46 protein-coding genes (1 of these 46 running past the window's edge) are annotated in these 57671 nt (G+C 38.9%); 19 read left to right on the top strand and 27 right to left on the bottom strand.

The features are described from left to right. Positions 1-1027 precede the first annotated feature (1027 nt). Entirely contained in the window at positions 1028-2146 is a 1119-nt protein-coding gene (locus FNN09_RS08270; RefSeq protein ID WP_143301390.1) for a DNA alkylation repair protein, read from the top strand. A gap of 202 nt (positions 2147-2348) precedes the next feature. Here FNN09_RS08270 and FNN09_RS08275 read toward each other — a convergent pair whose 3' ends face one another. From FNN09_RS08275 to FNN09_RS08345, 15 genes are all read right to left on the bottom strand, one after another. Then, positions 2349-2795 carry a KTSC domain-containing protein gene (locus tag FNN09_RS08275; RefSeq protein ID WP_143301392.1) on the bottom strand — a complete coding sequence of 149 codons (447 nt, stop codon included), beginning with the start codon at positions 2793-2795 and terminating at the stop codon, positions 2349-2351. Positions 2796-3073: 278 nt separating this feature from the next. Further along, positions 3074-4072, bottom strand: a complete 999-nt coding sequence (locus FNN09_RS08280) for a hypothetical protein (RefSeq protein WP_143301394.1) — start codon at positions 4070-4072, stop codon at positions 3074-3076. A gap of 461 nt (positions 4073-4533) precedes the next feature. Then, positions 4534-5751, bottom strand: coding sequence for a winged helix-turn-helix domain-containing protein (locus FNN09_RS08285; protein ID WP_143301396.1), 1218 nt, complete (start codon positions 5749-5751; stop codon positions 4534-4536). Between the two features lie 542 nt (positions 5752-6293). Further along, positions 6294-7574 carry a threonine ammonia-lyase gene (gene ilvA, locus FNN09_RS08290; RefSeq protein ID WP_143301398.1) on the bottom strand — a complete coding sequence of 427 codons (1281 nt, stop codon included), beginning with the start codon at positions 7572-7574 and terminating at the stop codon, positions 6294-6296. Between the two features lie 104 nt (positions 7575-7678). Then, positions 7679-8743: a 3-isopropylmalate dehydrogenase gene (gene leuB, locus FNN09_RS08295; RefSeq protein ID WP_143301400.1), complete on the bottom strand. Its 1065-nt coding sequence runs from the start codon at positions 8741-8743 to the stop codon at positions 7679-7681. 95 nt (positions 8744-8838) lie between these two features. After that, positions 8839-10371, bottom strand: a complete 1533-nt coding sequence (locus tag FNN09_RS08300; RefSeq protein WP_221932458.1) for an alpha-isopropylmalate synthase regulatory domain-containing protein — start codon at positions 10369-10371, stop codon at positions 8839-8841. Between the two features lie 402 nt (positions 10372-10773). After that, positions 10774-11373 carry a 3-isopropylmalate dehydratase small subunit gene (gene leuD / locus FNN09_RS08305; protein WP_143301402.1) on the bottom strand — a complete coding sequence of 200 codons (600 nt, stop codon included), beginning with the start codon at positions 11371-11373 and terminating at the stop codon, positions 10774-10776. A gap of 15 nt (positions 11374-11388) precedes the next feature. Further along, positions 11389-12792 carry a 3-isopropylmalate dehydratase large subunit gene (leuC, locus tag FNN09_RS08310; protein WP_143301404.1) on the bottom strand — a complete coding sequence of 468 codons (1404 nt, stop codon included), beginning with the start codon at positions 12790-12792 and terminating at the stop codon, positions 11389-11391. An 89-nt stretch (positions 12793-12881) separates the two neighbouring features. Next, a complete protein-coding gene (locus FNN09_RS08315) occupies positions 12882-14378 on the bottom strand; it encodes a 2-isopropylmalate synthase (protein WP_143301406.1) in 1497 nt (498 codons plus the stop codon). A 120-nt stretch (positions 14379-14498) separates the two neighbouring features. Next, on the bottom strand, positions 14499-15551 hold the full coding sequence (gene ilvC / locus FNN09_RS08320) for a ketol-acid reductoisomerase (protein ID WP_143301408.1): 1053 nt from the start codon (positions 15549-15551) through the stop codon (positions 14499-14501). A gap of 79 nt (positions 15552-15630) precedes the next feature. Next, a complete protein-coding gene (gene ilvN, locus FNN09_RS08325) occupies positions 15631-16173 on the bottom strand; it encodes an acetolactate synthase small subunit (protein ID WP_143301410.1) in 543 nt (180 codons plus the stop codon). Positions 16174-16274: 101 nt separating this feature from the next. Further along, the gene (ilvB, locus tag FNN09_RS08330; protein ID WP_185968937.1) at positions 16275-18011 is read right to left on the bottom strand and encodes a biosynthetic-type acetolactate synthase large subunit; all 1737 of its coding nucleotides are present in this window, start codon (positions 18009-18011) and stop codon (positions 16275-16277) included. Positions 18012-18113: 102 nt separating this feature from the next. Beyond that, positions 18114-19943 (bottom strand): dihydroxy-acid dehydratase, encoded by a 1830-nt coding sequence (gene ilvD, locus FNN09_RS08335; protein ID WP_143301412.1) that lies wholly within the window; start codon positions 19941-19943, stop codon positions 18114-18116. Between the two features lie 504 nt (positions 19944-20447). After that, positions 20448-21245 (bottom strand): carboxypeptidase-like regulatory domain-containing protein, encoded by a 798-nt coding sequence (locus FNN09_RS08340; protein WP_143301414.1) that lies wholly within the window; start codon positions 21243-21245, stop codon positions 20448-20450. Then, a complete protein-coding gene (locus FNN09_RS08345) occupies positions 21242-22018 on the bottom strand; it encodes a hypothetical protein (protein WP_143301416.1) in 777 nt (258 codons plus the stop codon). The genes FNN09_RS08340 and FNN09_RS08345 overlap by 4 nt, the downstream gene beginning before the upstream one ends. A gap of 286 nt (positions 22019-22304) precedes the next feature. Between FNN09_RS08345 and FNN09_RS08350 the strand changes: the two genes are divergently transcribed. Then, entirely contained in the window at positions 22305-22886 is a 582-nt protein-coding gene (locus tag FNN09_RS08350; RefSeq protein ID WP_221932459.1) for a glycine zipper family protein, read from the top strand. A 771-nt stretch (positions 22887-23657) separates the two neighbouring features. Then, positions 23658-24473, top strand: a complete 816-nt coding sequence (locus FNN09_RS08355; protein WP_143301418.1) for a 2,3,4,5-tetrahydropyridine-2,6-dicarboxylate N-succinyltransferase — start codon at positions 23658-23660, stop codon at positions 24471-24473. A 209-nt stretch (positions 24474-24682) separates the two neighbouring features. On the opposite strand, the gene FNN09_RS08360 is transcribed toward FNN09_RS08355, so the two are convergent. The 5 genes from FNN09_RS08360 to FNN09_RS08380 form a co-directional block, all read right to left on the bottom strand. Then, entirely contained in the window at positions 24683-25948 is a 1266-nt protein-coding gene (locus FNN09_RS08360) for a PQQ-binding-like beta-propeller repeat protein (protein WP_143301419.1), read from the bottom strand. Positions 25949-26209: 261 nt separating this feature from the next. Next, positions 26210-26860: an energy transducer TonB gene (locus FNN09_RS08365; RefSeq protein ID WP_143301421.1), complete on the bottom strand. Its 651-nt coding sequence runs from the start codon at positions 26858-26860 to the stop codon at positions 26210-26212. A gap of 23 nt (positions 26861-26883) precedes the next feature. Further along, positions 26884-27588 carry a hypothetical protein gene (locus tag FNN09_RS08370; RefSeq protein WP_143301423.1) on the bottom strand — a complete coding sequence of 235 codons (705 nt, stop codon included), beginning with the start codon at positions 27586-27588 and terminating at the stop codon, positions 26884-26886. Between the two features lie 98 nt (positions 27589-27686). Continuing rightward, on the bottom strand, positions 27687-28226 hold the full coding sequence (locus FNN09_RS08375) for a WG repeat-containing protein (protein ID WP_143301425.1): 540 nt from the start codon (positions 28224-28226) through the stop codon (positions 27687-27689). 226 nt (positions 28227-28452) lie between these two features. Then, on the bottom strand, positions 28453-31041 hold the full coding sequence (locus FNN09_RS08380) for a hypothetical protein (RefSeq protein WP_143301427.1): 2589 nt from the start codon (positions 31039-31041) through the stop codon (positions 28453-28455). Positions 31042-31621: 580 nt separating this feature from the next. Here FNN09_RS08380 and FNN09_RS08385 point away from each other — a divergent pair. From FNN09_RS08385 to FNN09_RS08410, 6 genes are all read left to right on the top strand, one after another. Continuing rightward, positions 31622-32344 carry a DUF6261 family protein gene (locus FNN09_RS08385; protein WP_143301429.1) on the top strand — a complete coding sequence of 241 codons (723 nt, stop codon included), beginning with the start codon at positions 31622-31624 and terminating at the stop codon, positions 32342-32344. A gap of 404 nt (positions 32345-32748) precedes the next feature. After that, the gene (locus FNN09_RS08390) at positions 32749-32994 is read left to right on the top strand and encodes a hypothetical protein (protein WP_143301431.1); all 246 of its coding nucleotides are present in this window, start codon (positions 32749-32751) and stop codon (positions 32992-32994) included. A 194-nt stretch (positions 32995-33188) separates the two neighbouring features. Continuing rightward, on the top strand, positions 33189-33803 hold the full coding sequence (locus FNN09_RS08395; protein WP_143301433.1) for a hypothetical protein: 615 nt from the start codon (positions 33189-33191) through the stop codon (positions 33801-33803). Positions 33804-33982: 179 nt separating this feature from the next. Continuing rightward, on the top strand, positions 33983-34696 hold the full coding sequence (locus FNN09_RS21110; RefSeq protein WP_255434070.1) for a CPBP family intramembrane glutamic endopeptidase: 714 nt from the start codon (positions 33983-33985) through the stop codon (positions 34694-34696). 197 nt (positions 34697-34893) lie between these two features. Then, positions 34894-35457 carry an L-threonylcarbamoyladenylate synthase gene (locus tag FNN09_RS08405; RefSeq protein WP_143301437.1) on the top strand — a complete coding sequence of 188 codons (564 nt, stop codon included), beginning with the start codon at positions 34894-34896 and terminating at the stop codon, positions 35455-35457. Between the two features lies 1 nt (position 35458). Next, a complete protein-coding gene (locus tag FNN09_RS08410) occupies positions 35459-35884 on the top strand; it encodes a thioesterase family protein (protein WP_143301439.1) in 426 nt (141 codons plus the stop codon). A 201-nt stretch (positions 35885-36085) separates the two neighbouring features. Here the strand turns inward: FNN09_RS08410 and rimM are convergent, their stop codons facing one another. Together rimM and FNN09_RS08420 are read right to left on the bottom strand one after the other, a co-directional pair. Next, entirely contained in the window at positions 36086-36622 is a 537-nt protein-coding gene (rimM, locus tag FNN09_RS08415; RefSeq protein WP_143301441.1) for a ribosome maturation factor RimM, read from the bottom strand. A gap of 62 nt (positions 36623-36684) precedes the next feature. Continuing rightward, the gene (locus FNN09_RS08420; RefSeq protein WP_143301443.1) at positions 36685-37254 is read right to left on the bottom strand and encodes a cob(I)yrinic acid a,c-diamide adenosyltransferase; all 570 of its coding nucleotides are present in this window, start codon (positions 37252-37254) and stop codon (positions 36685-36687) included. 419 nt (positions 37255-37673) lie between these two features. On the opposite strand from FNN09_RS08420, the gene pdxH reads away from it, so the two are divergent. After that, positions 37674-38312 carry a pyridoxamine 5'-phosphate oxidase gene (pdxH, locus tag FNN09_RS08425; protein ID WP_143301445.1) on the top strand — a complete coding sequence of 213 codons (639 nt, stop codon included), beginning with the start codon at positions 37674-37676 and terminating at the stop codon, positions 38310-38312. Positions 38313-38349: 37 nt separating this feature from the next. On the opposite strand, the gene gldA is transcribed toward pdxH, so the two are convergent. Then, positions 38350-39252: a gliding motility-associated ABC transporter ATP-binding subunit GldA gene (gldA, locus tag FNN09_RS08430; protein ID WP_143301447.1), complete on the bottom strand. Its 903-nt coding sequence runs from the start codon at positions 39250-39252 to the stop codon at positions 38350-38352. Between the two features lie 260 nt (positions 39253-39512). Here gldA and ispG point away from each other — a divergent pair, with 260 nt between their 5' ends. From ispG to FNN09_RS08455, 5 genes are all read left to right on the top strand, one after another. Next, on the top strand, positions 39513-41384 hold the full coding sequence (gene ispG / locus FNN09_RS08435; protein ID WP_143301449.1) for a (E)-4-hydroxy-3-methylbut-2-enyl-diphosphate synthase: 1872 nt from the start codon (positions 39513-39515) through the stop codon (positions 41382-41384). 124 nt (positions 41385-41508) lie between these two features. Then, entirely contained in the window at positions 41509-42294 is a 786-nt protein-coding gene (locus tag FNN09_RS08440) for a hypothetical protein (RefSeq protein WP_143301451.1), read from the top strand. 170 nt (positions 42295-42464) lie between these two features. Next, entirely contained in the window at positions 42465-43904 is a 1440-nt protein-coding gene (asnS, locus tag FNN09_RS08445) for an asparagine--tRNA ligase (RefSeq protein WP_143301569.1), read from the top strand. 180 nt (positions 43905-44084) lie between these two features. Beyond that, positions 44085-45530, top strand: a complete 1446-nt coding sequence (gene rpoN / locus FNN09_RS08450) for an RNA polymerase factor sigma-54 (protein ID WP_143301453.1) — start codon at positions 44085-44087, stop codon at positions 45528-45530. Positions 45531-45787: 257 nt separating this feature from the next. Beyond that, positions 45788-46180 (top strand): hypothetical protein, encoded by a 393-nt coding sequence (locus tag FNN09_RS08455; protein ID WP_255434069.1) that lies wholly within the window; start codon positions 45788-45790, stop codon positions 46178-46180. Between the two features lie 138 nt (positions 46181-46318). Here FNN09_RS08455 and FNN09_RS08460 read toward each other — a convergent pair whose 3' ends face one another. Next, complete coding sequence (locus FNN09_RS08460; protein WP_143301455.1) at positions 46319-46885, bottom strand: 30S ribosomal protein S16; 567 nt, start codon at positions 46883-46885, stop codon at positions 46319-46321. Positions 46886-46999: 114 nt separating this feature from the next. Further along, positions 47000-49012 carry a TonB-dependent siderophore receptor gene (locus FNN09_RS08465; RefSeq protein ID WP_143301457.1) on the bottom strand — a complete coding sequence of 671 codons (2013 nt, stop codon included), beginning with the start codon at positions 49010-49012 and terminating at the stop codon, positions 47000-47002. Positions 49013-49277: 265 nt separating this feature from the next. Between FNN09_RS08465 and dnaE the strand changes: the two genes are divergently transcribed. The 3 genes from dnaE (at position 49278) to FNN09_RS08480 (ending at position 55019) form a co-directional block, all read left to right on the top strand. Next, complete coding sequence (dnaE, locus tag FNN09_RS08470) at positions 49278-53669, top strand: DNA polymerase III subunit alpha (protein ID WP_143301459.1); 4392 nt, start codon at positions 49278-49280, stop codon at positions 53667-53669. A 152-nt stretch (positions 53670-53821) separates the two neighbouring features. After that, complete coding sequence (gene trxA, locus FNN09_RS08475; RefSeq protein WP_143301461.1) at positions 53822-54139, top strand: thioredoxin; 318 nt, start codon at positions 53822-53824, stop codon at positions 54137-54139. 88 nt (positions 54140-54227) lie between these two features. Then, a complete protein-coding gene (locus FNN09_RS08480; RefSeq protein WP_143301463.1) occupies positions 54228-55019 on the top strand; it encodes a toxin-antitoxin system YwqK family antitoxin in 792 nt (263 codons plus the stop codon). Between the two features lie 48 nt (positions 55020-55067). On the opposite strand, the gene FNN09_RS08485 is transcribed toward FNN09_RS08480, so the two are convergent. Together FNN09_RS08485 and FNN09_RS08490 are read right to left on the bottom strand one after the other, a co-directional pair. Beyond that, the gene (locus tag FNN09_RS08485; RefSeq protein WP_143301465.1) at positions 55068-56459 is read right to left on the bottom strand and encodes a NupC/NupG family nucleoside CNT transporter; all 1392 of its coding nucleotides are present in this window, start codon (positions 56457-56459) and stop codon (positions 55068-55070) included. Positions 56460-56513: 54 nt separating this feature from the next. Further along, positions 56514-57113 (bottom strand): bifunctional nuclease family protein, encoded by a 600-nt coding sequence (locus tag FNN09_RS08490; protein WP_143301467.1) that lies wholly within the window; start codon positions 57111-57113, stop codon positions 56514-56516. A 310-nt stretch (positions 57114-57423) separates the two neighbouring features. Here FNN09_RS08490 and rplU point away from each other — a divergent pair, with 310 nt between their 5' ends. Next, a protein-coding gene (gene rplU, locus FNN09_RS08495; protein WP_143301469.1) for a 50S ribosomal protein L21 crosses the window boundary here: on the top strand, positions 57424-57671 show its 5' portion. It continues 64 nt past the right edge of the window; 248 of the gene's 312 nt are visible here — the first part of the coding sequence; the start codon lies at positions 57424-57426; its stop codon lies beyond the right edge, outside the window.

Below are 57671 nucleotides of genomic sequence, written 5' to 3' on the forward strand. Positions count from 1 at the left end.
TCGATTTTATCCTGAATACCCATTTCTTCGATAGCTCGTTCTAAGCGCTTATAAGCAATGGCACACCATGGGCATACCACATCGGATACAACATCTATTTTTATCTTATCGTTCATTGCTATTTTGGTATTTGTACTCAAAGTGCAGCAACGTTTAATTACAGTTGCTTTATAGTTAAACCCCGCAGCTTAGCTCTTGTTCGAATAAGATGCACGGCAATTGCATTTAACGTTCAACCACGTTGTGGTTGTTGGAAATTAGCATCTATCATTACCCTGCACTTAATAGTACAGGGCTATTCGTATTCAATCCTGTCAGGATTGTAATTAAAAACCACGAATGTGGTTTAATATGAATAACCTCAGATAGAATCTGTGGTTTACTGCCTGCTTTTTTGAGAATCCTAAATGGATTCAACTTTTAAATGCAATTGCCGTGGTATAACAAACTCTCAATATATAATATTAAATACAATTGTATACTTTCGCAACAATGATGGGTGATGTTGATGCAGTATTATTTCTATCTTGTTTTGAGCAAGTGCTTCATAGCAAAGAAATTTATATGCTTCAAGTAAGGTGATAAATGCAGTACATACGATTCTGTGGCTTTCATTTGCATGGGATGATACAGGTATTGGTGCATGAATAACTTGCCTACTAAATCATAAAATTAAGTAACATATATCAATAGCGTCCTAAACGTTATTATTCAATGCTCTGAACGGCTTGTTGAGACCTGGCCTCAGCCAATGAACCAAAAAACAAGTTTGATTTGGCGTTTAAAAATTGATTTCTGCTTGAGTCTTTTGGAGGTACGTAAAAAGGCGAGTTTAATCAATTTCAGTCAATCAAAGGTAGTTTTTTGAGTGAAGTGGGTGGAGCCTTGATCTTTTTTCCTTAGTTTTTGTGATCAAGAATATCGGAACAATTAAGAATTGAGTATTCTTAATTGTTTCAGCATAAAGTTGGGTTTGGGCGGATAGCCCAAGCAATTAAATTAATTAGGACAACATTGAACATATATCATGGCCGAACTATTTAAAGATTTATATTCCAAAAAGTTCTTCGCAATACTTAGTGAGGCTCTGAATGAGGTCGTTAGTGACTTTAATCAAGAGCAATTCATCGACGACATATATGATTCGAAATGGAAGAGCAAAGAATTTAAACAGCGCATGTACCATGTATCTTTTGTGCTCAACAACTATTTATCAGATAACTTTCCAAAAGCAGTAGAGCAGCTCCATGAGCTTATTGCTGAATTAAAAGCCATGAATATTAATCAGGAGGTGAAATATGCTGAGTTGGCACTCATTTTTATCCCCGATTATATTGAGCATAATGGTCTTGATGATTTCGACACATCGGTGGCTGCCTTTGAAAAGATAACACCAACCACCACCTGCGAGTTTGCCGTTCGTCCGTTTATTATTAAGTACGAAAATAAAATGTTAGACCGGATGTTAGCATGGACCCAACATGACAATGAGCATGTGAGGCGCTTGGCATCAGAGGGCAGTCGCTCGCGCTTACCGTGGGGCATGGCCATTCAAATGCTAAAGCAAAAACCCAAACCTGTGTTGCCCATTTTAGAAGTTCTCAAAAACGACCCCTCGGAATATGTTCGTAAAAGTGTAGCCAACAATATTAACGATATCTCGAAAGACAATCCGCAGCTTGTAATTGACATTGCCAAACAATGGAAAGGCCAATCGAAAGAAACCGACTGGGTAGTGAAACATGCCTGCCGCACCCTATTGAAAGCAGGCAACACCGAAATTCTTAAGCTCTTTGGCTTTGCATCTCCTGATGATATAGAGATTAGTAAACTGGAACTTGAAAAAGAAACGATAAGCCTTGGTGAAGACTTATTATTCAAATTCGTATTAAACAATGTTTCGGAGCAAGAACTATTGTTAAGGCTTGAGTATGCCATCTACTATCAGAAGAAAAATGGCAGCCTATCGAAAAAAGTGTATAAGATAAGTGAGAAAAAATATGTGCCTAATTCTTTGAGCAACATTAGCCGCAAACAATCCTTTAAACAAATTTCTTCCCGTACATTTCACGCAGGAGAACATGTATTAAGCCTAATAGTTAACGGTATAGAAATGGAAGAGCGCACTTTTGAATTAAAATTATAAATCAGGGCATTGAATGATTGAATCCAATTAAGCTTTAACATTTCAATTTATCAATGCACAGGTTAACTTGGCTGATTTCAGTTCATCTGTGCTCACTCAAGTTAAAAACACATTGTAGTTTTCTCTTATTGTAAATTCACAACAATCATGAACGGATGATCCGTTTACATCCACATTAGATTTAAGTTTTATAAACCACACATTAGGCTGCCAAGGCCTTTTTCGATTTACGGTAGGTAAATGAACCAAAGATATTTCGTTTTGCAAAACGTATCTGGTTGTCTGCATTTATCAACTTGCTGTAAACACTTCTAGGCACGCCAAAACACTCAAAAGTGGTACCATCTAAAAATGATAGTTCAAGAAATAAGCCTTTGTGCTTAATGTCAACAATGCTCCCTTTCGTAATTATCTCTTCGTACTCTTCTTTATTACGTTCGTGCGTTTCGGGTGCTATACTAACTAAAAAGTGGTAAGCGTCAATAATTTCACGACTTTTCTCTTCTGCCTCAAGGGCCTTTTCGTCGCAGGACTGAAACTTATCGGGGTGCCATTCTTTCACTAAGTTTCTATAGGTTCTCTTTAACTGCTTTAATTCAATAGCTCCTTCAATACTGAATAATTTCTTATACTGCTTCACTCTCTTCATACCTCACATCCCTAATTACACCAAGCGCTAGCTTTTGTGTTATATAATTGTCTTAAAAAAATAGTGCGCAAAGATAGATTTAAAATCAACACTGTCCTATTTATATATTTCGCTGAGGAATTAATCCAAACACCTATTAAAAAACATAGCTTTTGTTGTTGATGCCTATCGCCTAGCTTTCGGATGAAAATAACATCGTAATAATTATAAATGGATAAATCGTGACAAATAGCGATTACATTTTACCGTCACAATTCATCCATTTACCAGCTTAGCAACTAGCGCTTACTGCGCTTGCCTTTTGCTTTTCCCATTGAGTTATTAACAGGCTTTGTTGTATTTACTTTATTGGTTTTAACAGACGTAGCAGGCTTTGTCGTTTTTACATTGCTTTTTGTTGAGCTCGCCTTCTGTTTTGACTTTGAGGTATTGGTATTTACTTTCTTACCATTCTGCTCAACGCCAGCAGGTTTATTAGCATTGTTTGCTTTATAGCTTCCTGCACTTTTATTTTTATTGACGGTTGTTGACGTTTTGCGCGTTCTGTTATAATTATTATAAGTTTTGTTATTATTAATTATAACCGTGTTACCGCCTCGGTGGCCTCCATGGTAATGGTTATGATGATGACGGTTACGACCGAAATAGATGTTAATTGAAACAACAGGATAAGGGTGGTAATATGGTGGATAATAACCATAATAATAAGGTGAGTAATACGGCGAATACATAGGCGAATAAACGTAATGTACAATGGGTTGCGATTCCACTACCACAACCGTAGCAGGCTCACTCTTAACCACAATCGTGTCAGGGCCGGAGTAAGCCGGATTAGCCGTTACAGCAGGTTTCTCTAACTTAGGTTCAATCACATAGTCCTTTCCGTACAGAGCTTCATCACCCACCATCTGAATACTTACCTTCTCTTCTGCATCTTTAGTAACAACAATCACTGCAACATCTTGTGTTTCCTCCTCAAGCACATCTACTTGCAGAACAAATGCAAAGTCACCACCATCTTGTTGTGTTACCACTTTAATAAAATCAACATCGCCATCTAGATTTAAATCCAGGTTATTAATGCCTGTTTTTTCATCGTTTAAGGATGCTTCAAACTCTTCTATTGTTTTTGATTCTTGAAATAAGTTGAGTGTAGCGAATAAATCTAAGTTATCACCAGGTAGATTCAAAAGATCATCGTTTGATTCGCTAGCAGCTTGCACGTTAATGCCCATAACAGCCATAAAAAACGTGACTAATAGTAGTTTAGTGTTCATGTTTAGGTTTTGATATTTATAAATAATTAAAAATTGCTTGCTTGGTTTACTGTTCGAATAAGTTCATGAAATCAAAACAGCTAGTACTCACGGGCGAAAGTAGTTTTTTAATATTAATTAGTACTTACAATTCATTGTTAACTACACAATTAATATTTTTTTGAATAAAACCTATCGTAAGTAACAATACTGAAATGAGATAATAGTGCACTTATAAGCGCATTGTATATAATAAAACATGCAGATAAATATGTAATAAGCCTAATAATTAACAGCATTGCAATGGAAGAACGAACAGATTAACTTAGCATTATTTACAATGCTACAGCGAATATTCAATTTAAACACATTGCAGTTTGCTAATTAGATGGATCCTGATTGGATAAATACATGAATAGCCTTGTACGAAGTGCAAGGTATTTATGGTGATGCTTGTTTTACAAGAACAAAGTGCTTGAACATTAAATACCTCTGTTTTGAATAATTAATGGTTTTAACGCATCTTCAATAAGAGCATGAATCGCACTTGGATAAGTCTCGTGCAACTCAAGGACATCACATTCGTTAAACTTTAAAAATGGCACAAGTTCTTTAAACAGAGCCTGAGCAAAAGCATCAATTTTAAGTAAAGAACTTTCAATGGCCAGATTATGTATGTGTAAGACCTTTGTTTTTCTATCGGCCTTACAATCCATGCGTGCTACCAGCTTACCATCCCACAAAACGGGTAATACAAAATAACCAAACTTACGCTTGGCTGCAGGCACATAACACTCCAATAAATAGTCAAAATCGAAAAGTTCTTTTGTCCTCTTTCGTTGAATTAGTAGGTTATCGAAAGGCGAAAGAATTTTTAGTTTGCTCTTGGCCAAAGGTTTTTCAAGTAGACCTAAAGCATCGGACAAAGCGCAATATTTGGCTGCTCCCACTTTAACTGTTATCAGCTCTTCATTCTCCAACATATCAGTAAGATTGGAGCTAATTAGGCTTTTGGTATTTTTTAGCAAATAAGCTATTTCCGCTGCCTGACCAATGCCATTGGCTTTTAAATAACGTTTGATAAGAAAACGGGCTTGTTCATCGGCCGTGGGCACTGAAGTATCCAATCCCGATGGCAATACCCTGCTAGGCAAATCATATACTTTATGAAAATTATTCCGACTTCGAATCATCAGAAAACCTTGCATAAACAGGTTCTCCAAAGCTTGCTTGGCCGGTTTGGTTTGCCACTCTCCAAACTTATCGCCAGCATGATCAAAATCTTTTGCCATTAACGGACCCTCTGCCTCAATTCTTCGTAGGACATCATCCATCAGATGTTCATTAGGTGTATACCAATGCTTTTCTTTTCCGCTTGCAATGGCCTGCTTACGTGGCAAACTATAACGGTAATCCTTCATGGGCAGATACGCTGCTGCATGCGACCAATATTCAAACACTTGCTGCTTTTGCATCAAATCAGATAAATGAGAGGCAGCGTATAGCGGGTTGCGATTCCAAAGGGTATGATGATGTGCACGTTGAATACTTGAAATGGTATCGATTTGCACATAGCCAAGTTGGTGAATCGCAGATAAAGTGGAATCGAGCGCATTCAACTTTTGCTTCACAGGCGGCAAACCTTGTGCTAATAACACCAGTTTGCGGGCTTGTGATTTAGATAATTCAAGCGTAGACATAAATACTAAGTAAGTAAAAAGTTTTATTTCTGGCTCATGCTTGCCACTTCAGCATTGATGAATTTAAACCTTGATCGATGTTTTAAGGATGTCATACAAATATAAGGAAAGACAAATTCACATTAGCTGCTTCATATCTATTTTAGCGGATCAATGATACCTGATGTTTATAAAACAGCAGTACTCAGCGGACAGTTTCCACCTGTCAGCGCACCTATTACTTGAGTTAGCGGACTCTTTCCCATGCTCAGCGGAGTGTTTCCCGCATGGTAAATTATGCGCTGACGAGTACATAACACCCGCTTTAGATGAGAATCTTCCGCTGACTGACCGATATTACCCGCTGACAAGAGGAAATCCTCCGCTTAATGAGGGAAAACATCCGCTATCCTAAGAAGATAGTCCGCTAAGCAATTATTCTTGTATCTGAGTATTGATCGTACACCGCTATTTCGTAGTTGGCAACAAAAAAAAGCCGGATCATCTATTAAAATAGATCTCCGGCTTTATATTTTGTGCTCACTAAAGTGAATCTGTTTGGTTTATATCAAATACTGAAATAAATCTGGTTTTTCATTCAGGTATTCCGCTACAAAACCGTGGCGTTCCATACGCTCCTGAAGACCATTAAAATCTTCTGGCTTTTGCACTTCAATACCAATCACCACAGGCCCCATGGCGCGGGCTGTTTTCTTTTTGTACTCAAAATGTGTAATGTCATCTGTTGGCCCTAATACCTCGCCAACAAATGTTTTTAAGGCCCCTGCACGCTGTGGAAAGCGAACAATGAAATAATGCTTCAGGCCTTCGTATAATAAGGAGCGCTCTTTAATCTCCTCGGTACGGGTTATGTCGTTGTTACTACCACTGAGCACGCACACCACGTTTTTACCAATAATCTGGTCGGCATAATAATCCAATGCAGCAATACTCAAAGCTCCGGCAGGCTCAACCACAATGGCTTCGTAGTTGTACAGCTCCAATATTTTGGTACAAATCTTACCCTCGGGCACCAATATAATGTCATCTAACACGCGCTGACAAATTGGTAAATTGATACTACCAACTCGTTGTACGGCGGCACCATCAACAAATTTATCAATCTCAGGTAGTTCTACTACTTCGCCTTTTTCCATGGCTTGCTGCATGGCAGGTGCACCAGCGGGTTCAACACCTATTATTTTTGTTTCGGGTGTTATTTGCTTAATGTAAGCTCCTAAACCCGATGCTAAGCCACCACCTCCAATAGGTATAAAAATATAATCGATGGGTTTATCGGCCTGTTCGTATATCTCCAAACCAACCGTTGCCTGCCCCTCGATAATTTGTGGATCATCAAAAGGATGAATAAAGGTACGACCGGTACGTGCACATTCATCCATGGCTGCATTGTAAGCATCATCGTAGGTATCACCCTTTAATACCACTTCAACAAAACCCTGACCAAACATTTTTACCTGGCTCACCTTTTGTTTTGGTGTGGTGGTTGGCATATAAATGTATCCGTTAATGTGTAGCTCTTTACACGAAAATGCTACACCTTGAGCATGATTACCAGCGCTGGAACACACAATACCACCTGACACTTGTTGCTTTGTAAGGCTTTTAATTTTGTTATAAGCTCCTCTTATTTTGTACGAACGTACGGCTTGCAAATCTTCGCGCTTTAATGATACATTGGCGCAAAATTGTTTCGACAGGTTGCGATTACGCATTAATGGGGTTGTTTCAACCACCTCACTAATCGTTTCTTTAGCTTGTTTAACAGCTTCCAAACTGGGGTAGTAATCCGAAAAGGCTGCTATTTTGTTCTTTTTTGTCATTGCTTTGTTGTTGATGGGGTAATCATATAAAGCATTAATGTGCTTTGCCTGGTATTATAAAACTAAAAACCTGTCAGAAAATCAAATCTGACAGGTTTAAAGTATTAATTATTTTTAATGTAATTAGCGAGCCATGTACCTACTTCCGATGTTTTACTCACATTCGTGTCTTTAGCTATATCTTCAGTGACGACACCTGCATCGAGCGATTGGTTGACAGCTTCGCGCACTGCTTTAGCCTCGTCCAGTAGGTCGAGTGATTCCAACAACATAGCTGCCGAAAGTACCGTAGCAATCGGGTTAGCAATGTCTTTACCTGCTGCTTGCGGATAAGAACCGTGAATTGGCTCAAATACCGAAGTATGTACACCAACAGAAGCTGATGGCAACAGACCTAAGGAACCTGTGATGACCGATGCCTCATCGCTGATGATATCGCCAAACATATTTTCGGTTACCATCACATCAAACTTTTTAGGCCACTGTATCAACTGCATGGCTGCGTTATCTACAAACATGTAGTCCACCTCAATATCTTTATAATCAGCTTCCATGCCTTGAGCTGTCTCTCGCCACAAACGCGATGTTGCCAACACGTTGGCTTTATCAATAACCGTTAAACGTTTATCGCGCTTACCTGCATATGAGAAAGCTAACTTTAGAATGCGCTCAATCTCTTCGCTTGTATAGGTACAGGTGTCAAAGGCTTTCTTCAAATCTTCTGAACGGCCCTTTTCACCAAAATAAATACCACCTGTTAACTCACGCACTACTACAAAATCAGCACCCTCTACAATGTCCAGGCGCAATGGGCTTTTGTCTAATAAAGACGGGAAAGTTGTAACAGGACGAATATTAGCATACAATCCTAGCTTTTTGCGCATGGCCAATAAGCCTTGCTCTGGACGTACTTTTGCTTTTGGATCGTTATCGTATTTAGGATCACCAATGGCACCAAATAATACAGCATCTGAGTTCATACAAACCTCATGCGTTTCATCCGGATAAGGGTTACCCACCTGGTCGATAGCTGTTGCTCCCACCAAAGCATTGGTATAAGCTACTTCGTGATTAAATTTTTGTGCCACCGCATCAATTACTTTTTGCGCTTGTGTCACTATCTCCGGTCCGATGCCATCCCCTGGCAATACTGCAATGTTTAATTTCATCTTCTAGATAATAGATTATTAGATAATAGACGATTAGACTTTAATTAATAGATGAATCATTTTTCTTAACATCTATAAGTCTCCTATCTATTGGTCTAGTTAATTATTTTAATATTTCCGTTCTCAATCAAGTTAAGCATTTTTACCGTTGCTTTAATGGCGGCCTCGGTTTGATCGGCATCCAAGCCACGTGTTTTAAAGAGTTTACCTTTAAACTCCCACGATATAACGGTTTCTACCAAAGCATCGGTTTTACCACCTGGCGGAATCGTTACAATATAATCTTCTAACAAGGGGTGCTCCTTACCCAACTCGTCATATATTTTCCACAGGGCATGCATAAAGGCATCGTATTGTCCGTCGCCATTCGCTGTTTCCTGATAAATTTGTCCATCAATCTCAATGCTCACATTGGCCAAAGGCATCAGGCCTTTTGTTAGTTGCAAGCTGTAATTCTTAATTTTTATATGCTCTTTAATAGATGAACTCTTCAATACATCTGATATGATATAAGGTAAATCTTCAGTGGTAACGGTTTCTTTTTTATCACCTAATTCAATCACCCGCTCGGTTACTTTTTTCATCTCATCAGAGCTTAAATCAATACCCAGCTCCTCAAGGTTCTTTAGTATATTTGCTTTGCCCGATGTTTTACCCAAGGCGTACTTTCGCACTCTTCCAAAGCGCTCGGGCATCAAACGGTTAAAGTACAAATTATCCTTGTTGTCGCCATCGGCATGGATACCTGCACATTGTGTAAACACAAACTCGCCCGTTAAAGGCTTATTGCTTGGTATACGAATGCCCGAAAAACTCTCCACCAACTGGCTCAATTTCGTAATTTTCGATTCGTCGATATTACTGCTCACACCCAACTGATCGTTAAATAAACCAACCACACTTGCCAATGGTGCATTACCTGCACGCTCACCTAGCCCATTAATGGTGGTGTGAATGCCTTGCACTCCCGATTTAATGGCAGCAAAAGCGTTAGCTACGGCTAAGTCGTAGTCGTTATGAGCATGAAAATCGATGTGTAAATCCGGATAACGAGTGATGATGGCTGAACAGAATTCTGCCACTTGATCAGGGTTTAATATCCCCAATGTATCGGGCAACATAAAGCGTTTGATACTTGTATCTTGTAAGGCATCTAATATAAAATACACATAGTCTGGCGAATCAATCATACCATTGGACCAATCTTCCAGGTAGATATTAACCAACATATCCATCTCATCGGCTGCCTCAATTACTTTTTTAATATCGGCAACATGCTCTTCAGGGGTTTTTCCTAACTGGCTTGTAACATGTTTCAAGGAGCCTTTGGTTAACAGGTTTATTACACGACCGCCGGCACTCTTAATCCATTCCAATGAGGTGGTTCCGTCTACAAAGCCTAATACTTCAACCTTATCCAGAAGGCCTTTTTTATCGGCCCACTCGGTAATCTTTTGTACAGCACGGTATTCGCCATCGCTGACTCGTGCCGAAGCAACTTCTATTCTATCCACCTTTAACTCTTCGAGCAGCATGGTCGCCATGGCCAACTTCTCGGATTCGTTAAACGACACCCCGGTAGTTTGCTCGCCATCGCGTAAGGTGGTATCCATTAGCTCTATTGTCATTCGTGCGTGGTTTTAATGGTGATTTGTGGTTTCTGTTTTGGAGATTGTTATTTAAAGTCCCTACCTCATCGGACCGTAGCTCAAGCTATTTCAGCTTGTCATCATGACGACTCCGCCCAAAAAAGGTGCGATTGGGCGGTAGTCGAGATGACTTTCTATCTATTATTAAACTCTGCAAAATTAAGCAGTTCGCTACTGGCACATAACTCTTAAAAGTAAAATATACCACCCCGCCTTTCGGCACCCCTCCTATAACTCAGGAGGGGAAGTGTTGCGTCTCTCCTCCTTTAAAGGAGGAGTACCACGAAATGGGGAGGTGGTAAACTATTAAAATTAATACCTGAAGTAGAAAGCTAACCAATTTAAGGTTCTCTTTCCACCACTTAGCGCCTCTGTGTTTAGTTAAAATTTAACCGCTTGCTTTTCGTAAGCTTCAATCTCATTGCTGATGCTGAACAGGTAATCAATATCGTCGTAGCCATTCATCATGCAGTTTTTCTTGTAGCTATTGATTTCAAAGCTTTCTGAATCTCCTGTTGCGACATTCGTGATTGTCTGGTTTTCCAAGTCAATTTTTACTTCGGTTTTGTTATCTGCATCAACGGCAGTAAACAAGCCTGCTAAAAATCCTTCTGACACCTGAACTGGTAAAACACCGTTGTTTAATGAGTTACCACGAAATATATCGGCAAAGAAACTCGATACCACAGCCTTAAAACCGTAGCCATCGATAGCCCAGGCAGCATGCTCGCGACTTGAACCACTTCCGAAGTTCTTGCCAGCCACCAATACAGTACCTGAGTAAGCCGGGTTATTCAATACAAAATCCGCTTTAGGCGAACCGTCTTTTTCATATCTCCAATCGTAGAACAGGTTATCTCCAAATCCCTCTTTGGTTGTAGCCTTTAGGAAGCGAGCTGGAATGATCTGATCAGTATCCACATTTTCGATTGGCATTGGCACAAACGAAGTCTGAACTGTTACAAATTTATCTTTTGGCATAATTCTTCCTCCTGATTAAAAGTTAAAGATGGTACGTGGATCGGTAACAACACCTGTTACAGCTGCCGCAGCCGCTGTTAACGGACTGGCTAGTAAAGTACGAGAGCCTGGCCCTTGTCGACCTTCAAAATTTCGGTTCGAAGTAGCCACCGCATACTTACCTGCTGGTATTTTATCATCGTTCATGGCTAAACAAGCCGAACAACCGGGCTGGCGTAGTTCAAAACCTGCCGCTTCTAACTGTTCTTTCAAACCTTCAGCAATGGCTTGCTTCTCTACTTGTTTGCTTCCAGGTACTATCCAGGCAGTCACGCTTTCTGCTTTCTGCTTACCTTTTACAGCTTCACAAAACGAACGTAGGTCTTCAATACGCCCATTAGTACAACTACCAACAAACACATAATCAACTTGCTTACCTTCCAATTGGTCGCCAGCCTCAAAACCCATGTATTCCATTGATTTCTGGAATGAGTTCTTCGAGCTATCCTCAATGGAGTCAAGCGTAGGGATGCTTTCACATACCTTAGCTCCCATACCCGGATTGGTTCCGTAGGTAATCATTGGCTCTATGTCAGCTGCATCGTAAGTTAATTCCTTATGAAAAACCGCATCTGCATCGGTCACAAGAGACTTCCAATAAGCTACAGCCTTGTCCCATTGCTCACCTTGAGGAGCTTGCTCACGACCTTTGATGTATTCAAAAGTGGTTTCATCAGGAGCAATCATACCTCCTCTGGCACCCATCTCAATACTCATGTTACAAATGGTCATACGAGCTTCCATCGATAAACTACGGATGGCCGAACCGGCAAACTCAACAAAGTAGCCAGTACCACCGCCAGTTGTTAACTTGGAGATGATGTATAAAATAATGTCTTTAGACGTTACTCCCTTATGCAAATCACCTTCTATGTTAATGCGCATGCTTTTAGGCTTGGGCTGCATTATACATTGTGTGGCCAAAGCCATTTCCACTTCACTGGTACCAATACCAAAAGCAATACTACCGAATGCGCCATGCGTTGATGTGTGACTATCGCCACAAACAATGGTCATTCCCGGTTGTGTTATACCCAACTCAGGACCTACAACGTGTACAATACCATTATACGGATGATTGAGTCCATACATAGTAATGCCATTCTCTTCGCAGTTCTTTTTTAATGTTTCCACCTGCACACGCGATAACTCATCTTGTATCGTCAGGTGCTGATTAACGGTAGGAATATTGTGGTCGGGTGTAGCAATAACCTGCGACGGACGTGCTACTTTTCCTCCACGAGCTTTAATACCCCCAAATGCTTGCGGACTCGTTACTTCGTGAATAAAGTGACGGTCGATGTAAAGGACGTTTGGCCCGTCGTCAATGCTCTTGACAACGTGGCTGTCCCATATTTTATCAAATAATGTTTTTCCCATTGTTTTATAAGTATCAAGTATCAAGATTAAAGTATCAAGATGATTTCCGTCTCCGGTCTTGTGCTTATGTCTTTATACTTATGTCTAAATTATCCTATTTTCGAAATTGCGTCTAAGAATGCTTCCACCGATGCTGTGATAATATCTACATTAGCAGAGAAACCATAATAAGTATGTCCCTTGTGTTCCACTTGAACATGTACTTTACCAAGGTCATCGCTACCGCGTGTTATGGCTTGAATCAAGAATTCCTCCAAATGAACTTTACGCTTCACCAAGCTTTTAACAGCTGAGAAAGCAGCATCAATTGGCCCATTACCCGAGGCTGTTTCGGTAAATACATCACCATTAAAATTAACAGCAACAGTGGCGGTTGGTATAGTTGAGCTACCAGAGATTACTTGAAGTGATTCTAACTTAACAGAACGATCTTTCTTCTCTATCTCAGTTCCTGCTAATGCTTCCAAGTCCTCATCAGCCACATCTTTTTTCTTATCGGCCAAATCAAGGAAACGGTTATAGACATCATCCAACTCAGGTCCTTCAAACTCATATCCTAATACATGCAAACGGTGCTTTAAGGCAGCGCGTCCACTACGTGCAGTCAACACAATGCTTGATTCTTTCACCCCTACTTCAGCAGGGTCAATAATTTCGTAGTTCTCACGGTTTTTCAATACCCCATCCTGGTGAATACCTGATGAATGTGCAAAAGCATTACGCCCAACAATGGCTTTATTAGCCTGCACTGGCATGCGCATCAATGTAGAAACCAACTTACTGGTTTTCATTATCTGCTTTGAGTCAATGCCTGTTTGGTAATCCAAGTCGTGGTGCGCCTTCATAGCCATTACAACCTCTTCCAAGGATGTATTACCAGCACGTTCGCCCAATCCGTTAATCGTCACCTCAACCTGGCGAGCACCGTTAATCACTCCCGATAGGGTGTTGGCAGTGGCCATACCCAAGTCGTTGTGGCAGTGCGTTGATAAGATGGCTTTATCGACGTTTGGAACGTTATTAACCAAGTAGGCTATTTTAGCACCGTACTCGGCTGGCAAGCAATAACCTGTTGTATCAGGAATATTAATAACAGTAGCTCCTGCTTTAATAACAGCTTCAACCACACGGGCCAAGTATTCGTTATCTGAGCGACCAGCATCTTCGGCATAGAATTCCACATCCTCGACAAAACGCTTGGCGTATTTAACTGCTTCAACAGCACGTTCTACTATTTCGTCTTCGTTGGAATTTAATTTGTATTTAATGTGATAAGGTGATGTGCCAATACCAGTATGGATACGCCCACGCTTAGCAAACTTCAAAGCATCAGCGGCTACTTCAATATCTTTTTTTACTGCGCGAGTTAAGGCGCAAATGGTTGGATTCTGAACGGCCTTTGAAATCTCGACCACCGAATTAAAATCTCCGGGGCTCGAAATGGGGAATCCAGCTTCGATCACATCAACACCGAGCTTCTCGAGTTGACGGGCTACTTCTATCTTTTCAATAGTGTTTAACTGGCATCCCGGCACTTGCTCGCCGTCTCTTAATGTTGTATCGAATATATGAACTTTATTATCCATGATTTTTGTTTTATGGGTTTTCCGAATTCCTATCCCCTTCGGTTTCTGTTTTTTAGATTCAAGGTGAAAGAAACAAGTATCAGGACCCTAACTGTGTCCTGATACTTATCTCTTGTGGCTTTACTTATCTTGGTTTTCTGGTCTCAATTTACGGACAGCAGCACCTGCTTGCCACATTTCAGAGTCGTTCAACTCTTTCAATTCAGCATCTAGCTTCACTCGGTAATCAGCTTGACTATTAGAGTCAATTGAACGCTGTGCTTCGTTACCCGCAGCAACTTCTGCATATAATTTTTCAAACACTGGCTTGGTAGCATCGCGGAAAGGCTTCCACCAGTCTAAGGCACCACGCTGAGCAGTAGTCGATGTATTCGCGTACATCCAGTCCATACCGTTTTCAGCAACCAAAGGCATCAAGCTTTGTGTTAATTCCTCAACCGTTTCGTTGAATGCTTCAGATGGCGAGTGACCATTAGCACGTAAAACTTCGTATTGAGCTGCGAAAATACCCTGGATACATCCCATTAAAGTACCACGCTCACCAGTTAAATCGGAGTATACCTCGCGTTTGAAATCAGTTTCGAATAAGTAACCCGAACCAACGCCAATACCCAAGGCGATAACACGATCGTAAGCTTTACCTGTTGCATCCTGGAAAATAGCGAATGAAGAGTTCAAACCACGTCCTTCTAGGAACATACGACGTAATGAAGTTCCTGAACCTTTAGGTGCAACCAAAATCACATCAACATCTGCAGGAGGTACAATACCCGAACGCTCTTTGTAAGTGATACCAAATCCATGCGAGAAATAAAGGGCTTTGCCAGGTGTTAAGTGCTTCTTAACGGTATCCCACATTTGAATTTGACCAGCATCCGAAAGTAAGTATTGAATAATTGTTGCTTTAGCTAAAGCTTCTTCTATTTCAAAAAGAGTTTCTCCTGGAACCCAACCATCAGCAATGGCTTTGTCCCATGTTTTTGATTCTTTGCGCTGGCCAACAATTACATTAAAACCGTTGTCTTTTAGGTTGAGTGACTGACCTGGACCTTGCACACCATAACCAATAACAGCAATGGTTTCGTCTTTTAATACCTCTAGTGCTTTTTCCAATGGGAACTCTTCCCTCATTACTACGTTTTCTTCTGTTCCTCCGAAATTAATTTTTGCCATGATTCTATTTGATTAATGTTTATATTCTTAACTATTTATTTGAATGCTTCCTTTTCTCTTTTGGGAAACACGTTTATGCTTAGTCTAATAAGGACTTTTCTTTTTCGAGCTTCTTCAGGTAATTCGAGAGCAACTCATCCTTTAGCTTGGTTACTGCAATTCTACCTGACCGAACAAACTGCTGTACTCCAAAATGATCGAGTTTTTCAAAAAGCTCCTGTGTTTCGCGCTTATGACCAGTCTTTTCAATCACTGTATATTCCTTGGTTACTTCCAAAATACGTGCTCCGTACTGACGCACTAAACGCTCAATTTCGTTGCTATTTAATAAAGACTCTGTTTTTACCTTGTACAAAGCCACTTCCTGATGCACTATTTCCTCAGCAGTAAACACGTATGCTTTTATTACATCAATGCGCTTTTCTATTTGCAACATTAATTTGGTTACCTGCTCGCGCGATGTAAATACCACAATGGTAAATTTATGAATGCCTGGTATGGCCGATTCGGAAGTGGTTAAACTCTCGATGTTAATATGGCGACGTGTAAAAACGGTTGTCACCTGATTTAAAAGGCCGACGTGGTTTTCTGAATATATTGATAATGTGAATTCTTGTTTCATTGTTTCTTTTTTAGATTTAGAGACAAATAGAATCTAGATGAATAGACGATTCTTTCTCTTACTTTTCTTAAAGTCTAATGGTCTAACAATCTATCTTCTAATTACTCAAGGCGTACTTCAGAAACGGAAGCTCCCGTTGGTACCATTGGAAAAACATTTCCTTCTTTCTCAACCACTACTTCTAATAAGAAAGCACCTTTGTGCTGAGCCATACGTTCTACCGCAGCATCCAAATCATCACGCTCGGTTACTTTTTCAGTTGCAATACCGTATCCTTTAGCAATGGTTTGAAAATCGGGATTCATCAACTCAGTAGAGGCATAGCGCTTATCAAAGAATAACTCTTGCCACTGACGCACCATTCCTAAAAAGTTATTATTTAGTAAGATGATTTTCACATCAGCCTGCGTTTGAAAGATTGTTCCCAACTCCTGAATTGTCATCTGGAAACCACCATCTCCAACGAACAAGCAAACAGGACGCTCTGGTTGACCTAACTTAGCTCCTAAGGCTGCTGGCAATCCAAAGCCCATGGTACCCAATCCTCCTGATGTTACAACACTGCGCGTTTGTTTAAACTTAAAGTAACGTGATGCAAACATCTGGTGCTGGCCAACATCAGTTACCATAATAGCATCATCATCGTATTGCTCTGTTACTCTACGTACCACTTCACCCATCGTCAACCCTTCTTTTGATGGATACAACTCTTCTTGGATGATTTTTTGATCCTCGATTTTATCGCAAGCCTTAAACTCGCCTAACCAAGCCTCGTGTTTATTTTCTGATGCCATTTTGGTCAACATCGGTAATGAATCTTTCACATCACCAAGTACCGGTACATCGGCATAGATTATTTTATTTATTTCAGCTGGATCAATTTCTAAATGCACCACTTTAGCATTGGTCGCATATTTTTGAACATTACCCGTTACACGATCGTCAAAACGCATTCCAATGGCAATGATCACATCCGCTTCATTGGTTTTTACATTTGGTCCATAATGACCGTGCATACCCAACATACCCACATTCTGATCAAAGTCACTTGGCATGGCCGACAAACCTAACAAAGTCCATGCAGCGGGGATCCCTGTCTTCTTTAAGAAGTCCATCAACTCATTTTCGGCACCTCCCAACACAACACCTTGTCCTACCAAAGCAAGAGGCTTCTTGGCTAAATTGATTAAACGAACTGCTTCAGCCACCTGTTCTGATTTCACAAGTGTTTTAGGCTGATAACTTCTAACCCTATTTACTTTGTTATACTCAAAATCAAACTGAGCAAACTGAGCATCTTTAGTGATGTCAATTAACACTGGCCCAGGACGTCCTGTTGAGGCAATATAAAAAGCTTTGGCAATGGCTTCAGGAATTTCTTCTGCTCGCTTTACCTGATAGTTCCATTTGGTAATTGGCTGAGTGATACCAACCACATCGGTCTCCTGAAAAGCATCGGTTCCCAGAAGAGCCGAACCAACCTGACCACTAATCACAACCATTGGTGTTGAATCAACCATGGCATCGGCAATACCTGTAACAGCATTGGTTGCACCTGGTCCACTTGTAACAAAGCAAACGCCAACTTTGCCAGTGACTCGTGCATATCCTTGCGCCGCATGAACAGCACCCTGCTCATGACGAGTTAAAATATGATTCAACTGATCCTTGTAGTGGTAAAGTGCATCATACACAGGCATAATAGCCCCACCCGGATATCCAAAAAGCAAGTCCACACCTTCGTGCAAAAGGGACTGCATCACGGCTTCGGAGCCACTCATTCGTTTCTTTTTCATTTCCTTGGCTTCCATGGTTGTTGTTTGCGTTTGTGTTTCCATATTTATTTAGATTTTTAGACAAGAAGAATTTTAGATGCTTAGATAAATTACAATGTGGGTAATCTAACTGTCTAATCGTCTTATGTCTAGTGGTCTAATTTCTTAATCAATCATTCGTACTGCACCTTGATCAGCAGCACTTACCAGACTGGCATAGGCTTTCAAGGCTTTTGATACATATCGTTCTCTTTTTCCTGGCTTAAAAGCATCGGCTCCTTTAGCTTCTTCGGCAGCGCGTCTTTTAGCCAATTCATCGGCACTTATTTGTAATTCTATTTTTCTGTTGGGGATATCAATTAATATCGGATCACCATTCTGTACCAAAGCAATATTTCCACCTCCGGCAGCCTCAGGCGATGCATGTCCAATTGATAAACCAGATGTACCACCAGAAAAACGACCATCCGTTAACAAAGCACACTCTTTACCCAAATGCTTCGACTTTAGGTAGGATGTTGGATACAGCATTTCTTGCATGCCCGGTCCTCCCTTTGGTCCTTCGTAGCGGATGATAACCACATCTCCTGCCTTTACCTCATCAGATAAAATACCGTCGCAGGCATCATCTTGCGATTCGTAAACACGAGCTGTTCCGTTAAACGTAAAGATATCTTCATCAACGCCGGCAGTTTTTACAACACAACCGTTTTCTGCCAGGTTACCAAACAAAATAGCTAAACCTCCATCTTGGAAGTATGCACCTTCTACGCTCCTAATACAGCCCTTTTCTCTGTCTAAATCCAACTGACCATACTTTGTTTTTTGCGAACCCATGGTTAAGTTGAACATTCCTGCAGGTGCACTGGTATAAACTTCTTTGGCTTCTTCAGAAATCGATTTGCTCATGACATCATAAGCGTCGATGGCCTCTTTCAAACTAGGAAAATCAACACGACTCACATCTGTATGTAATAAACCACCTCGGTTTAATTCTGCTAAAATCCCCATGATACCACCAGCACGATTCACATCCTCGATATGGTAGTTTGAATTTGGAGCTACTTTACACAGCACAGGAGTTAAGCGTGATAAACGGTCAATGTCAGCCATTGTAAAATCAACACCTGCTTCATGAGCGATTGCCAGAATGTGCAAGACCGTGTTGGTTGACCCTCCCATGGCAATATCCAAAGTCATGGCATTCTCAAATGACTTATAGCTGGCAATGGAACGAGGCAAAACAGATTCATCTCCTTCGCCATAATATTTATTGGTAATATCTACGATTAAGTCTGCTGCTTTTTCAAATAAAGCCTTGCGATTAACGTGCGTGGCAACAATGGTTCCGTTACCTGGTAAAGCCAATCCAATGGCTTCATTCAAGCAGTTCATTGAGTTCGCAGTGAACATACCCGAGCAAGATCCACAAGTTGGACAGGCATTGCGCTCAACCTCATCCACCTCTTCATCAGAAACAGAATCGTCGGCCGCCATTACCATGGCATCTACTAAGTCAAGAGCTTTACCGCCAGCTTTACCAGCTTCCATCGGACCACCCGAAACAAACACGGCTGGAATATTTAAACGCATGGCAGCCATTAACATACCAGGTGTAATCTTATCGCAATTACTGATACAAACCATGGCATCCACTTTATGCGCATTGGCCATGTACTCAACACTGTCGGCAATTATATCACGCGATGGTAATGAATACAACATGCCGTCGTGCCCCATAGCGATCCCATCGTCGATGGCAATCGTATTGAACTCAGCAGCGAAGCATCCGTTGGCTTCAATACGTTGCTTAACCATTTGGCCAATGTCGTGCAAATGCACATGACCAGGCACAAACTGTGTGAATGAATTCACCACCGCAATTACTGGCTTACCAAAGTGTTGTTCTTTCATGCCATTGGCACGCCACAAACTCCTGGCTCCCGCCATTCTCCTGCCTTGTGTTGATGTTGCGCTTCTAAGTGTTATCTTCATTTTCGTTGAGTTAGTATCAAAAAAAAGAGCTTTTCTCGTTTGTGAGAAAAGCTCTTCTGTATTTTATATCTGTCGATTTATCTACATAGCATTCTCACTCCTCTAGGTTCTAATAATAATGACCACGAGAATAATAATAATGTTGAGAATGAGTGATAAATTAAATTTCATCTTGAAATTATATTTTAATTTTTTGATGCTTTAGTTTTTTACATCCTAAACCACCATGTTGCTTTTTACGTTAGCAAATGTAGGATTGATTTTTTTATCTCCAAAGAAATAGTCAAAAAAATGTAGAATTATTTTACAATTTGATTTTTTAGATAGCGATTACCTTACTATTTACACCCCTCTCTTATATATAAGGTATCGTTCAAAAAAAAACAGCAAAATAAAGACTTCTAGGTCTCATTCTTAAACTCTGAAATTATGCACCTTACACAGCACACGATTAAAGCTCATGCGGAAGAACAAAATATAAGTTCAATTCAAACATGATATTTATCAGTTTTTAATATGAGTAGTATCTTCTTTCAAAGCCAGAAACTGATTGAGTACCATTCCAATTGCCTCCATCATTTTATAATCAGAAAGGTGGGGATCAATTTTATGTTTACTTCGGAGAAAAACAATAAAAGCATCCAAATCTTCATCGTCAAGCTTAGTAAATGATCTGAGATTTTCCTTGGTAGTGAATTGATTATACCGCTCATATAACTTGCTGTTTTCTTCGTGTGTGAGTCCTTCTTTGGTATGAATAATTCGACTACCAATAAGCTTTGGTATAGCTAATAAATTAATACCAGATCCAGCCTGCGAATAGGACGAACCAGCTGTTGCCAAATCAGCACCTAAATGCCTAACATCTAACATGAAACTCATGTTCATGCTTGATTTATCTTCCATAATATCCATGTTCGCCACCATACTCCTGAAAGAAGCATAGGATCGAAACATAAGCACATCAACTGAAGCCAATTCATATGACTTTGCTTTAACTTGCCAAATCAAGGTGTCTGACAGCATTGGTTCATCTACAAGAAGTAAGGCATCTTCATAACCTAAAGAGCGAAAAAAGAGCGTATCGCCCACACTTGTATTTAACTTAAAACAGCCATTTTCGTTGGTTTCTTTACCTAAACCACTCTCATTACTGGCAACAAAAGCAAAGGGCACAACACTTGTGCTATCCTCTGTAACGACTTTACCTATTAAAGTATGTTCTCCATGGTTGCTTTGTGCCAATAAGATTGAACTCAAGCACAAAAGCATAGCTACTAAAACACAATTTCTCGCTCTCATTTCCCCTCTTTGTAATCGTTAAATAAATCAATCACTTTATACTTTACACTTAGCTCTGTATCTTTTTTGTCGAATTTAATGTGAGCATTACAATACATCATAAAAGCCTGCAATTCTTCATCACTTAGCCCACTAACAGCTTCCAACATATCAAGAGTCATCAGTTGCCTTTGTTTTTCGTATTGCAATAGCTTTAGCATTTGTCGCTTCTGCTTTTCAGATTTTGAAGTATAATAATACAGTACATTAGCGGGCTGAAAAATGGCAGCCAATACGGGCGGTTTTCTTGAATAGGTGGGCAATAAATCCACCGCAATTTCAGGCTTCCTACCCAATTTAATATCTGCTGGCAACATCAGGTCAATCTCTTCCTGTTTCTTCCTAATGGCTTTCAACTTGTCTGTATAATCCATGTAATGTTTACTCACATTTACATCAACCTGCTCTATCTGATACGATATCTGATGCAATGCAAAAGAATACATACGGTCGGCATCAACATTTAAACTATCCAAATGGATGATGATGGGTTCAAAACCCAAAGCAAAAACCTTAATACTATCATTATTGTCTAAAATAACCTTGAACTGTCCACTTGAATCGGCAGCAAATACATTCTTCATTTTAAAACTAGCCAATTGAGCCAAGGGTATGGGCCTACTATCACTCTGACGAACTACTTGCCCATGCAGCCATACTTTTTGCACCTGCCCGCTAACTTTGGTGGCAGCCAACAAAACAATTAACAACAGTATTAAATAGATTTTACTCATTCGCACTTGGTTAGGTATGCACAAGTTAAAGAATTAGTAAGCTTGTGTTTAATAATTTCAACCAATGACCTCATTATTAACACCAATTAACATACTATACCGTTTGCACCATTCGAATACAATAAAAATAAACTGGAAAGAATGCCACATACCAAACATTCTTGAATTATTGAGCAATAGTAAAAGGAACACTCTGAGCATCAAATGGGTTTAAGCTATTGCTATTTATACCAATCACTGTTAACTTGATTCTGTTTTACGATAGTCGAAATTTAATCCTTACATGATGAAAAAGTATAAACACATTTTTATGGTTGCCATAGCTTTACTGATGGTGATAAGCATTGATGCGCAAACAACAACGACAACAACAAGAGATACTGTTGAAGCTAATGGCGTAACTACCATTACCACTACCACTGTAACTGTCGAAACAATAATAGACGTAGGTAAATCATTGGGTTTATATATATTTCCGGCCAAGGGGCAAGACAAAGCCACACAGAAAGCCGATGAAATGGAATGCTACAGATGGGCTGCCGAAGCCTCAGGTGTTGACCCCTTAAATATTCCGGATATAGAAGCAGAGCAAGTAGCAACGGGACCCGATGGATCGGCAGTAAGAGGTGCGGCACGAGGAGCTGCTGCAGGTGCTGCTATTGGAGCCATAGCAGGCGATGCGGGCAAAGGAGCTGCCATTGGTGCTACAGCCGGTGCTATACGAGGAAGAAGAGCAAGTAGATATGGTAGAGCCGTTCAGCAGGAACAAAACGAAGCTGCGGCTAATGCTAAGGAACAAGAGATGTTAGATAATTTCAAAAAAGCCTTTTCTGCCTGTATAGAAGGCAAAGGTTATTCAGTTAATTAACAGCTAACAATTTGACGATTAAATCACATTATTAAAAAAACATACCACTATACAATGGGCTAACTTTGATACTAAGTTGGCCCATGGTATTTATATCATCTCAAACAATAGGAAAAGGGATCACTAGATATTCGTGTGGACAAAGAAATAAACAGTGTACTTTCTAATCAATGGTACTACAAAAAAAACAATCATCGTTATTCATTCTTTTGGGTGATACAACAGAAAGTATAGAGAAATAATTAGTAACGTAAGTGCAAATCATTCACTTTTGGCTATCCTCCTTGCACCACTCGAAATGCAATTTCGACAGTGCGGTGGTCTGTTCCATTGGCGGGCATGTGAAGGCCTGAATAATGATTAATTTAATTGAACATCAAAGGGGCTTGACCTACTTTGATTGTGAAATTGATTAATCATTAGAGCGGGTGGTAGCATCAATGGGACTAGCGTTTTGTTTCTTTTGGGCGATGCAAAAGAAAGGAGAACCATCTCACAAAACAGGGTATTTCGTTGCTTCCTTTCATTACAAATTATTATTAATCCACAGAAAAATCCTATAAGTCAGAAAAAGTGACGGGCAAAGACCACTCTTGCAAACGAAAGCTCGCACGAAGCACTAACTTGTTACATTTTCAACATTCCATGGCCTTATTTAATTTTTTAACACCACGCCACTAAATAGTTAAAACAAAAGCATTGAACATTTTTTAAGCTTGATATCTTATTAATTAGAATTATTTTTGCAGTCAAAACATAAAATTATAAGCAATGAGCGATTTAAAGAATATGATCGAAAAGGCCTGGGACGACAGGTCGCTACTAAATAACCCAGAAACTGTTGATGCTATTAAAACAGTTGTTGAGCAGTTAGACAAAGGCGACATACGTGTTGCTGAACCACAGGGCGATGAGTGGATTGTCAACGAGTGGGTAAAAAAAGCTGTTATTCTTTATTTCCCAACACAAAAGATGGAAACCATTGAAGTTGGTCCTTTCGAATTTCACGATAAAATTGCTTTGAAGAAAGATTACGCAGCGCAAGGCGTACGTGTGGTACCTCATGCTGTTGCTCGTTATGGCGCTTACCTTGAGTCGGGCGTTGTAATGATGCCATCGTATGTGAACATAGGCGCTTACGTATCTTCAGGAACCATGGTAGATACATGGGCTACGGTTGGTAGCTGTGCTCAAATTGGTAAAAACGTTCACTTGAGTGGTGGCGTTGGTATTGGTGGTGTGTTGGAGCCTGTACAGGCTGCTCCGGTTATTATCGAAGACGATGCCTTTGTTGGTTCTCGCTGTATTGTTGTTGAAGGTGTACGCGTAGGCAAAGAAGCTGTACTAGGTGCCAATGTGGTATTAACAGCATCAACCAAAATTATTGATGTGAGTGGCGACGAGCCAAAAGAATACAAAGGTTATGTACCTCCTCGCTCGGTGGTTATTCCGGGGACCATTACCAAAAAGTTCCCAGCTGGTGAGTACCAGGTACCTGCTGCTTTAATTATTGGTCAGCGTAAAGAATCGACTGATAAGAAAACATCGTTGAACGATGCATTGCGCGATAACAATGTAGCCGTTTAATTAGACTAATAGAGACTAGACTGTTAAACTTTAAATGGTATTACAGCTTGCTTAGTTTAATGGATTAGCGAATGATATAGAAAACCTGATGGGAATAACTCCTGTCAGGTTTTTTGTTATATCTATTTTTCCCATTGCTTTATGGCGCTACCTGTAGCAGGCAGGCTTTCCCATAGGAAAGATTCGTAGGCTACAGGGAGTAGGTATCTTTATTCATTTTTCTCTTTAATATCATAGGCCACCATAACATCACCGTGCCTGACGAGTAACATACTGTTGTAAATAGACGGACGAGCCCAGTGCGGTCCTTTTCCTTCTGTTACGCGAAACGAACTTATCACTTCGAACTTTTTTGGATTGGCTTTTACCAATGCTATGTGGCCGCGTCGTTCTTCGTAGAGGTATAACATGTTGTCGGCTGAAATGATGGGGCCTTTGGTATGAAAATCACCAATCCATTTAATTTCGCCAGTTTGCCAGTTCATGCATATCCATTTGCCGGTTTGCCTTCCAGTAAAATTCGAGCCGTATAAAAAGTCATCTACTAATACAACACCGTGGTTTTGATTATCAAAAGTCCGGTCGTTAAACTCTTCGGTAACCGACTGACCATCGGGGGCAATTCTTACCATGGTTGACTTGGCATCCCAACCGCCCGATATCCATAAGCAACTATCCTTATAAGTTGGAATATTTGATATAATAGTTGAATTATCACCTTTAGGACTAAGGATATTATAATGATAATCCCAGCAAATCTTACCATCTTCTGTATCTAAACTTAGCACGTGTGTTTTGCTGGCCGTAATAATGTATTTTTTGCCACAGTGTTCAATCAAAGCTGGGGATACATTCGAACGTTTAGTATTTAAGGATTTCGACTTCCAGATCAACTTACCGGTCATTTTATCCAGCGCTATAACCATGGCTGTTTCGCCACCAATGGAAGCAATCACTTTGTCATCAACCAATAGCGGCGATTCAGACACACCAAACATATCCCAATCGCTTTGGTATTCTTTGTGTAAGTCAACACTCCAAATTTCGTCGCCGGTTTTAGCATTTAAACAAGCCATCTGATCCATGCCGGAGAGCATATAAATTCGGTCACCTTCAAGTGTTGGCGTGCATCTTGCTTCGGGGAATGAGTTTTTCCAGACCTCCCCGTAAGGTTTTTGCCAAAGAATTTTGCCCTCCATATCGATACAGCTTAAATACTCGAGTGTATCGATATTACCCGTGGTATAAATACGGTCGGCAGTGGCAATGGTTGAAGCATTTGACATGCCCAATCCTTCCGTTACAAACAAGGCTGTTGGCCCATCTGCCGGCCATTCTTTTAATAATCCTGTTTCAGGAAAAACACCATCGCGGTTTGGCCCACGGAATTGTGTAATCTGGGCATTAGCAGAAAATAGGAAGCTTATTAATACCAATAATAGGATAGAGGCTCTTCCGGTAGACTTTGTATTCATAGACTCTTAGATTTTTGGGTAATAACTCGAATATACGGTTAAAATTATAATGCTGAGATGCAAAGGCGCAGAGTTGTTTTATACTTCTGCTATTCAGTAATTATGCGTTAAACTTTTGTTCGCAAAATGTATAGTTTTCGTTTTATGTAATCTGTCATTTAAAACTACTATTTTTTTCGACTTAATTGCACACTTAACTTCCTTAGCATCTATGAGATGTTAAGGAAGTATGTAGTTTTTTAAGCTTACAATGTAAGCTTATTAACCAATACGTCTTGTTGTTACGATTTTATAAGAAGAAACATTTACAATTGTTATAATTTCCTTTTCATACCTCATCGCTCTTAAACGATCTTTTTCAGATTCATTAGGCATATTAAGCAAGGTGTAAATCTGCGAACGTATCTTATAATAAGGAGGTTTATACAAATCTAATTTTATCGCTTTATCTATATATCGCAAAGCCTTTTCGTATTGCTCTTTTTCTATTTTTTTTTCAGACTTTTCTTTCAAAACAATGGATTCAGATTTCGCTGGAGGAGGTCCTGAATAAACCTTATTATTGATGACTATTTTGTAAACGAAGTCAATTGGTTCATTATTTACCTGAGTAGGTCGCCACCTACCTTCTGTGGACTTCAATATCGACAAAGCTTGTTCAGCTATTGATACGTGCGAATTTTCGTCGACTACAACAGAGCTAATCTCTCCATCTTTACTAAGCTTAAAGGAGATAACTGTATTTCCTTGAATATAGTTTTCAGTTACGTCAATTGGAATTTTAATTCTGGTAGCAAAATGCTTGTTAATATTGCCATCAAAGCGTGCTTTGATAAATGCTGCATCTTCCTGACCAACTAAATAACTTAAATTCAACACACAAACTAGGGTAAATAACATTGTCTTTTTCATAGTTCTTTATTTTGTCGTTTAGGTTAATAGATCCTCACGAGCACAGATGACAAATCTTCGCTAGCGGGGGGGGTATATTCTTTCATTTTCATATATCTTTCAATTTTTTTATTGTAAGATTCTTCAATTCTAAGTATGAAAATAGAAACAAACAACCTGTTTTTTACCTCACTAAAATCGAAGTTCTTATGATTATGTATAAACCAGTTAAATTGACTGGCCGACATACAACCCATTGCAGTAAGATTCGAAGAAAAGGACTTAAAGAAATCATCATGCTCTCCGAGCCTTATAAGATATTTAGAATACTTACCGTTAGGCGAAAGTGTCAGCTGTTTAAAGTTAGTAAGATTAGTCACTATCGTATCTTTATATTTAATTCTTCGAGCATCATTCAACATGTTAAAAACAGCATCAAAAGCTGACTTATTTATGCTTTCTAAAAAATGATATTTCTCCAAGTCACTGATGGCAATTAGGTCACCATTAGCCTCAAGCATTTGAATCTGCATGTCTAAGTACTCGTGATATGCCATTGCTATGTTCGCATTAGGGTTGACGCAGGAAACCACACTATCGGTATAGTTGATCATTAATCTCAGCCCTTGTATTTCTTCCTTTGTAAATAGCTCCGCGATTAGTTCATCGGTTTCAATGGATTGCCTGCTATTGCAGGATAACAGAACGACGGCCAAAACTATTGCAGTAAATAGTAGATTCTTTTTCATGGTGCAAATATCTATGTACTTTTCAATTAGGTCTCCCACCTCGTTTGATGAAAGAAATAGTGGCAAACAATAAATACTTTGGTAAGATAAGCCAAAACTCATTCAATTTCCTTTCCGCTCTTGTCAATATAGATCCAATGGTCACTATCCCACTTACTATACTCGCCTACTGATGACGTATTACAATTATACGCAACCTTGGCCTTTCCATCTTTGAATGGGAATGCGCAGGCATACTGTGGCTTTATAACAATTTCACCATCCAGGTTGGCATAACCAATCTTTCCATTCTTTTTAATCCTGAAAAGTCCCTCAACAATATCGTCTGGTCCGTTATCGTACCAAAACAACTCAAATAATTCTCGCTGGTTTCGGTCAATAGCAACACAAGCACCTCCTTTTTTTAACACGATCGCCAAATTCTTTAGTGTATCGGTATAACAGTAATAATACTTTCCAAGCGCAATGATGGTATCACCGCGTGAATTTACATAACCACTTTTAACACCTACTTCGTCAGATGCTCCTTCAAATACTTTTATTAAATAATCCTCCTTTACTTGCTGACTGCAGCCTATGATAGTGATAAGGAGTATAAATACCATCAAACCGACATGGCCATTTTCTTTGTGTTTCATCTGTTAAATTTATTTTCAAAGACCATATGAAACTCACCATACTAGTCAATATCCTGTTTAAGGATACTTTTCTTATGGCTCACTTTTTATTGTTTAAACAGCTTTTGCACTTGCTAGCGCAAACTTGTAATTCGTGCCAATGTTTAACTCATTAGAACTAATTACAAATCTGCGCTAGCGGGGTCATATGCCAACAAACTTCTCTATTTCTACTATGCTAAAATCCTTAATTTAAAATATTTTCGATTATATCATTGATGGCATCATCATCATGCCCATTATTTTTTATCTTATTCAGCTTATTAATAGCAATCTCTACTGACTCTTTCTTTAGTATCTTCCGATATTTTGCATACAATACTTTTGCTTCCTTTATGTTTCCTGCGCAGAAATTTGCCAAAGCTAAATCATATCCAAAGGAAGTTTTAGGATTAAATGTGCATGCCCTATTCAAATATTCAATACTTTTATCTAAATCCTGCATCGAATAATATATTATCCCTATGTTACCAATAGAGCTCACATGTTTATAATTTTCCCTAATACTCCTGCGATAATATCTCATTGCTTTATTATAATCTAATTTTATATGAAAATATTTAGCAGTAGAGTAATATATCGATGATCGTGTATTATTATCTTCAGAATTATCAATTGCCTTATCAATAAACTCCTCTGCTTCAGCCTTTCGATCTTCTTCAAAACACTGTATTGCACTATGATAATTAAACCACGCGTCTTTTTTACATTCTTCCAGCTTATAAAAATTCCACCTTAACGATTGTGAGTATCGTGTCCATTTATTAAATAATCCACCTATGGAAACTTTAATATTGGTTTCATCTTCAATAAATTGCCTTTGTTCATCAGAAATAGCCAATTCCATTGCTTTTAAATAGTATTCCTCTTTCCTTACCTCAGGAATCCAACGCCTTGACACGTAAAAAAGTATGTAAGCAAGATTGTTTTCTCCTCCTAATTCAGTCACGTTTTTTATGACCTCATCAATATTTGGTATGTTTAAGTCAGCTTTCTTTCCACCATATCCTACAGCTTTTTTCCTGTAAGTAACTTCAATTTTAAGTTCGCTTTTATCATCTTTTTTTATTACTAAATAGTCACCATTGGCGTATTTAATTGAAACTGTCTCAGTTTCTGGATATGAGAAAGTAATAATATTACCGCTGGAATAAATGTATGAGAATTTGCCACTTGAAAGTTTCCTATTTTCATCAAAGTATCCGCTAATTACAAACTTCTTATCTGGAGCAGTATAGGTACCGTATTTCCATCTTTTATCATATGTGCTGAATCCATCCTCCTTATAAGTACCTTTATAAACACTTCCATCGGCAAAAGTCATTGTGCCTGATGCCGGGGCTTTATTTCCTTTTCCTTGTACAAACCTCCCATCAAATTGCGACCCATTATGATATACACATGTCCCTTTGTATATAGCAGCTTTAGTTTTAAAAGGGAAGAAACTGCCTTTACAAACATCACCATTTTCATAAATCACAATCCCCTCTTTGGTTTTACCATTAGACATTTTGCCCTTAAAGGTGTGTCCTTCAAATTCTTTCACCACATCATATTGCACTTTAGGATTCATCCATGAATTAAGTACTGCAGCTCCAACAGCAGCCCCTGCACCACCGAGCATAGCCTCGGTTGCCGATGCACCGGATTGAGCAAGAACTTCTGCTGTTTTAACACCCGTCATACCTATTGCGTGAGAGTTTCCTGTAGTAATTGCATCAGACACATGACCTGATAATTGCTCCATATTATGTGACATTTCAGATGTCTCAATTCCCAATTGTTTCGATTGGGCGATGAGGCGCTTATTGTGTTGGACTTTCTCCAGGTTAGTTTTTGCATTTTCGTTGTTCGGATCAGCTTCTAATGCCTTTTTATAGTACATCTCAGCCACATCAGGATCTTTTGAGAAGTATTCATTTCCCTTATTTGTATAATCCACCGAGGAGGCTGAGTTAACAGAATTCGCATTTGTATCGGTTGACACTTTAGCTACAGCAGCTTGTTGATTCTGATTATCTGTTGAGTTATTATTAGCAATTTTCTCTTCGGTTGTGGCATTTTTGCTTTTGTTTTCTGCTAGTGTGGCTGCCTCAGATCTTAAATCTTCGGCCTGTTGTATTAGGGCGGCAATATTATCTATAGTCATGTACACCGCAGCATTCTTAAAATGAACCACTGCTACATTCGCATTCCCCTTAGCTTTACTGTAGTTACCATTCTGTATATTCGCATCAGCTTTTTTCATAGCCTCCCGGCCATATGACAAACTTCTGTTAAACCCTTCAACCGAAGTTTTTACATGAGACATATCAAACACAACATTCTTAATTCGATATTTCACATTTATTTTCCCAAAATATAACTTATCACTAAGTTCTTTATCGGTAAATCCATTAAAAATCAACTTGTGATGCACCAAATCGGAAGACCAAGAGGTGGTATGTGTTTTACCATCAATGGTTATAGTTGCTTCCCACTCGACATCAGGCCATATATTGACTTTACGGGCAAATTGACTTTGTGAGTATTGTCTCCCATTATAAACAAATGTGTTGGGATAAAAACCTTTCCCTAATTCTCGGCCTTCATCCACATAAAGTAAAACTCCAGGGGAGCCGGTCCTCATTTTACAGCGTAAGTCTTGAGTAAAGCTAGCACCATCTTTACCTGCCGGTAGTTTGTATGTAAAATTCACAATCTTTTCATTTGCTGTTTGCGCCTGCCCCAACGCAAAATATAATGTTAAGGTGATAATTGCTAAAGTAAATTTCATTTTATCTTGTTTTTAAATTGTCATTTAATACCTGTATATTATACGTTATCGAATAGAACACCTAAAAAAATTCTATTAATTCTTCTAAAATAGTTAAATAGCCTAACAAACCAACCGCCTGTCATCAACTTCACAACCTTTAATAACTAAAGCTTACACACCTAACTACCAACACATACCGCCAATCCCCTATTATTAAAGCAATCCTTTACTAGCACTCACTTAATTATCCATAATGTTTTGCGGATTAATTTATTTAATTATTTTTAATCAAAATTTATTTAACAGTTGGTTAGCTAAACAAGCACACAGGCCAAAAGCAAATTATTTTTCGATAACATACACTGATTTGAGTAAAAGCAAATAATTATTGCACGTTTCATTGTTACAATGGGCAATAATCATTTAACAATTGTCCATTGCAACATTACATGAAGCAAAAATCGTTTGATTTTTGGCCCTTGTAATGTTACAGCAAGCGATATACATTTGATTTTAGCTCATTACATTATTGTTTGAACTCAAATACATTTGCTTTTTACTCAAGTGCTAAAGGATGACCAACACAAACCAACTATTAATGAAAATAGAAAAACTATTGCAACGCAGCTACAACGGCGAAGTAGCTACCGTATCGGAGAGTATTTTAAAGACTGCAGCCACAAAGGGCATCGATGATTTATTCCTGTCGAGTCTATTAGAAAAGGTAGGTAAGGAAGAGGAAAGTTTAAGCTATGCCATCAGGCAGGACAAAACGGTTTCGGAATTAGAAACAGCTGATGAGAACCGCGATAACCCATTACGTGGCTTGTATAATTTATCCAACGGTTACCTCTATCATCCCGATGAAACCATCAGCGCAGCTGCGCACACCGTTTGTTCTGTTTTAGATAAGTATCCTTTATCAGAACTACTTCGAGCCAACTATGCACAAGAGTCAGCTTTAATAGAATCGTTACTGAAAGACTTGGATACCGAGGATGTAAAAGCAACTATTGCCCTATTGCCGGGAGTAAACGAAACCGTTGCTGTTATACGCACTGCACAAGATGCTTTTACAAGCACTTTTGTAACCTACACCGAAGAAAAGGCTAAACACAACGGTAAGAATTCGGCTACTAAAGTTAAATTGGCATTATTAAAGCTCATCAATAATGAGCTGGTTACCTACCTACGCGCCATGATTATAGCTGCACCCGATATCTATGTCGATTTTGCAGCTGCCACCGCACAAATTATTGCCGATAACAACGAAAAGGTTCGTAAGCGTATGAATAAGAAAGATAGCATTGAGGCGGAATAAAATTTAGAATAGGGGTAGGTTCTTATTCTATGGTTTGAAAACCTGACAAGAAAACATTCTGTCAGGTTTTCTTTTTGCATAGTGTTATTATGTAGTAAAACTGCACAAAAGTAATAGCTAGCAAAGGTCAAAAATACATCCGTATATACATTTTGTTCAGTTTGACAATCTCTTAAATACCCCATTCACGTAAAAATTACGCTCATTTATCATTAGAATAAGTCCGTTCGTCACAACACGATATTTTACTCCCCTAAAAACATGTTACGTTTTCACATTTCTGCAATTAACTAATGAGTATTCATTAGTGATGCTCTTTTTAAGGATGCGAACTATTGAGATTTAATTATAAAGATCGCATCCTTAAGGCGTATAACTAAAACCCAATTAATGAGAAGTTCAAAATGAAAATTAACTTAAAAATCACACCCTACAAAAACCTTATTCACCTCATCGAAAAACAGCAAACAGGCCCAGCCATTGCTTGTGCACAAACAATAGGAGTGTCACGAGCCACATTATTTAATATGTTAGAAGAAATTAAAGGAGCAGGTGTTAGCATTGAGTATAGCCATATAAAACAGAGTTACATTTATACCAATAACAAGCGTCTAAAGGTAAACAAGCCAATTGAGGTGGTTAATTGTTGAAAACATTTGAACTTTTTCACCCCCCCCAGTCTATTTTATTAGACTGGTACACACTTATATTTGAATTGCTTTAACAAAAAGGCCTTTTATAAAAGCAAGCCCTGCCAAGCAATTTTAGCGAACGGCATTAGCAGGGCCGCAGGATTAAACCTGCACAAATTTAATTTATTTATTAATCATTTAAATTTTGTGTTATGAAAAATCTATTTAATGTGACAATTGGCTTATTACTTTCTATATGTTTTATTACATCTTGTACTAATAATGACGATGCAATAAATAAAATGACTGACTTAGAGTCAAAAAATCTTTCTGATGAAAAAAGTGAACAGTTCTTTAAGGAAAACATAGCAATTTTTGATGCACGAATTCGAACAATCGATGAAAATACTTTTGTTAGGGAAGTCTACTTAAAAAACTTTTCAAGCGAACCTTGGGATAAAACAAGTATTGGCTTTACTGGATATTTATTCGAGGATAACGGGAAAGGGAATGATATAATTGCAAATGATGGATTATACACCTCTGTAGAAATGTTTGTTTTTGACGATAAATTTGAGTTCAATGAAGATATTGATATTTTATCAATTATGGAGAAACCAATAATAACCTCCGACTTTATTCAGACAAAGGCATTACAAAAATTCTCTAATGGATATAGTGAAAGAACGCAAAAATTAAAAGCAGGAGGTACTGCCACAATTACTTGTGATGTAAAGGTTGTAAGTACTGGATGTATAGCTGATTGGATTTGGGATGGATTTGGCTGTATTGAATTTTCAAATTGCTCTGTTACAATTGGATGGTAAAATACTATTTATTGGGATGTGCATAAGCACATCCCTAATATATAACGTTAATGTATTACTATAAAAAATACCCCATACTCTTTTCACTTTGCACAATTTTGGCAGTGATAGTATTAAATAGGATTCCTCTTAGTAGCTTTATTGAAAGCTATGGTACCACCAAGTGCATAGCCACTACAATGGAAACAATCATTTTTAATTGTCTCACGCTAGCAGTTCTTGTATATATAATAGTTTCCATTAAAATACCATTCCACTTTTCTGGCAAATTCAAAACGAAGGATAGCATCTTTTATCTTCCAATTATTATCTATCTAGTAATATTTTCAGGAGGCTTTTCTAACATCATTAATTACAATTTTGAAACTAGAAATCAAATACATTTTTATCTATTTTCCTTAAATACATTAGTGTCTGCCTTTTTGGAAGAGATACTATTTCGCGGACTAATATTTGGTTTGTTACTTAATGCGTATTTAAATAAGATTAATGGCATTGTTAAAAGCGTGGTTTTATCCGGAGTATTATTTGGAAGTATTCATTTACTAAATATATGGACTATGCCCGACACCTCCATTCAAGGGGTATTGAACCAAATATATGCTGCATCGTGCTTGGGCATAATGTATGCAACCGTATACCTAAAGACGCGAAGCATTCTCACTTTATCGATTATACATTTTCTGAGCAATTTTCTCGCCTTACTTGGAACCCATGAATTTTCATCAACAACGGAAGCAATAAACGTTTCTCAAAGCACATTTCTAACAGCTCTTATTGAAGAAGTTGTTAGACTTATTATATATGGGATCCCAATACTCATTAGTATTCTACTACTTAATTACACGAGTGAAAAAGACATTAGAGCATTCAGTAACAACACCACTAAATAATAGCCAGATAATTTAATGCATACTCTGACAGGACAATATTTAACAAAGTAACTCACTTGTATTTGTGCGTTTTAACAAACTACCCATTTAATGGATTACAAGATGCGTTCTCGCGAAATTCTATTGAATATTAGCTACCGATTTTAATATTTTACCCCTCATCCCTTTTTTTTACCTTTACCACCAAAATTATTATCATGCACGACGATTTAAAACAAGCACTAGAGATACTACGTCAGGGTGGCATCATCCTTTATCCTACCGATACAATTTGGGGTGTTGGTTGCGACGCAACAAATGCCGATGCCGTGAAACGAATATATGAGCTAAAACAACGTGCCGACTCAAAAAGCATGTTGGTATTATTGGATAACACGGCTAAACTGGGTGGTTATGTAAACGACATACCAGAAGTGGCTTACGACATGGCCGAATTAACCACCAAGCCATTAACCATTATATACGACGATGCCAAAAACCTAGCAGCTAACCTACTGGCTGAAGATGGTAGTGTAGGCATTCGAATTACTGAGGAAGATTTTTCGAAGCAACTGTGTGCCCGCTTTAAAAAACCTATTGTTTCTACCTCGGCCAATATTAGCGGAGAGCCTTCGCCACAAAAATTTGACGAAGTGAGCGAGGCCATTAAAGAGGGTGTTGACTACGTGGTAGGCTATCGTCAGGAGGAAACCAAAAATCCGGCTCCATCGAGCATTATCAAGCTGTCTAAAGATGGGCAGGTAACAATAATTAGAGAGTAAGATGCAAGATATTAAGTTCAAACACAGTACCCCTGTTCAGGTTCGCTTTAACGACATTGATGGCCTGGGGCATGTAAACAACACCACCATACAAGAGTATTTCGATTTAGGACGCATGCACTACATGAATGCGGTATTTGGGTCTGAAATATTAAAAGGGGAGGCTACGGTTATTGTTGTCAACATCAACACCGATTTCTCTAGTCCGCTTTATCTAAAAGACGAATTGGATGTAAAAACAGCCATTATTCACTTAGGAGGTAAAAGCCTGAAAATGGTTCAGCAAGTGGTTGACCGAAAGACTGGGGAGGCCAAAGCTGTTTGCCAATCGGTAATGGTTGGCTTTAATAAAGTTACTGAAGAGGGACTTGAGCTACTGCCCGAATGGCGAAAAGCGGTTAGCCAATACGAGCAGCGCAACTTATAAAACACAAAGCCCGATTACAAATAGCAATCGGGCTTTTATAATAAAGTTAATTTGAAAGCATTTTCTATTGGGATTTCATCCCAAACAGTACTCTCCTACTGAAACAGTTAAGAATACTCAATTCTTAATTGTTCCGATGTTCTTGAAGACAAAAACTAAGGAAAAAACATCAAGGCTCCTAAACCTATTATTTATGGATAGTTAATCAAGATCTACCAAACCCTCTGGCAGGTCAAATATTACCAGTTGTTGTTCATCATCAATACCAGCAATAAAGTGTTCCACTATCGGGATTAATAATTCATTGTCTTCATCATCGGTAATTTCAAACAGCGGGTTTTTAGCGATCTCTTTTATCGCCGTTATTTCACCAATATAACCATGGCCTACTGCCTGGCATTGGTAACCTACTAATTGATAAGCCGAAAATGGCTGATCAGCCTCACCCTCTTCGTCAGCCTTGGTTTCTTTTGCAACATATACAGGTGCATCTATCACCTTTACAGTATCCTTATCGCTTTTCAACTGCTCCAAAGTCACCAACACGTCTGCTTGTTTTTTCTGACGTGCCTCTTCCAAATAAAAAGGTACTAAACCACCATCCAAATCCAGGAACAGAAATTGAGTATCTAAGTCATCGATTGAAAACTCATCGAACAAACGAATTACTATTTCACCGGCTATACCGTGCGATTTAACAACAACACCCACTTGGCGACAGTTATGCTTTTCAATCATCAGATTATAATTTTGATGCAAAGGTAATGTTTTAAAGCAAACAGCTCACAGCCTTAATCCTGCTACTTTTTTCTATTGTACAGAAAAGCTTTCCAGCGTTCCTCGGGCAAATGAGCCTCTTCCATGGCTGCTCGCGATAAACTGAAAAATAAATCGGATAAACGGTTGATAAAAAACAAAATAGAACGCTCTACAGGATACTTGCGATGTAAGGCTGTTAACTTGCGTTCACCCTTTCGCAATTGCGAACGTACCACATGGCATAACGCCGATACTTCGTTGCCACCAGGCAAAATAAAATGATCTGATCGACTGCTTAAGGTCTGCTCTATAGCATCAATCCACTGCTCACAAAACACATCCATCCCCTCGGGCAATGGCATGGTATTTTTTTCTTTCAGCTCAGTCGGAGTTGCCAAATGACTCATGGTATTCATCAGCTCCACCTGAATTTGATGCAGTTTATCCTGCCATTCGTGCTGCGGCTCCAATTTCGAACGCAAAAGGCCAATAAATGAATTCACCTCATCAAAAGTACCATAGGCATCAACACGAATGTCATCTTTATTTACGCGCACTCCACCAAGTAAGTCTGTTTGTCCGCGATCGCCTGTTTTTGTATATATCTTCATCTTACTATTCTTCTATAAGTTTGTCTTGTGTATAAGACATCAAACAAGCGTCTAAACAAAAAGTTTGTACGAATCATAATAACTGCCAAAGATTTTTTTGAAATGATAGTGTTCTTTTAAGCGCCGTGCGATGTGGCCTTTCTTTTAAATTGCTTACGTTTTATCATAAAATTTAGAAAGACCAGGAAGCTGAGAACTTGTTCGAAGATCGCCTGGCCGCACTTAAGTTTGAGATAAATAAGAAAGTTATTTAAAAATCAGCCTTGATCTTTTTTCCTTAGTTTTTGTGATCAAGAACAAAAAGTAAGTCGGGTTTGGGCGGATAGCCCAATTGATAGAAAATAATTAAGATAAGTTAATATGAAAAGCGATAAACATTAGCTAAGCATTGTTGTTAAGATGTTACCAAAACGAAGAAGATGAATAAACTGGCCGATATACGCAACGAATATAACAAGGGGTTTTTATTACGAGGCGAGCTGCACCCGTGCCCGTTTCAACAATTTGATAAATGGATGAAAGAAGCCATTAAAGCCGAGTGTAATGAGCCAACGGCCTTTACATTGGCAACTGTGGATTCATCGCAAATGCCCAACTGCCGTATCGTATTATTAAAAGAAGTATGTGACGATGGCTTTGTATTTTTCACCAATTACGATAGCTGTAAAGGCAATGAGTTAGCGACAAGCGAGAAGGCTGCCATCAACTTCTTTTGGCCCGAGCTGGAGCGACAAGTGCGTATTAGGGGAACAATCGAAAAAGTATCGGAGCAAAAATCAGATGACTACTTCCAGTCGCGCCCTCGTGAAAGTCAATTAGGCGCCTGGGCTTCTGATCAAAGCACCAAGGTCAATAATAGTGATGACTTACATCAGCAATATACACGCTTAAAAAATGAGTACGAAGACAAAATAATACCTCGCCCACAGCATTGGGGAGGGTTTATAGTTAAGCCTGTTTCTATTGAATTCTGGCAAGGTCGCTCCAGTCGCATGCACGATCGTTATCAATATTCTTTAAACCAAAGCGAGTGGATAATTGAACAGTTGGCACCCTAATTCTCCGATGCCAATAGAAATTGTTCTAGTCGATAAGTTACTTTGTTAAACCATGAAAAACGCTTTCTAGGTTTTGTTCTTTTTGGGTCATAGTTAATATGGTCAGTTGATTTTGAACAGCAAAGTTGAAAATTGCTTTCCGTACATCGGTATCGGCTTCAATACTGTATTCTGTTGCTGACAGTTCATTAACCGATAGAATGCCATCAATACTTTTGATCAACTGACTATCTGCCGATTGATCAAACTCAACAAACACATTGGAAGACCCAGATTTTTGCAACGCTGAAAGATCAGTTGATGGATGATCAATAAGCAGTTCGCCCCGGTTAAGTATGATCACACGCTCACAAATGGCCTCCACCTCTTGCATAATATGCGTACTTAGCATTACTGTTTTTTCCTTACCTATGGTTTTAATCAAATTACGTATCTCCATAATCTGATTTGGGTCAAGGCCAGTGGTTGGCTCATCTAAAATCAATACTTCAGGATCGTGTATAAGCGCTTGTGCTAAACCAACACGTTGGCGATATCCCTTTGAAAGTGCCCCTATTTTTTTATTCTGTTCTAATGCTAGCCCTGTCAACTCCACCATTTCGGCCACACGTTCTTTTTTATTAGGAAGCTGATACAACTGAGCCACCATTAATAAATACTCCCTTACGTACATATCCAAATAAAGCGGATTGTGCTCGGGGAGGTAACCTATTTTTTTTCGAAACGATTCGTTGTATTCATTATTACTGATACCACACACTTCAACTTCACCAGCCGATTGTGGCAAAAGGCCTGATATAATCTTCATCATGGTAGATTTTCCAGCCCCATTAGGTCCTAAAAAACCAACTATCTCACCCGATGAAATGGAAAAAGAAACACCTTTCAATGCTTGTTGCTTTCCAAATTCTTTAACCACATCCTTTACAACAATTGACATATTTCGAAACTTTAGAACTCAAAAATATCAATAAACTCCGCCAAAAAAAAGTGAAACTAAAAAAGCATCTGTAATAGTTATGGGCGATACATAAGTTCTGTTTGTTCAAATAATAAAACACAATGCTATTTCATCCTTTCCAAGCAAACTACCTAAATAAGAGCCTCAGTTTAATTTTTAAGATTAAAATTTACATGTTCGTTTCAAATGAACATTAATATCTACTTTTGCATTTATTGTTACAATCAATTCCCAAGGCCATGTCACAAGATTCATTATACTGCGAAGATTTGTTTAACTATCACCGTAATCCAACCCGCGAGGTAAAAGTGGGTAATAAAACAATTGGCGGTAATAGTCCCATTCAAATACAATCAATGACCACCACCAATTCGATGGATGCTGAGGCCACGGCTAAGCAGGTTATGAGTATTATGGATGCTGGTGCTGATATTGTGCGCATTACAACGCAAGGGCGAAGTGAAGCACATATGCTGGAGCATGTTAAAAGAATCATCAGAAAAAAAGGCTACGATGGCCCTTTAGTGGCTGACATTCATTTTAACCCCAATGCGGCAAAAGTGGCAGCCTCCAATGTTGAAAAAGTACGCATTAACCCTGGTAATTTTTCGGGCGGAGCCAAAAAGTTTAAATTGGATTATAGCAACGAACAATACAACGAAGAGTTGGATTTGGCAAAGGAAAAGCTGAGTTCATTCCTTGATGTTTGTAAACAATACAATACGGCCATTCGGGTGGGCACTAACCATGGTTCACTCTCAGATCGGATAATGAGCCGCTTTGGTGATACACCGCAAGGCATGGTTGAAGCGTGCATGGAGTATTTGCGCATGTGCGAAACTCTGGATTTTAAAGACATCGTACTAAGCATTAAAGCCAGTAACACACGCATTATGGTTCATACGGTGCGCTTGTTAGTCGCCGCCATGAAAAAGGAAAACATGAACTACCCCCTACACCTTGGCGTAACCGAAGCAGGTAGCGAAGATGAGGGCAGAATTAAATCAGCGGTAGGCTCTGGAGCACTTTTGGTCGATGGCTTGGGCGATACCATTCGTGTATCTTTAACCGAAGACCCCGAAAAGGAAGTTCCCGTAGCTAGTAAGTTGGTTAATTATGTTACTGCACGTAGTAACCATGGAACAATAGCATCAGTCGATAAGGCCGATTTCACTCCCTTTGAATACAACCGTCGCCATACCCATTCGGTATTAAACATTGGTGGAGAAAACACTCCCGTAGTGATTGAGAGTGCACACACCAGTTATTCGGCAAAAAAAGGTTTAAAGGCCGATTACCTGTTTATCAATTACCCCACGGATATTAAAAATCATTATCAAAAATACCTTATTCCATACTCGGCCTGGAAAATGGCCAACACGTCTAATAATACAATTCCGGTTTTTGACCCCGAGGAATTTATTGCCACACCAGAATTACCTAAGAATTGCTTTCTATCCATTGAGTACCCTGAGCTTAATGAGCAAATTATTACCAAGCTAAAAAACAATAGCAATGTTGTTATTTTGCTATCGTCGGCACACATTAACAGGCCCGTTGAGCAGCGTGCCTTAATTTTTAAGTTGATAGAACAGGGTTTAACTCATCCTGTGGTAATCAATAACCAATATCAAGAAAGTGAAGCCGAAGATTTTCAAATTAAATCGGCAGCGGATGCAGGTATTCTGTTCCTCGATGGTCTTGCTGACGGCCTTTATCTCGAGAACGACGGACAATTGTCACCCTCAGAAATTTTAAATACAGCCTTTGGTATTCTGCAATCGTCGCGAGTGCGTTTTACCAAAACTGAATTTATTTCGTGCCCAGGGTGCGGAAGAACCTTATTTGATCTGCAAGAAACCACTAAGCAGGTTAAAGAGCGCACCTCGCACTTAAAAGGATTGAAAGTGGCGGTAATGGGATGTGTTGTAAATGGAGTTGGCGAAATGGCAGATGCTGATTATGGTTATATCGGTTCAGGACCAGAAACAGTCAGCTTATTTAAAAAACGTGAATTAATAAGACGAAATTTACCCCGAGAAGAGGCCGTTGAGGAGCTAATTAAGCTAATAAAAGAACACGGCGATTGGGTAGATGCACCTTCGAAATGATTTTTAATCAAAGAAATACAGCCAGTCGTGGATTATTTGAAGCGTTCGGAATGATTTTTTTGCTATGTGTTTCTATTTTTATAAATTGCGTTTCCCAAAAAATAACTAATTGAGTCTAGCCTAAATGAAACGGATTTTTCTATATTTCTTTGCGACGGTTTTTACGATTTTAAGCGCTCATGCTGGAGAAATTGAGCTGAGAGGTACATTTCAGGGAGAAAACCTGTATGTAAAGAATCCTTTTGCCTCTTCTGGTGTTGGGTTCTGCGTTTACGAAGTTACTGTAAACGGCCAAACTACTACCGACGAGATTAACTCAAGTGCTTTTGAAATTGACTTAAGTGTATTTCAATTTGCCATTGGTCAGGCTATTAATGTAGGTATTAAATTCAAAGATGATTGTGAGCCTAAAGTTCTCAATCCTGAAGTTCTAAATCCTAGAGCGACCTTTGTAATTGAAAACATGGCCATTAATAACGATCAATTAACATGGTCAACCTCTAAGGAATCGGGCAGTCTACCTTTTATTGTTGAACAATACCGTTGGAATAAATGGGTAAAAGTTGGTGAGGTAGATGGTAAAGGATCTATCGCGTCAAACAGTTACTCTGCCACAATCAGAAATCACAGTGGTGAAAATAAATTTCGTATTAAACAAGTTGACTACCGTAATAAACCACGTTACTCCGAAGAGCTTAAAAACACCTCAGCAAAACCAGAAGTAACTTATGGTCCAAACAAAATTGTTGATAACATTGCCTTTTCTGCTGCCACATTATATGAAATATATGATGAATATGGTGGAATAGTATTTAAAGGTTATGGTTCAGATGTTAATATTACCGGCATAGAAAAAGGTCGTTACTATATTAATTACGATAACAAGATGGAGCGATTCACAAAAAAATAAACTGTATTAATACAGTTATTAAAAGGTGATTCGTTATGAATCACCTTTTTTTATGCAAATTGAAAGAAAAATGAGTATTTCAATTGCATTTAACCAATGACTTAGCCCTCAATAAAAACAAATCATTAATTTTGCAATCCTGATTATAAATAGAAATAGAAATGGAACAGATTCGTCGAACAAAAATTGTAGAGATGCTGAAAAGCACCGATTTTGGTGCGCAAGCTAACGTGAAAGGCTGGGTTAGAACCAAGCGAGGTAATAAGCAAGTTAATTTTATTGCACTTAATGACGGGTCGTGCATTCATAATATACAGGTGGTAGTTGATGTTCCAAATTTTGATGAAGCCTTATTAAAGCGCATCACCACTGGAGCAGCGGTATCCATTAACGGAGAAATTACAGAATCGACGGGTAGCGGACAAAAGGTTGAAATTTTAGCAAAAGAAATAGAGGTAATGGGCGATTGTGATGCCGACAAATACCCTATTCAGCCAAAAAAACACACCCTTGAGTTCTTGCGCGAGAACGCTCATCTTCGTTTTAGAACCAACACGTTTGGAGCCATAGCGCGTGTTCGTCATGCTATGATTTTTGCTGTGCATGAATTCTACACAAAAAAAGGTTTTGTAAACATTCACACACCTGTTGTAACAGCTTCTGATGCTGAAGGTGCAGGAGAAATGTTTAAGGTAACAACTTTGGATTATGAGAACTTGCCACGTACCGAAGAAGGTGCCATTGATTATTCTCAAGATTTCTTTGGTAGAGCCACTAACCTAACCGTATCTGGTCAGTTAGAAGGCGAATTGGCTGCTTTGGCAATGGGTGAGATTTATACCTTTGGTCCTACATTCCGTGCCGAAAACTCAAATACATCACGTCATTTAGCCGAGTTTTGGATGATTGAGCCTGAAATGGCTTTCTACGACTTGGATGACAACATGGATTTGGCCGAGGAATTTCTAAAATACCTTATCCAATATGCCTTAGATAATTGCATGGATGATCTTGTGTTCTTAAGTAAACGTCTTCAAGAAGAGGAAAAGAACAAGAAGGCTGATGAGCGCACCATGGAGCTAGTTGAGAAACTTAAATCTATTTTGGCCGATGACTTTATCCGCTTGACGTATACTGAAGCCATAGAGGTATTGAAAAACTCTAAGCCTAATAAAAAAGGCAAGTTCAAATACCCTATTGATGGATTTGGAAGCGATTTACAGTCGGAGCATGAGCGTTACCTGGTTGAGAAGCATTTCAAAAAGCCAGTAATCCTAACAGACTATCCAAAGGACATTAAATCATTCTACATGAAATTGAATGATGATGGGAAAACCGTTCGCGCAATGGATGTGTTATTCCCACAAATTGGCGAAATCATTGGAGGCTCTCAGCGTGAAGAAAACTATGATAAATTAGTTGGGCGCATGGAAGAAATGGGCGTGCCAACCGACGAAATGTGGTGGTACCTTGATACTCGTCGTTTTGGTTCTGTTGTACACAGTGGTTTTGGTTTAGGTTTTGAACGTTTAATGTTGTTTGTTACCGGAATGGGTAATATCCGCGACGTGATACCTTTCCCACGTGCTCCAAAAACAGCAGAGTTTTAATCTAAAAAAACATTCCATAATAAAAGCCGGCTTTCTTTGAGAGCCGGCTTTTGTATTTATTATTCATCAAAAAATAAGCCACTTCTATCGCTTTTGATTAATTAATCTTATTTTTGTTAGTGCTCACTATATTTCAAGCAGTGCAGTTGAAACAGGAATGCTAAGAACGAAGCGATAGGGATGTTAAAACAGAGTTTACAACAAAAACTACTTCAGAAACTGTCACCTCTACAAATTCAGGTGATTAAGCTATTGGAAATTCCAACGGCACAATTGGAGCAACGTATAAAAAAAGAACTGGAAGAGAATCCTGTATTAGAACTGGAAAAGGAGAATGATCCGGATAAGGATGAACCCGATACAAAAGAGCAGGAGGTTGAGCGCGATGAGTTATCCATCGACGAATACATCAACAATGAAGACATTCCGGCCTATAAACTTCAGGCGCGTAACTTCTCTAAAGATGACAAGCACGAAGACATTCCTTTTTCTACAGGCGCTACTTTTCATGAGCATTTGATTGCTCAATTGGGATTGCGCATACTTAATGATCGTCAGAAAAATATTGCCGAGTACATAATAGGTAATGTGGATGAAGATGGATACCTGCGCCGTGAGGTAGATGAAATTATAGACGACTTGGCTTTTGCTCAAAACATAGAAGTAGATGAGCGTGAGGCCTTAGATGTATTAGAAATTGTTCAGGATTTTGATCCGGCAGGAGTAGCCGCTCGTGATCTGCAAGAATGCCTGCTATTACAAATTAAACGTAAGGATCGAAGTTTTCCTGATGTTGAAAATGCCTTTCAATTATTAAAATATCATTTTGAGGAATTTACACGTAAACACTACGATAAAATTACTAAACGTCTACACATAGATGAAGAGGAGCTAAAAGATGCTTTGGCAGAGGTGTTAAAACTAAATCCAAAACCAGGAAGCTCTTACAGCAATCCTATGTCAAAAACGGTTCAACACATTATCCCTGATTTTATATTAGACATAGAAGATGAGCAGTTTCTTTTAAGCCTTAACAATCGTAATGTTCCTGAATTGCATATCAGCAATACCTATTCTGACATGTTACAGGACTACAGTGCGAATAAGAAAAATCAAACACAAGACAAAAAAGATGCAGTCATGTTTGTCAAGCAAAAGCTTGATTCGGCCAAGTGGTTTATTGATGCCATTAAGCAGCGCCAAAATACATTAATGACTGTTATGAATTCAATTTTAGAATATCAGAATGATTACTTTTTAGAGGGCGATGAAACGCGCATGAGGCCAATGATATTAAAAGACATTGCCGAAGTTACCAACTTGGATATATCTACTATCTCACGTGTTTCTAACAGTAAGTATATTCAAACTCACTTTGGCATCTTCCCATTAAAGTATTTCTTTTCAGAAGGCTTACAAACCGAATCGGGCGAAGAAGTTAGTACCCGGGAGATTAAAAAAATACTGGAAGAATGCATTGCCAATGAGGATAAAAGAAAGCCTTTAACTGACGATAAGTTGGCTGTTATACTAAAAGAAAAGTCGTATAACATTGCTCGTCGTACTGTTGCTAAATATCGTGAGCAGTTAAACATTCCTGTTGCCAGATTAAGAAAAGAATTATAAACGCAAGCCGGTTACACAACCGGCTTTTTAATGAGAACCACATGCGTCTGTTCGCACGAATTTTATCCAGCATATTTCACCCAATGCTTATTCCAACTTTGGGGCTTTTCTTAATATTTAATATTGGCGGTCACTTTTCATACCTCCCCTTTGAACACAAACGCTTAATTTACATATTTGTGTTTGTGAGCACGTGTGCATTACCACTTAGCCTCATTCCACTATTTATGCTATTGGGCTACGTAAAAAGCATCTACATGGAGCAACGAAAAGAACGACTTTTGCCAACATTATTTACTTGTTTATTTTACGGTATAGGTTATTTCTTTTTAACACGAATCCCTATTGTTCCGTCTTTTATTCAAGGCTTTATGCTCGCATCGATTATTGCAGTAGGACTGGCGCTTGTTATCACCTTGTTTTGGAAAATAAGCATGCACATGATTGGCTTTGGAGGACTTACCGGAGCTATCTTGGCCTTAGCTTTTACCTTTGGCCTAGACATATGGCTGCTATTTTCTATCGTGGTTATAATAGCTGGACTTTTAGGGTCGTCAAGACTGTACCTAAAGGCACATACTCCAATGCAAGTGCATGCAGGCTTTTTACTTGGAGCTTGTATCGTTTATTTCATCACTCTTTTACATTAGACGGAGTACCAAAGAAAAAACAGTTTCAGGTATTCACTGGCGGTTCTCTGCAATTTTTAAAACAGAAACAAAACTCACATATACTAAAAAAGCCATCCGTAGGGATGGCTTAGTATTTCTTGAAAAAGATTAACTGAATTACTCAGCAGCAGGCTCTTCAGATGCTTCTTCAGCAGCCTCAGGAGCTTCTTCACCAGCAGCTTCTGCAGCGGCAGCTTTAGCAGCAGCCTCAGCTTCAGCAGCTAATTCAGCTTTAGCAGCAGTAATTGCTTCTGCACGCTCAGCATTAATCTTAGCTTCTTGCTCTAAACGTTCTTTATCAGCGCTCGCTTTAACACCAGCTAACTCATCTTTCTTCGCTTGAACTTTACCTTCTTTGTCAGCCAACCAAGCGTTGAAACGCTTTTCAGCTTCAGCCTCATCAAAAGCACCTTTTTTAACGCCTTCTAATAAGTGCTTCTTCATCATCACACCTTTGTACGAAAGAATCGCACGAGCTGTATCTGTTGGTTGAGCACCTTTTCCAAGCCATTCAAGAGCTTTATCAAAGTTCAAGTTAATTGTAGCAGGATTGGTGTTTGGATTATAAGATCCAACTCTCTCAATGTACTTACCATCGCGTGGTGATCTGCTATCAGCTACTACAATGTGGTAGTAAGCATACCTTTTACGTCCGTGACGTGCCAGTCTAATTTTTACAGGCATAGTATTACGTTTTAATTAATTAAACAATTGCAAAAACTCGTTTTGCGGGTGCAAAGATAGTGCTTTATCATAGAGATTCAAGCATTTATTAATCTTTTATTTAGTCGCAAGTGGCTAAATATTAAAATGATATTTCAATTTCAAGGTAAATTCTCGCGATGGACCCGGGAATGGAGAATGCCAACCATCATAAGGTTGAATATAATTCGAATGCTGACCCAAAATATCATTCACTCCAAAACCAATTTCCATGGGTAGTTTAAATACATTCTTATAACGTGCATATAAATTCAACAGATACAAAGGCTCATATTCCGAAATAACAGACTCTTCTTCATTGGCATCCAATGAGGCATAGCCAAACCTTTTTCCCTTAACAATAAGTGATGGATTTAATGAGAAGTTTTTACTTATCTTAAGGTGTCCTCTCACATTCACTTTATGTTGGGGAAATGCAAGTAAAGAAGCATCATTACCTGGGACAGCATAATATGCTTCTTCATTAATATTCTCAGCTGAGTAATAAGCATAATTACATATTAAATACCCCCAATCAGCCTTCCATTTAGCTTCCAACTCAACACCTTTGCTGCCGTATCGGGTTGAGTTATAATAACCATCCTTCTCCCTATCTGTGTTCTCATCATAGTAATAAAAATATACCATTGGGTCATGAATGGTACTATGGAAAACATTGGCATTCAATGAGAAGTTATCATTAAAACGATAGCCAATCTCCACTTCTATCACATCACTCTTCTCAGGTTTAATATTAGGTGAAATATCCTCAAAACCATTATCAGTTTGATTAAAAGCTTGTAAATTAGCGACACTTGGCGTTCTAAAAGCTCTACTATATAGTACTTTATAATGAAATTTATTAAAGTCTTTGGTTAAACTAATACGTGGAGAAAATGCAGCATCTACCATTGAATGGGCATCATAACGTAAACCTGCAGTAATATTGGCGACACCCGTTTTATAAACCCCTTGTGCAAAAAGTGAAATATTACTTAATTTTACCTCTTGAGTATCATTATACCAAACATTGTCACCTGTGCCAAAAAGGGCTTTATCATGATAATACTCGGCTCCCGCCATCAAATTAAAGCGTTCGTTTGCATTGTACTGCATTAAAACATTTGCCAATACTCGCTCTACAGATGGATCATAATAATCATCTCCTTCCAATACTTGCCAAGGCTTTTCCTTTTTATAGTTTAACTTGGGAGTTATAGATAATTTATCATTCAAATTAAACTCATAACTAAGACCGGTATAAATCCCACTAAAGGATTGACGATAAGGTTCACTAGCTACCTCATCATATTTTGATACAATATCCTGATTATAGTCGTCGTACATAAACCTAAACTGTAGGCCTTTATGCTTTATTCCTAAATTAAGATTACTTGTTTGAGTTGATGCACCATCATCTTCTAAATCATAATCTGTTCCGTACATATCGGTATAGATCTGATCGCTATATATTGCATTACTATAAAAGCCCTTTAGATCAAATTCCCAGAAATTAATCTTCTTCGCAAAATTGACACTCCCGGTGGTTCTGCCAAGGCTATTTTCCATCAATCCGGCATTTCCACTAACTTCTAAGCCCTGCATATTTGAAACATTACGCGTAATGATGTTTATAACACCCAATTCAGCATTTCCTCCATATAATGATGATCCTGGACCTCTAATAATTTCGATACGCTGTATTTGCTCAATGCCAACCCTATTACCAAATTGATAGGATGCATAAACTTGCTCCTGCACCTCAAGCCCGTCAATTAATATCAATACCTTTCCTTCGTATGCCCAAAGCCCTCTAATACCAAGACCAATGCTTCCGGTAACATCCATACCAAAATCAAACCCAGGTATTAAATTCAATACATCAATTAAGTCGCGAGCTCCCATATTCTGAATTTCATCATATGAGATCACTGACACCACACCTGGCGTTTCATTAATTGATACTGAATTTTTAGAAGCTACTGAAACTTCTGTATTAAAAATATCAGCAAACTCATCACCCAAACCAAATTCATCAATCTGTTGAGCATGACATACAATGTTAACCAGTGCTAAAGCAATGATTAACAACACCCTAATTCCTTTCATAAATCTATCCTTTAATTCAATTATAAATAATCAAAAGCCCTCTTCCCCTCGAAAACGTTAAGCCTCTAACGTCATATCTTAACCAAGGTTACAAGCTAGTTGAAGTATAATTTTCTACTCTTTTTTTGTCTATATTTTACACCAAAATACTAAACGTAAAAAGATGAATTCTTCCTCCAATCCAAACAAATCATTCCCTCAATAATAGTTAACTTCGCACACCTGCCATTTGTATGGCATTGTAACATGAAATACCAATTCTGAGATGTTTTTAATATTTGATACTGAGACTACTGGTTTACCTAAAAAATGGAAAGCTCCCTTAAGCGATTTTGACAATTGGCCACGTATGGTTCAGCTAGCTTGGCAATGTCACGATTTGGATGGTAATTTTCTATTCGCCAAAAACCATGTTATAACGCCTGATGGTTATGTTATTCCTGAAGATGTTGTGGAAGTTCATGGTATCTCAACAAAAATAGCACAAGAAAAAGGTATTCCATTAAAAGATGCTCTGCTCGATTTCATGGAAGATGTTAAGCAATCGAAGTTTATCATCGGCCATAATGTGACGTTTGATATTAACATTGTGGGTTGTGAGCTTTTGCGTTGCGAATTGGACGAGCAAGAGCTTGTTAGGGCACCTATGCTGGATACCATGACTGGCAGTAAGGTTTTTTGTGACCTAAACCGTAATGGCCAACTTAAAAACCCAACGCTTACAGAGCTACACCTTAAACTCTTTGGCGTTCCATTTGCCGAGGCTCATAATGCGGCGGCTGATGTTGAAGCCACTACACGTTGTTTTTTAGAGCTTCTTCGTGTTGATGGTTTGAGTCCGGATTTGCACAAGTTGTCACCTACGCAAATTCAATCATTTAAACAAAACAACCCTGCCACCATTGAGTTGGTAGGTATCAAATACGAGTCCTTTAAAGTTAATACCAGCTTCGATGATATTTCCATTGAAGAGGAGGAACGGAAACTACGAGAGGCAGCTAAAAATGTAGAACAACAACCTTTTGTTCACTTACATGTCCACTCGCAATACTCCATCCTCGATGGAGCTGCCAAAACCACAGCTATTGCTGCCAAAGCTAAAGAAGATGGCATGCCAGCCGTAGCACTAACCGATCATGGCAGCATGTTCGGCATAAAAGAGTTTCATGTAGCTTGTACAAAGGCCGACATCAAGCCCATTATTGGCGTTGAGGCCTATGTTGCCAAGCGAGGTCACTTGCGAAAAGATGATAAAACAGATGCCTCAGGTCATCATATCATTCTACTTGCAAAAAACTACAAAGGTTATCAAAATCTCTTAAAGATGACTTCCATTGCTCACACCGATGGAATGTACTACAAGCCTCGTATTGATAAGGACTTACTGGAAAAATATCATGAAGATGTAATCGTTAGTAGTGCTTGCCTGGGAGGCGAGGTAGCTCAAAACATCATGGCTGGTAATCTTGAAAAAGCCAAAGAAACTATATTATGGTTTAAAGGTGTGTTCGGAGATGATTATTATCTTGAAATGCAACGTCATAAGAATGATGACCCCAGATTAAGAGCCGATGTTTGGGAGAATCAAGTGAAAGTGAATAAAGTTATTCGTCAACTAGCCGCAGAATTGGATGTTAAAGTGATAGCCACCAACGACTCTCACTTTATGAATCCTGAAGATGCCGAGGCGCACGATGTATTGGTTTGCCTGAGTACGGGTCGTGATTACGATGACCCAACACGCATGCGTTACACCAAGCAAGAGTGGTTTAAAACAACCGCCGAAATGAATGAGTTATTTGCCGATGTGCCTGAAGCTCTAGCTACTACAGCTGAAATTGCAGATAAGGTAGAGTACTACAAGCTAGACTCTGCCCCAATTATGCCTCCTTTTAACATACCAGAGGAGTTTGGAACAGTAGCAGACTACATTGACAAATACTCGGAGGATGCCCTCATAGAAGAGTTCAGCGAGAAATCTTATGAGCGACTAGGTGGCTATGATAAGGTTATCCAAATTAAACTGGAGGCCGATTACCTAAAGCACCTGACATTTATTGGAGCTAAAAAACGTTACGGCGAAGAGCTGGAAGATTCTGTAACAGAACGTCTGGAATTTGAGCTCGATACCATTAAAACAATGGGATTCCCGGGATACTTCTTGATTACTCAGGATTTTATCAATTGGGCTAAAGACAATGGTGTAATTGTAGGTCCTGGTCGTGGATCGGCTGCTGGAGCCGCTGTAGCTTATTGTGCCGGCATTACAGACGTTGATCCAATTAAATACGATTTGCTGTTTGAGCGTTTTCTAAACCCTGATCGTGTATCCATGCCCGATGTCGATATCGACTTTGATGACGATGGCAGACAGGCCGTATTGGATTATGTTACCGATAAATATGGACAGGATAAGGTAGCACACATCTGTACCTTTGGTACCATGGCTACCAAAAGTTCCATAAAAGATGTGGCGCGGGTACTACGACTCGACCTTTCCGAAGCCAACCGCCTAGCTAAAATGGTTCCGGAGGCTCCCAAAATGAGTTTCAAAAAAGCTTACAAAGAAGAACCAGCCCTGCTGGAAGAAAAAGAATCTTCAAACGCACTCATTGCACAAACAATAAAATTTGCCGAGGCACTCGAAGGTTCAGTGCGCCAGACCGGGGTACATGCCTGTGGTGTTCTTATTGGTAAAAACCCTTTAGACGAGCACCTGCCAGTTATGCCAACCAAGGGTGAGGAACTACTCACAACCCAATACGATGGGCGTTTTGTTGAAGATATTGGCCTCTTAAAAATGGACTTCCTAGGATTAAAAACCCTTTCTATTATTAAGGAAGTACTAAGTAACATTAAACTATCAAAAGGCATTGACGTGGACATCAACCACGTTGACCTTGAAGATGAAGAAACGTTTAAGCTATTTAGCCGCGGTGAAACAACCGCCATCTTCCAGTTTGAGTCCCCAGGTATGAAAAAGCACTTGAGGGGACTTCAGCCAAACCGCTTTGAAGACTTGGTGGCTATGAACGCCCTCTATCGTCCTGGTCCTATGGAATACATCCCTTCTTTTATTGCGCGAAAGCATGGTAAGGAAGAAATTGTATATGACCACCCTATGATGGAGCCCTACCTGAAAGACACCTACGGCATTACCGTTTATCAGGAACAGGTAATGTTACAGTCCAGAGCACTTGGTGGCTTTACACGAGGGGACTCTGACTCCTTACGTAAAGCAATGGGTAAGAAGATCATGGAGATGATGAATAAACTTAAAGCTAAGTTTATTGATGGTTGTCTGGGAAGCGAAGAGTTTATGCAAGCTTGCACCGATGGCAAAACATCCATACCTAAAGCCGAAGATTTAATTGAGAAGATTTGGGGTGACTGGGAGGCTTTTGCTAGCTACGCCTTTAACAAATCTCACTCGGTGTGCTATGCTTATATTGCCTATCAAACAGGTTACTTAAAAGCTCATTACCCTGCTGAATTTATGGCAGGCGTATTAAGTCGTAACCTAAGCGATATTACTAAAATCACCAACTTCATGGAAGAGTGTAAAAACATGGGGATGGATGTTTTGGGACCTGACGTGAATGAATCATACCGTAAATTTACGGTAAATAAAGAGGGCGCTATTCGCTTTGGTATGGCAGGTATTAAAAGTGTTGGTGAAGGAGCCGTTGATGCCATTATTCAAGAACGTGAGAAAAATGGGCCATACAAAACGGTTTATGATTTTGTTGAGCGCCTGCCCCTCAATACGGTAAACAAAAAGAATATTGAAGCACTAGCATTCTCTGGAGCATTTGATGCCATGGGAGATTACCACCGCGCCCAGTTCTTTGGCAAACACGAGAACGACGACATGAATTTCATCGAACACTTAATGCGATACGGCAACCGCTTTCAGGCAGATAAGGCATCGGCACAAAACTCGCTTTTTGCTGGCATGGGAACGGCCATTGAAATAAAAACGCCAGATATGCCTAACTGCATTGAATATTCCATTATTGAGAAACTCAATCACGAGAAGGAATATATCGGCATCTACTTATCTGCTCATCCATTAGATCAGTATAAATTAGAGATGAATAATTTTATTCATCATCGACTAAAGCAGCTTGACGACCTCGAGGCCATTAGAGGTCGAGATATTACAGTAGCAGGTAGCGTGGTGAATGTGAGGCGGGGAACAACAAAAAAAGGTAATCCTTATGCCATTATGACCATGGAAGATTACACGGGTTCTTATGAGTTTGCCTTTTTTGGTAATGACTTTACAGAGTACCTGCCTTACTTGGAAATTGGCTATTTTATAATGGTTAAAGGCAAGGTTCAACCCAAGCGTTTTAATCAGGAAGAGCTAGAGTTAAAAATCAATAACATTAAATTCTTAAGTGAACTGCGTGATACGCTTGTAAATACCGTTACACTGAAAGTGCCTTTAACAGCTATTTCTGATGAATTAATAACGGAATTGACAAACATTATTCAAACCAATGAGGGAAAAGTAACCCTTAAGTTTATGGTACACGATCCCGAAACGAAGAATGCTGTACAGTTCTTGTCACGGACCATGCGCGTTGATCTAAACGATGATCTAATCAAATACATAGAGGAACATGAAAAAATTGAGATGAGCATTGCCTAGTATGCTTGATGAGAATCAGGTAATATTATTATAGCTGTCAATTAAAAAATGTTTATTTTTGAGCCTGTCGAAGTTATTTTGTATAACTTTGTCAATCACTTTTAAGTTAGGAAGTTAAAATTTTTATAATAATAAAGTAAAACAGATTTGCTATGTTGATCGAAGTTACTGATGCCAATTTTGAAGAGTTAGTATTAAATTCAGACAAACCTGTATTGGTTGATTTCTGGGCTGAATGGTGTGGACCATGTCGTATGGTTACTCCTATAGTTAAAGAATTGGCAGAAGAGTATGGCGATAAAGCCGTTATTACAAAAATGGATGTTGACAGTAATCCAGGAACTTCAGTGAAGTTCGGAATTCGTAACATCCCAACTATTTTATTCTTTAAAAACGGTGAAATAGTTGACAAACAAGTTGGAGCTGTTCCTAAAACTATATTAGCGTCGAAAATTGACGCTCTGCTATAGTAAAAGCATACTTACACTGAGGGCTGTCAAATTTTTTGACAGCCTTTTTTAATCCTTAAAAATAAAACTACCCCCTTATTTTTTTATCATGAAGCAATTACAAGTACTAATTGTCCTATTAGCAATAGGACTTAGCAGCTGCCAGTTCTTTGGACCCGACAAAAAAGTGGTTTCAACGAATACGAAAAATGCTGACGGCACCTTTATTAAGAAACGCCATTTTAATGACGACCCGCATTCTCCGGTAGAGTGGGAAATCTCAATGAAGTTTAAAGAAGGAAGCAAATCTGCTATCCGTCACGGTATTTCCAAACGTTACTCTAAATCAGGCAAACTTTTAGAAACGATCAATTACTCCGACAACAAAAAAGAGGGCACTCGTATTACTTATCACTCAACAGGCAAAGTTTACAAAGAACAGCCTTATGTGGATGGTCGACTAACAGGTATTTGTAAACGTTTTGACAGAGATGGTAAAATTAGTGCAGAATATGAATACAAAAACGGACTTGCTGGTGTAGGCCTAAAGCGTTATACCAACCTTGGTAAGGTCCGCCCTAACCCAACAATTAAGATTACTAAAAATGATAACATCAGAACGACCAGTACCTACGTTATTGGTTTATCATTAAGTGGAGAGGGAACCAAAACCATTAAATCGGTTGAATTTTTCGAAGGTGATTTAATTGAAGGAAAGTTCATGCATAAAAACTTGACACCCGCCAAAAAGCTTTCATCTAAAAAAGGTGAACTAAGAATTAAGCTTCCTAAAGGCAGTTCGATTAATAAAACACTTAACATTGTGGCCGTTTGTACAACATCAGATGGTCTTAAACTCATCATGCAAAAACCGGTAAAGGTTGATGCCAGAGGAATTTAAGCGAGTAAAACTAAATATTAAGCCCTTTGAGAAATCTTAGGGCTTTTTTTAGCCCATTATCATTCCTACAATAGTTGCAGACATTAAAGAAGCTAAGGTTCCTGCTAGCAAGGCACGAAATCCGAATTTAGAAAGAAACTCGCGTTTATTGGGCGCCAAACCACCGATACCACCAATCTGTATACCAATGGATGCAAAATTGGCAAATCCACATAGCATATAGGTGGCCATAATAATTGACTTACCATTACTTAAGGCTCCAGTGGACTTAAACTCGGCCAAACTAGTATATCCCACAAATTCACTAGCAATAATCTTTTCTCCTAAGAGCTGACCCACCATTGCAATATCCTGAGATGGGACACCAATAAGCCACATCAAGGGTGCAAGGCAGTAGCCTAAGATAAATTCCAAGTTAAAATGTGCATATTGGCCGTTGGTTAACTGCTCAATCGAAGCATTTAAACTTGTCCACTCACCAACCTTGTCAAAGCCATAATTAATTAGCGCAATAAAAGCGAAGAACACCAATAACATGGCGCCCACATTTGCTGCCAACTTTAAGCCTTCGGTGGTACCATTACTCATGGCATCAAGTATATTGCTTCCTATTTTGTCCATCGATATTTTAATCTCCGATCTAATTTCTTCGGTTTGAGGAACGAGTATTTTAGAAATAACAATGGCTCCTGGCGCTGCCATAACCGATGCGGTTAATAAATGCTTGGCAAACATTAATCGTTGAGCAGGATCATCTCCTCCTAAAAAGCCAATATAAGCGGCTAAAACACCACCTGCTACAGTTGCCATACCGCCTACCATCACTAAAAACATTTCGGAGGCATTCATCTTTGGCAAGTAGGCCTTTATCATTAATGGAGCTTCTGTTTGACCAAGAAAAATATTGCCTGCCACCGATAAACTTTCCGCTCCTGATAGCTTCATCGCTTTTGTTAACAGCCATGCTAAAGCCCATACAAACTTCTGTATAACACCAAGGTAAAACAACACACTTGTTAAGGCTGAAAAGAAAATTATAGTAGGTAAAATTTGGAAAGCAAAAATAAATCCAAAGGTTGATGCATCAAGCAGATCGCCTAATAAAAACACGGTTCCATCTTTTGTAAAGTCAAGCACCAAGGTAAAAAGCTTACCAAAAAACTCGAAAATGCTCTGAACGAACGGAACGTACAAAACACAAACGGCCAGCAAAACTTGTATAATTAAACCAATACCAACTACTTTCCAAGAGATTGCCTTTCTATTAAGACTAAACAACCAAGCAATTCCAATTAACACGCCCATTCCGAGTACTCCGCGAAGGATACTCATAAAGTTAAACGATGCTACTGTACTTACTTCAATGGCAGAATTTGCTGTTTGCGCAAAAATAGATGGACTCAATAACAAGCAAAATAGGACAAGAAGATACTTCTTCATGGGATTAGATTAAATGGGGTAAAGGATAAAAAGATTTTATAGATGGATCGAAGTTTAAGATTCTCTTCGATTTATTTCATCGCGTATTTGTGAAGCCTTTTCATAATCTTCGGCCATAATAGCGTCATTCAATGCACTCTGCAACTCTTCTATTGTCTTAGACTCATAATCTCCACCTGGCTTATCACTCTCCACCTTTTCTATTGGCATAATTGAGTGTCCTTCTTCTTTCTTATCAAAATCAAGTACAATACCAGCCTTCTCAATAATATCTTCGTAAGTATATATAGGGCAAGCAAAACGTAGAGCCAAAGCAACGGCATCAGAAGTACGAGAGTCAATATGTAACTGCTCATCGCCTTTTTTACACACTAACTCGGAGTAAAAAATGCCTTCTTCTAATTTATAAATAATTACCTCAGTAATTTCTATACTAAACGATTTGGAGAAATTCAGAAACAAATCATGAGTCAAAGGCCTTGGAGGTTCTAAACCCTCGAGCTTGATAGCAATGGACTGAGCTTCTACACCACCAATAATAATGGGAATACGTCGTTCTCCATCTTCTTCAGACAATACCAATGCATAGGCTCCTGACTGAGTTTGGCTATATGATAAACCAAGAATATTTAGCTTGATTTTTTTTCTACTCATAATCGCATAATAGATTTTGACTCTTTGTATACCATCAATGCAAAGCAATAAAAGAGTGGATTAGTTAACTTTTTTTGCATTAAAACAAATATAGTAATTACTTTTTAACAATGGTTGATAAGCGCTTTTTTAAAAGTAATAGACTACCTTTATCATTGGTAAAAAACTTATTTTCAGGCCTAAGAAAGTATTTTTATTTGGCACACACAGTAATTTTGTCTACTTTTGCACTCCATTGAAATCCTGAGGGGTAGAAAAAGTGGCTTTTAAAGTAGGCCCACCTCCTGGAGAAAACCATAAAAATTGTGACATGTACGCAATTGTTGACATTGCTGGACAGCAATTTAAAGTTGAAAAAGAGAGAAAAATCTTTGTGCATCGATTGAGTGCCGATGAAGGCGCTACAATTGAATTTGAAAAAGTACTTTTAACAGACAACGAAGGAGACGTTAAAATTGGCGCTCCAGTTGTAGAAGGTGCTAAAGTAACTGCGAAAGTTTTATCACACGTAAAAGGTGATAAAGTGATCGTCTTCAAAAAGAAAAGAAGAAAAGGTTA

This window comes from Carboxylicivirga sp. M1479 (assembly GCF_007097485.1).
Lineage (GTDB): Bacteria > Bacteroidota > Bacteroidia > Bacteroidales > Marinilabiliaceae > Carboxylicivirga.

Excerpts from the sequence above, each read along its gene's own strand:
- FNN09_RS08390 (WP_143301431.1), top strand. The coding sequence starts at position 32,749 with ATGAAAATTAACTTAAAAATCACACCCTACAAAAACCTTATTCACCTC.
- FNN09_RS08485 (WP_143301465.1), bottom strand. The coding sequence starts at position 56,459 with ATGAAGAAGTATCTTCTTGTCCTATTTTGCTTGTTATTGAGTCCATCT.
- FNN09_RS08385 (WP_143301429.1), top strand. The coding sequence starts at position 31,622 with ATGAAAATAGAAAAACTATTGCAACGCAGCTACAACGGCGAAGTAGCT.
- FNN09_RS08440 (WP_143301451.1), top strand. The coding sequence starts at position 41,509 with ATGAAACGGATTTTTCTATATTTCTTTGCGACGGTTTTTACGATTTTA.
- trxA (WP_143301461.1), top strand. The coding sequence starts at position 53,822 with ATGTTGATCGAAGTTACTGATGCCAATTTTGAAGAGTTAGTATTAAAT.
- leuD (WP_143301402.1), bottom strand. The coding sequence starts at position 11,373 with ATGCCAAAAGATAAATTTGTAACAGTTCAGACTTCGTTTGTGCCAATG.
- FNN09_RS08300 (WP_221932458.1), bottom strand. The coding sequence starts at position 10,371 with ATGACAATAGAGCTAATGGATACCACCTTACGCGATGGCGAGCAAACT.
- ilvC (WP_143301408.1), bottom strand. The coding sequence starts at position 15,551 with ATGGCAAAAATTAATTTCGGAGGAACAGAAGAAAACGTAGTAATGAGG.
- FNN09_RS08420 (WP_143301443.1), bottom strand. The coding sequence starts at position 37,254 with ATGAAGATATATACAAAAACAGGCGATCGCGGACAAACAGACTTACTT.
- FNN09_RS08410 (WP_143301439.1), top strand. The coding sequence starts at position 35,459 with ATGCAAGATATTAAGTTCAAACACAGTACCCCTGTTCAGGTTCGCTTT.
- FNN09_RS08370 (WP_143301423.1), bottom strand. The coding sequence starts at position 27,588 with ATGAAAAAGAATCTACTATTTACTGCAATAGTTTTGGCCGTCGTTCTG.
- FNN09_RS08355 (WP_143301418.1), top strand. The coding sequence starts at position 23,658 with ATGAGCGATTTAAAGAATATGATCGAAAAGGCCTGGGACGACAGGTCG.
- FNN09_RS08365 (WP_143301421.1), bottom strand. The coding sequence starts at position 26,860 with ATGAAAAAGACAATGTTATTTACCCTAGTTTGTGTGTTGAATTTAAGT.
- rimM (WP_143301441.1), bottom strand. The coding sequence starts at position 36,622 with ATGATTGAAAAGCATAACTGTCGCCAAGTGGGTGTTGTTGTTAAATCG.
- FNN09_RS21110 (WP_255434070.1), top strand. The coding sequence starts at position 33,983 with ATGGAAACAATCATTTTTAATTGTCTCACGCTAGCAGTTCTTGTATAT.
- ilvD (WP_143301412.1), bottom strand. The coding sequence starts at position 19,943 with ATGAAGATAACACTTAGAAGCGCAACATCAACACAAGGCAGGAGAATG.
- FNN09_RS08360 (WP_143301419.1), bottom strand. The coding sequence starts at position 25,948 with ATGAATACAAAGTCTACCGGAAGAGCCTCTATCCTATTATTGGTATTA.
- FNN09_RS08345 (WP_143301416.1), bottom strand. The coding sequence starts at position 22,018 with ATGAGTAAAATCTATTTAATACTGTTGTTAATTGTTTTGTTGGCTGCC.
- FNN09_RS08395 (WP_143301433.1), top strand. The coding sequence starts at position 33,189 with ATGAAAAATCTATTTAATGTGACAATTGGCTTATTACTTTCTATATGT.
- FNN09_RS08315 (WP_143301406.1), bottom strand. The coding sequence starts at position 14,378 with ATGGATAATAAAGTTCATATATTCGATACAACATTAAGAGACGGCGAG.
- FNN09_RS08405 (WP_143301437.1), top strand. The coding sequence starts at position 34,894 with ATGCACGACGATTTAAAACAAGCACTAGAGATACTACGTCAGGGTGGC.
- FNN09_RS08280 (WP_143301394.1), bottom strand. The coding sequence starts at position 4,072 with ATGAACACTAAACTACTATTAGTCACGTTTTTTATGGCTGTTATGGGC.
- FNN09_RS08375 (WP_143301425.1), bottom strand. The coding sequence starts at position 28,226 with ATGAAACACAAAGAAAATGGCCATGTCGGTTTGATGGTATTTATACTC.
- FNN09_RS08380 (WP_143301427.1), bottom strand. The coding sequence starts at position 31,041 with ATGAAATTTACTTTAGCAATTATCACCTTAACATTATATTTTGCGTTG.
- rpoN (WP_143301453.1), top strand. The coding sequence starts at position 44,085 with ATGTTAAAACAGAGTTTACAACAAAAACTACTTCAGAAACTGTCACCT.
- FNN09_RS08270 (WP_143301390.1), top strand. The coding sequence starts at position 1,028 with ATGGCCGAACTATTTAAAGATTTATATTCCAAAAAGTTCTTCGCAATA.
- dnaE (WP_143301459.1), top strand. The coding sequence starts at position 49,278 with ATGTTTTTAATATTTGATACTGAGACTACTGGTTTACCTAAAAAATGG.
- FNN09_RS08455 (WP_255434069.1), top strand. The coding sequence starts at position 45,788 with ATGGAGCAACGAAAAGAACGACTTTTGCCAACATTATTTACTTGTTTA.
- ispG (WP_143301449.1), top strand. The coding sequence starts at position 39,513 with ATGTCACAAGATTCATTATACTGCGAAGATTTGTTTAACTATCACCGT.
- leuB (WP_143301400.1), bottom strand. The coding sequence starts at position 8,743 with ATGAAATTAAACATTGCAGTATTGCCAGGGGATGGCATCGGACCGGAG.
- ilvN (WP_143301410.1), bottom strand. The coding sequence starts at position 16,173 with ATGAAACAAGAATTCACATTATCAATATATTCAGAAAACCACGTCGGC.
- FNN09_RS08460 (WP_143301455.1), bottom strand. The coding sequence starts at position 46,885 with ATGCCTGTAAAAATTAGACTGGCACGTCACGGACGTAAAAGGTATGCT.
- FNN09_RS08480 (WP_143301463.1), top strand. The coding sequence starts at position 54,228 with ATGAAGCAATTACAAGTACTAATTGTCCTATTAGCAATAGGACTTAGC.
- FNN09_RS08350 (WP_221932459.1), top strand. The coding sequence starts at position 22,305 with ATGAAAAAGTATAAACACATTTTTATGGTTGCCATAGCTTTACTGATG.
- ilvB (WP_185968937.1), bottom strand. The coding sequence starts at position 18,011 with ATGGAAACACAAACGCAAACAACAACCATGGAAGCCAAGGAAATGAAA.
- pdxH (WP_143301445.1), top strand. The coding sequence starts at position 37,674 with ATGAATAAACTGGCCGATATACGCAACGAATATAACAAGGGGTTTTTA.
- FNN09_RS08340 (WP_143301414.1), bottom strand. The coding sequence starts at position 21,245 with ATGAGAGCGAGAAATTGTGTTTTAGTAGCTATGCTTTTGTGCTTGAGT.
- FNN09_RS08465 (WP_143301457.1), bottom strand. The coding sequence starts at position 49,012 with ATGAAAGGAATTAGGGTGTTGTTAATCATTGCTTTAGCACTGGTTAAC.
- ilvA (WP_143301398.1), bottom strand. The coding sequence starts at position 7,574 with ATGACAAAAAAGAACAAAATAGCAGCCTTTTCGGATTACTACCCCAGT.
- FNN09_RS08275 (WP_143301392.1), bottom strand. The coding sequence starts at position 2,795 with ATGAAGAGAGTGAAGCAGTATAAGAAATTATTCAGTATTGAAGGAGCT.
- FNN09_RS08285 (WP_143301396.1), bottom strand. The coding sequence starts at position 5,751 with ATGTCTACGCTTGAATTATCTAAATCACAAGCCCGCAAACTGGTGTTA.
- FNN09_RS08490 (WP_143301467.1), bottom strand. The coding sequence starts at position 57,113 with ATGAGTAGAAAAAAAATCAAGCTAAATATTCTTGGTTTATCATATAGC.
- leuC (WP_143301404.1), bottom strand. The coding sequence starts at position 12,792 with ATGGGAAAAACATTATTTGATAAAATATGGGACAGCCACGTTGTCAAG.
- gldA (WP_143301447.1), bottom strand. The coding sequence starts at position 39,252 with ATGTCAATTGTTGTAAAGGATGTGGTTAAAGAATTTGGAAAGCAACAA.